Source organism: Flaviramulus aquimarinus (assembly GCF_039543205.1).
Taxonomy (GTDB): domain Bacteria; phylum Bacteroidota; class Bacteroidia; order Flavobacteriales; family Flavobacteriaceae; genus Flaviramulus_B; species Flaviramulus_B aquimarinus.
The window spans coordinates 230,686-288,356 of record NZ_BAABJH010000001.1 but is presented as its reverse complement, the minus strand read 5'-3'; the positions used below and the strand labels follow the sequence as shown (position 1 = coordinate 288,356).

At 31.2% G+C, this 57,671-nt stretch carries 61 protein-coding genes (2 of these 61 only partly in view); 34 read left to right on the top strand and 27 right to left on the bottom strand.

Annotated features, from left to right (window positions below; all coding sequences use genetic code 11):
• The 17 genes from ABD941_RS01305 to ABD941_RS01225 all read left to right on the top strand — a co-directional run.
• A protein-coding gene (locus ABD941_RS01305; protein ID WP_345272135.1) for a glycosyltransferase family protein crosses the window boundary here: on the top strand, positions 1–359 show its 3' end. It extends 1,105 nt beyond the left edge of the window; the window shows 359 of its 1,464 coding nt (coding positions 1,106–1,464); its start codon lies off the left edge, out of view; the stop codon is at positions 357–359.
• An 83-nt stretch (positions 360–442) separates the two neighbouring features.
• Complete coding sequence (locus tag ABD941_RS01300; RefSeq protein WP_345272134.1) at positions 443–1,597, top strand: cytidylyltransferase domain-containing protein; 1,155 nt, start codon at positions 443–445, stop codon at positions 1,595–1,597.
• A gap of 15 nt (positions 1,598–1,612) precedes the next feature.
• Entirely contained in the window at positions 1,613–2,488 is an 876-nt protein-coding gene (locus ABD941_RS01295; protein WP_345272133.1) for an N-acetylneuraminate synthase family protein, read from the top strand.
• A gap of 2 nt (positions 2,489–2,490) precedes the next feature.
• Positions 2,491–3,309: a polysaccharide pyruvyl transferase family protein gene (locus ABD941_RS01290; protein ID WP_345272131.1), complete on the top strand. Its 819-nt coding sequence runs from the start codon at positions 2,491–2,493 to the stop codon at positions 3,307–3,309.
• A 7-nt stretch (positions 3,310–3,316) separates the two neighbouring features.
• Positions 3,317–4,726 (top strand): UDP-glycosyltransferase, encoded by a 1,410-nt coding sequence (locus ABD941_RS01285; protein ID WP_345272130.1) that lies wholly within the window; start codon positions 3,317–3,319, stop codon positions 4,724–4,726.
• Entirely contained in the window at positions 4,723–5,868 is a 1,146-nt protein-coding gene (locus ABD941_RS01280) for a hypothetical protein (RefSeq protein ID WP_345272129.1), read from the top strand. Before ABD941_RS01285 ends, ABD941_RS01280 begins: the two co-directional genes overlap by 4 nt.
• A 7-nt stretch (positions 5,869–5,875) precedes the next feature.
• Complete coding sequence (locus ABD941_RS01275) at positions 5,876–6,832, top strand: glycosyltransferase family 2 protein (protein WP_345272127.1); 957 nt, start codon at positions 5,876–5,878, stop codon at positions 6,830–6,832.
• Positions 6,819–7,457: a class I SAM-dependent methyltransferase gene (locus ABD941_RS01270; RefSeq protein WP_345272126.1), complete on the top strand. Its 639-nt coding sequence runs from the start codon at positions 6,819–6,821 to the stop codon at positions 7,455–7,457. The genes ABD941_RS01275 and ABD941_RS01270 overlap by 14 nt, the downstream gene beginning before the upstream one ends.
• A 472-nt stretch (positions 7,458–7,929) precedes the next feature.
• Positions 7,930–9,078, top strand: coding sequence for a glycosyltransferase family 4 protein (locus tag ABD941_RS01265; RefSeq protein WP_345272125.1), 1,149 nt, complete (start codon positions 7,930–7,932; stop codon positions 9,076–9,078).
• Positions 9,075–10,610: a glycosyltransferase family 2 protein gene (locus tag ABD941_RS01260; RefSeq protein ID WP_345272123.1), complete on the top strand. Its 1,536-nt coding sequence runs from the start codon at positions 9,075–9,077 to the stop codon at positions 10,608–10,610. The genes ABD941_RS01265 and ABD941_RS01260 overlap by 4 nt, the downstream gene beginning before the upstream one ends.
• Positions 10,607–11,599 (top strand): glycosyltransferase family 2 protein, encoded by a 993-nt coding sequence (locus tag ABD941_RS01255; RefSeq protein ID WP_345272122.1) that lies wholly within the window; start codon positions 10,607–10,609, stop codon positions 11,597–11,599. Before ABD941_RS01260 ends, ABD941_RS01255 begins: the two co-directional genes overlap by 4 nt.
• Positions 11,599–12,549, top strand: coding sequence for a hypothetical protein (locus tag ABD941_RS01250; protein ID WP_345272121.1), 951 nt, complete (start codon positions 11,599–11,601; stop codon positions 12,547–12,549). The genes ABD941_RS01255 and ABD941_RS01250 overlap by 1 nt, the downstream gene beginning before the upstream one ends.
• Before the next feature lie 33 nt (positions 12,550–12,582).
• Complete coding sequence (locus tag ABD941_RS01245; RefSeq protein ID WP_345272120.1) at positions 12,583–13,701, top strand: glycosyltransferase family 4 protein; 1,119 nt, start codon at positions 12,583–12,585, stop codon at positions 13,699–13,701.
• Complete coding sequence (locus ABD941_RS01240; RefSeq protein WP_345272119.1) at positions 13,701–14,783, top strand: glycosyltransferase; 1,083 nt, start codon at positions 13,701–13,703, stop codon at positions 14,781–14,783. Before ABD941_RS01245 ends, ABD941_RS01240 begins: the two co-directional genes overlap by 1 nt.
• Before the next feature lie 29 nt (positions 14,784–14,812).
• Positions 14,813–16,159 carry an O-antigen ligase family protein gene (locus tag ABD941_RS01235; RefSeq protein ID WP_345272118.1) on the top strand — a complete coding sequence of 449 codons (1,347 nt, stop codon included), beginning with the start codon at positions 14,813–14,815 and terminating at the stop codon, positions 16,157–16,159.
• Positions 16,156–17,169, top strand: coding sequence for a glycosyltransferase family 4 protein (locus tag ABD941_RS01230; protein ID WP_345272117.1), 1,014 nt, complete (start codon positions 16,156–16,158; stop codon positions 17,167–17,169). The genes ABD941_RS01235 and ABD941_RS01230 overlap by 4 nt, the downstream gene beginning before the upstream one ends.
• 94 nt (positions 17,170–17,263) lie before the next feature.
• Positions 17,264–18,655, top strand: coding sequence for a sugar transferase (locus ABD941_RS01225; RefSeq protein ID WP_345272116.1), 1,392 nt, complete (start codon positions 17,264–17,266; stop codon positions 18,653–18,655).
• A gap of 48 nt (positions 18,656–18,703) precedes the next feature.
• Here ABD941_RS01225 and ABD941_RS01220 read toward each other — a convergent pair whose 3' ends face one another.
• Positions 18,704–19,873 carry a lipoprotein N-acyltransferase Lnb domain-containing protein gene (locus ABD941_RS01220; RefSeq protein ID WP_345272115.1) on the bottom strand — a complete coding sequence of 390 codons (1,170 nt, stop codon included), beginning with the start codon at positions 19,871–19,873 and terminating at the stop codon, positions 18,704–18,706.
• Positions 19,873–20,970: a putative type IX sorting system protein PorV2 gene (locus ABD941_RS01215; RefSeq protein ID WP_486321313.1), complete on the bottom strand. Its 1,098-nt coding sequence runs from the start codon at positions 20,968–20,970 to the stop codon at positions 19,873–19,875. The genes ABD941_RS01220 and ABD941_RS01215 overlap by 1 nt, the downstream gene beginning before the upstream one ends.
• 128 nt (positions 20,971–21,098) lie before the next feature.
• On the opposite strand from ABD941_RS01215, the gene ABD941_RS01210 reads away from it, so the two are divergent.
• Positions 21,099–21,845 (top strand): CDP-alcohol phosphatidyltransferase family protein, encoded by a 747-nt coding sequence (locus ABD941_RS01210; protein ID WP_345272113.1) that lies wholly within the window; start codon positions 21,099–21,101, stop codon positions 21,843–21,845.
• Positions 21,846–21,849: 4 nt separating this feature from the next.
• Positions 21,850–22,752 (top strand): DUF808 domain-containing protein, encoded by a 903-nt coding sequence (locus ABD941_RS01205; RefSeq protein WP_345272112.1) that lies wholly within the window; start codon positions 21,850–21,852, stop codon positions 22,750–22,752.
• 68 nt (positions 22,753–22,820) lie between these two features.
• On the opposite strand, the gene lptB is transcribed toward ABD941_RS01205, so the two are convergent.
• The 4 genes from lptB to ABD941_RS01185 form a co-directional block, all read right to left on the bottom strand.
• Positions 22,821–23,561: an LPS export ABC transporter ATP-binding protein gene (lptB, locus tag ABD941_RS01200; RefSeq protein WP_345272111.1), complete on the bottom strand. Its 741-nt coding sequence runs from the start codon at positions 23,559–23,561 to the stop codon at positions 22,821–22,823.
• Positions 23,562–23,679: 118 nt separating this feature from the next.
• Complete coding sequence (locus ABD941_RS01195) at positions 23,680–24,027, bottom strand: carboxymuconolactone decarboxylase family protein (protein WP_345272110.1); 348 nt, start codon at positions 24,025–24,027, stop codon at positions 23,680–23,682.
• Positions 24,020–24,844, bottom strand: coding sequence for a twin-arginine translocase subunit TatC (tatC, locus tag ABD941_RS01190; RefSeq protein ID WP_345272109.1), 825 nt, complete (start codon positions 24,842–24,844; stop codon positions 24,020–24,022). The genes ABD941_RS01195 and tatC overlap by 8 nt, the downstream gene beginning before the upstream one ends.
• Positions 24,844–25,761, bottom strand: a complete 918-nt coding sequence (locus tag ABD941_RS01185) for a KpsF/GutQ family sugar-phosphate isomerase (protein ID WP_425557097.1) — start codon at positions 25,759–25,761, stop codon at positions 24,844–24,846. The genes tatC and ABD941_RS01185 overlap by 1 nt, the downstream gene beginning before the upstream one ends.
• A gap of 249 nt (positions 25,762–26,010) precedes the next feature.
• Between ABD941_RS01185 and ABD941_RS01180 the strand changes: the two genes are divergently transcribed.
• Positions 26,011–28,215: a RecQ family ATP-dependent DNA helicase gene (locus ABD941_RS01180; RefSeq protein WP_345272107.1), complete on the top strand. Its 2,205-nt coding sequence runs from the start codon at positions 26,011–26,013 to the stop codon at positions 28,213–28,215.
• A 1-nt stretch (position 28,216) separates the two neighbouring features.
• Here the strand turns inward: ABD941_RS01180 and ABD941_RS01175 are convergent, their stop codons facing one another.
• A complete protein-coding gene (locus ABD941_RS01175) occupies positions 28,217–28,654 on the bottom strand; it encodes a hypothetical protein (protein ID WP_345272106.1) in 438 nt (145 codons plus the stop codon).
• A gap of 140 nt (positions 28,655–28,794) precedes the next feature.
• On the opposite strand from ABD941_RS01175, the gene ABD941_RS01170 reads away from it, so the two are divergent.
• The 5 genes from ABD941_RS01170 (at position 28,795) to ABD941_RS01150 (ending at position 32,601) form a co-directional block, all read left to right on the top strand.
• A complete protein-coding gene (locus tag ABD941_RS01170; protein WP_345272105.1) occupies positions 28,795–29,727 on the top strand; it encodes a peptidylprolyl isomerase in 933 nt (310 codons plus the stop codon).
• Positions 29,728–29,869: 142 nt separating this feature from the next.
• Positions 29,870–30,292: a hypothetical protein gene (locus ABD941_RS01165; protein WP_345272104.1), complete on the top strand. Its 423-nt coding sequence runs from the start codon at positions 29,870–29,872 to the stop codon at positions 30,290–30,292.
• Between the two features lie 21 nt (positions 30,293–30,313).
• Entirely contained in the window at positions 30,314–30,859 is a 546-nt protein-coding gene (locus ABD941_RS01160; protein ID WP_345272102.1) for a YfiT family bacillithiol transferase, read from the top strand.
• A 10-nt stretch (positions 30,860–30,869) separates the two neighbouring features.
• On the top strand, positions 30,870–32,093 hold the full coding sequence (locus ABD941_RS01155; protein ID WP_345272101.1) for a toxin-antitoxin system YwqK family antitoxin: 1,224 nt from the start codon (positions 30,870–30,872) through the stop codon (positions 32,091–32,093).
• A gap of 25 nt (positions 32,094–32,118) precedes the next feature.
• Complete coding sequence (locus tag ABD941_RS01150) at positions 32,119–32,601, top strand: GNAT family N-acetyltransferase (RefSeq protein WP_345272100.1); 483 nt, start codon at positions 32,119–32,121, stop codon at positions 32,599–32,601.
• A 4-nt stretch (positions 32,602–32,605) separates the two neighbouring features.
• On the opposite strand, the gene ABD941_RS01145 is transcribed toward ABD941_RS01150, so the two are convergent.
• A complete protein-coding gene (locus ABD941_RS01145; RefSeq protein ID WP_345272099.1) occupies positions 32,606–33,160 on the bottom strand; it encodes a thioredoxin family protein in 555 nt (184 codons plus the stop codon).
• Positions 33,161–33,207: 47 nt separating this feature from the next.
• Between ABD941_RS01145 and ABD941_RS01140 the strand changes: the two genes are divergently transcribed.
• Positions 33,208–33,543 (top strand): tRNA-binding protein, encoded by a 336-nt coding sequence (locus ABD941_RS01140; protein WP_345272098.1) that lies wholly within the window; start codon positions 33,208–33,210, stop codon positions 33,541–33,543.
• Positions 33,544–33,623: 80 nt separating this feature from the next.
• Here the strand turns inward: ABD941_RS01140 and ABD941_RS01135 are convergent, their stop codons facing one another.
• Positions 33,624–34,007 carry a PUR family DNA/RNA-binding protein gene (locus ABD941_RS01135; protein ID WP_345272096.1) on the bottom strand — a complete coding sequence of 128 codons (384 nt, stop codon included), beginning with the start codon at positions 34,005–34,007 and terminating at the stop codon, positions 33,624–33,626.
• 190 nt (positions 34,008–34,197) lie between these two features.
• The gene (locus ABD941_RS01130) at positions 34,198–35,955 is read right to left on the bottom strand and encodes an ABC transporter ATP-binding protein (RefSeq protein WP_345272095.1); all 1,758 of its coding nucleotides are present in this window, start codon (positions 35,953–35,955) and stop codon (positions 34,198–34,200) included.
• 206 nt (positions 35,956–36,161) lie between these two features.
• Between ABD941_RS01130 and nusB the strand changes: the two genes are divergently transcribed.
• From nusB to yajC, 3 genes are all read left to right on the top strand, one after another.
• Positions 36,162–37,106 carry a transcription antitermination factor NusB gene (gene nusB / locus ABD941_RS01125; protein WP_345272094.1) on the top strand — a complete coding sequence of 315 codons (945 nt, stop codon included), beginning with the start codon at positions 36,162–36,164 and terminating at the stop codon, positions 37,104–37,106.
• Positions 37,107–37,220: 114 nt separating this feature from the next.
• The gene (locus tag ABD941_RS01120; protein ID WP_345272093.1) at positions 37,221–37,721 is read left to right on the top strand and encodes a DUF1573 domain-containing protein; all 501 of its coding nucleotides are present in this window, start codon (positions 37,221–37,223) and stop codon (positions 37,719–37,721) included.
• A gap of 10 nt (positions 37,722–37,731) precedes the next feature.
• A complete protein-coding gene (gene yajC, locus ABD941_RS01115; protein WP_345272092.1) occupies positions 37,732–38,028 on the top strand; it encodes a preprotein translocase subunit YajC in 297 nt (98 codons plus the stop codon).
• A gap of 114 nt (positions 38,029–38,142) precedes the next feature.
• On the opposite strand, the gene ABD941_RS01110 is transcribed toward yajC, so the two are convergent.
• From ABD941_RS01110 to ABD941_RS01095, 4 genes are all read right to left on the bottom strand, one after another.
• A complete protein-coding gene (locus ABD941_RS01110; RefSeq protein WP_345272090.1) occupies positions 38,143–39,159 on the bottom strand; it encodes a M28 family metallopeptidase in 1,017 nt (338 codons plus the stop codon).
• Positions 39,160–39,226: 67 nt separating this feature from the next.
• Positions 39,227–40,279: a M28 family metallopeptidase gene (locus ABD941_RS01105; protein WP_345272089.1), complete on the bottom strand. Its 1,053-nt coding sequence runs from the start codon at positions 40,277–40,279 to the stop codon at positions 39,227–39,229.
• A 122-nt stretch (positions 40,280–40,401) separates the two neighbouring features.
• The gene (locus ABD941_RS01100; protein ID WP_345272088.1) at positions 40,402–40,776 is read right to left on the bottom strand and encodes an FUSC family protein; all 375 of its coding nucleotides are present in this window, start codon (positions 40,774–40,776) and stop codon (positions 40,402–40,404) included.
• 17 nt (positions 40,777–40,793) lie between these two features.
• Positions 40,794–41,549, bottom strand: coding sequence for a DUF3108 domain-containing protein (locus ABD941_RS01095; RefSeq protein WP_345272086.1), 756 nt, complete (start codon positions 41,547–41,549; stop codon positions 40,794–40,796).
• A 179-nt stretch (positions 41,550–41,728) separates the two neighbouring features.
• On the opposite strand from ABD941_RS01095, the gene ABD941_RS01090 reads away from it, so the two are divergent.
• Both ABD941_RS01090 and ABD941_RS01085 read left to right on the top strand, forming a co-directional pair.
• A complete protein-coding gene (locus ABD941_RS01090; RefSeq protein ID WP_345272085.1) occupies positions 41,729–42,565 on the top strand; it encodes a universal stress protein in 837 nt (278 codons plus the stop codon).
• 185 nt (positions 42,566–42,750) lie between these two features.
• Positions 42,751–43,089: a DUF4870 domain-containing protein gene (locus ABD941_RS01085; protein WP_345272084.1), complete on the top strand. Its 339-nt coding sequence runs from the start codon at positions 42,751–42,753 to the stop codon at positions 43,087–43,089.
• Positions 43,090–43,255: 166 nt separating this feature from the next.
• On the opposite strand, the gene ABD941_RS01080 is transcribed toward ABD941_RS01085, so the two are convergent.
• From ABD941_RS01080 to ABD941_RS01050, 7 genes are all read right to left on the bottom strand, one after another.
• On the bottom strand, positions 43,256–43,735 hold the full coding sequence (locus tag ABD941_RS01080) for a DUF2306 domain-containing protein (RefSeq protein WP_345272083.1): 480 nt from the start codon (positions 43,733–43,735) through the stop codon (positions 43,256–43,258).
• Between the two features lie 282 nt (positions 43,736–44,017).
• A complete protein-coding gene (dnaN, locus tag ABD941_RS01075) occupies positions 44,018–45,136 on the bottom strand; it encodes a DNA polymerase III subunit beta (protein ID WP_345272081.1) in 1,119 nt (372 codons plus the stop codon).
• 171 nt (positions 45,137–45,307) lie between these two features.
• Complete coding sequence (gene gldG / locus ABD941_RS01070; protein ID WP_345272080.1) at positions 45,308–46,975, bottom strand: gliding motility-associated ABC transporter substrate-binding protein GldG; 1,668 nt, start codon at positions 46,973–46,975, stop codon at positions 45,308–45,310.
• Positions 46,968–47,453, bottom strand: coding sequence for a hypothetical protein (locus ABD941_RS01065; protein ID WP_345272079.1), 486 nt, complete (start codon positions 47,451–47,453; stop codon positions 46,968–46,970). Before ABD941_RS01065 ends, gldG begins: the two co-directional genes overlap by 8 nt.
• A complete protein-coding gene (gene gldF / locus ABD941_RS01060; RefSeq protein ID WP_345272077.1) occupies positions 47,450–48,169 on the bottom strand; it encodes a gliding motility-associated ABC transporter permease subunit GldF in 720 nt (239 codons plus the stop codon). The genes ABD941_RS01065 and gldF overlap by 4 nt, the downstream gene beginning before the upstream one ends.
• Before the next feature lie 38 nt (positions 48,170–48,207).
• Entirely contained in the window at positions 48,208–48,504 is a 297-nt protein-coding gene (locus ABD941_RS01055) for a putative quinol monooxygenase (protein WP_345272076.1), read from the bottom strand.
• A 19-nt stretch (positions 48,505–48,523) separates the two neighbouring features.
• Positions 48,524–49,417 (bottom strand): SAM hydrolase/SAM-dependent halogenase family protein, encoded by an 894-nt coding sequence (locus ABD941_RS01050; RefSeq protein ID WP_345272075.1) that lies wholly within the window; start codon positions 49,415–49,417, stop codon positions 48,524–48,526.
• Between the two features lie 226 nt (positions 49,418–49,643).
• Between ABD941_RS01050 and ABD941_RS01045 the strand changes: the two genes are divergently transcribed.
• Positions 49,644–50,597, top strand: coding sequence for a PhoH family protein (locus tag ABD941_RS01045; RefSeq protein ID WP_345272074.1), 954 nt, complete (start codon positions 49,644–49,646; stop codon positions 50,595–50,597).
• Positions 50,598–50,745: 148 nt separating this feature from the next.
• On the top strand, positions 50,746–51,693 hold the full coding sequence (locus ABD941_RS01040; protein WP_345272072.1) for a phosphoribosylaminoimidazolesuccinocarboxamide synthase: 948 nt from the start codon (positions 50,746–50,748) through the stop codon (positions 51,691–51,693).
• A 98-nt stretch (positions 51,694–51,791) separates the two neighbouring features.
• Here ABD941_RS01040 and ABD941_RS01035 read toward each other — a convergent pair whose 3' ends face one another.
• The 6 genes from ABD941_RS01035 to ABD941_RS01010 form a co-directional block, all read right to left on the bottom strand.
• Entirely contained in the window at positions 51,792–52,361 is a 570-nt protein-coding gene (locus ABD941_RS01035) for a hypothetical protein (RefSeq protein WP_345272071.1), read from the bottom strand.
• Positions 52,362–52,378: 17 nt separating this feature from the next.
• Positions 52,379–53,110, bottom strand: coding sequence for an NAD(P)-dependent oxidoreductase (locus ABD941_RS01030; protein ID WP_345272070.1), 732 nt, complete (start codon positions 53,108–53,110; stop codon positions 52,379–52,381).
• 89 nt (positions 53,111–53,199) lie between these two features.
• Positions 53,200–54,225 (bottom strand): serine hydrolase domain-containing protein, encoded by a 1,026-nt coding sequence (locus ABD941_RS01025; protein WP_345272068.1) that lies wholly within the window; start codon positions 54,223–54,225, stop codon positions 53,200–53,202.
• A gap of 132 nt (positions 54,226–54,357) precedes the next feature.
• Positions 54,358–54,786 carry a GNAT family N-acetyltransferase gene (locus tag ABD941_RS01020; protein WP_345272067.1) on the bottom strand — a complete coding sequence of 143 codons (429 nt, stop codon included), beginning with the start codon at positions 54,784–54,786 and terminating at the stop codon, positions 54,358–54,360.
• A gap of 75 nt (positions 54,787–54,861) precedes the next feature.
• Positions 54,862–55,236 (bottom strand): TfoX/Sxy family protein, encoded by a 375-nt coding sequence (locus ABD941_RS01015; RefSeq protein WP_345272066.1) that lies wholly within the window; start codon positions 55,234–55,236, stop codon positions 54,862–54,864.
• A complete protein-coding gene (locus ABD941_RS01010; protein WP_345272064.1) occupies positions 55,223–56,332 on the bottom strand; it encodes a heparan-alpha-glucosaminide N-acetyltransferase domain-containing protein in 1,110 nt (369 codons plus the stop codon). Before ABD941_RS01010 ends, ABD941_RS01015 begins: the two co-directional genes overlap by 14 nt.
• Positions 56,333–56,418: 86 nt before the next feature.
• Between ABD941_RS01010 and ABD941_RS01005 the strand changes: the two genes are divergently transcribed.
• Positions 56,419–57,671: the 5' portion of an alanine/glycine:cation symporter family protein gene (locus tag ABD941_RS01005; protein ID WP_345272063.1), read on the top strand. It continues 112 nt past the right edge of the window; only the first 1,253 of its 1,365 coding nucleotides appear in the window; the start codon lies at positions 56,419–56,421; its stop codon lies beyond the right edge, outside the window.

The window sequence follows — 57,671 nt, the reverse complement described above, 5'->3', positions numbered from 1 at the left end:
CTAGAAATAATTTAAATATTGATGCGTTACATGAGTTTTTAAAACATCATGAAATCGAAAACAAAACCATTATCCAAGACGCCTTTAATACGCCATTGCCCGAAGCCTTACTTTCCAGTATTTTGCATATAACCAATTATTCAGGATGCTTGATTGAAGCCTACCAATTAGGGATTCCTACATTAATTATAAATGAGGTAGGAAAAGAAATGTTTGGCCAATATATAGGTCATAAGTTGGTACACTATTTGGGTCAAAATGATAAAAATTTTCAAGAACAAGCAGAAAAAATAATAAATAATTCAAAAGGCGAAGATTTAAAAACTAATTATTCAGAAATATTTCATCCATTAAATTAGTTTTCATTTTATGTAATTAGCACTTTTCTATTATTTCAATAGTAAAAACTGTATTTTAGCAATCGCACAATTATTCAATAATAATGAAAAAAATAGGATTCATTCCACTAAGAAAAGGTTCCAAAGGCATTCCTAATAAAAACAAACTTAAAATGGTTGGAAGACCATTGTTTACATGGGTTTTAGGAGAAGCTATTTTTTCTGACCTTGAAACTATTTATGTTTATACAGACGATAAAACTATTATTGAATTTATAAATAAAGAATATCATTGGACTAATAAAGTTAAAGCTTTATTAAGAAGCGAAAAAAGTGCCAGCGATACAGCTTCAACAGAGTTTGCTATGTTGGAGTTTTGCGAAACTATAAACTATGATTTTGATGTGTTTTGTTTACTGCAAGCTACATCTCCTTTTACTAAAAGAGGAGATATAAATACATGTTTGAAAGAGCTGAACGGTGATTATGATTCAGCATTAAGCGTTGTAAATACACACCGATTTTTATGGGATAAGAATGGAAAACCTTTAAATTATAATCCTAAGCAACGGCCTAGGCGTCAGGATTTTGAAGGCCTTTTAATTGAAAACGGTGCTATTTATACCATCACTAAAGCAGCATTACAAAAACATAAAAACCGACTTGGTAATAAGATTGCTGTAGTTAAAATGGCTGAAGATTCTTTACTAGAAATAGATACAGAATCAGATTGGATAGCCGTTGAAAATCTACTTATAGAACGTCAAAAAAGAGAAAAGAAATCAGAAAAAATAACACACTTAGTTTTAGATGTTGATGGTGTTTTTACCAATGGCACAATAACTTATACTCAAGATGGTGAGCATACCAAAAATTTTGATATGCGAGATGGTATGGGGCTTGAAATTTTAAGACAGTTTAATATTGAAGTAATGATTATGACTTCTGAAGACTCACAATTGGTTGCAAAACGAATGCAAAAATTAAAAATTGAACAGGTGTTTCTGGGTGTAAAAGATAAATACACATTGCTTAACAAGATTGTGAAGGATAAAAATATGTCTTTAAGTCATGTTGCTTATGTTGGCGATGATGTTAACGACTTAACAAATATTTGCAGTGTGGGATGGTCTTTAGCTCCAAATAACGCAACAGATGTTGTAAAACAAAATGCCGATGTGGTACTTTCTAAAAATTCAGGAGCAGGTGCTATTCGTGAAGCATGTCAATTTATAATGAATTATAATAAAAGATTTTAATCCTCCCAAAACCTAATGAATACATATAAAAAACCTTATATAATAGCCGAAATTGGCTGTAATCATAAAGGCGATTTAGAGATTGCTAAAGAACTCATTAAAGTTGCAAAAATATTTTGTAATGTAGATGCAGTAAAGTTTCAAAAAAGAAATAATAAAGAACTATTAACAGAAGAACAATACAATAAACCGCACCCTAATCCAGTAAACTCTTATGGCGATACCTATGGTGCACACCGTGAATATTTAGAGTTTGATGTCAATCAACATAAAGTATTAAAAACGTATTGTGAGGAAATTGGCATTACCTATTCAACATCAGTTTGGGATTTAACTTCAGCAAAAGAAATAACATCTTTAAACCCAGAATTTGTTAAAATTCCATCCGCATGCAATAATAATATTGAGATGTTAGAGTGGTTATGTGATAATTATCATGGCGAATTGCATATCTCAACTGGAATGACTACTAAGGCGGAAATTGATAATTTGGTAAGTCTTTTTAAAAGAAAAAAAAGGAATAAAGATTTAGTGCTTTATAATTGTACATCAGGATATCCCGTTCCTTTTGAAGATGTATGTCTATTAGATATTAATTTGTTGATAGAAAAATACAAGAACGATGTTAAACATATTGGCTTTTCTGGCCATCATTTAGGAATAGCAGTCGATGTTGCGGCGTATACGTTAGGCAGTAATATTATAGAAAGGCATTATACAATTGATCGTACATGGAAAGGGACAGACCATGCCGCATCGTTAGAACCTATGGGCTTGCGCAAATTATCAAGAGATGTAAATGCTGTTTATAAAGCTTTACAATATAAGAAACAAGACATATTACCGATAGAACAAATACAACGCGATAAGTTGAAAAACCAAAAAGTATAAAAATGTTCTCATCTAATAAAATTAGATTGTTTTGGTGGAATGAAATCAAGCTTCAAGGAAAGGTTAAAGAAAACTATGGCGATTTACTGGGTAAATATTTAGTTGAGAAAATCTCCCATAAAAAAGTAACTTGGACCAAACCAGGAAGATTTTCACTCTCTAATTTTTTCAGTCCTATTTACGTTACCGTAGGAAGTATTCTAACACATGTTAATGAAAAATGTGTGGTTTGGGGAAGTGGTATAATATCAAAAAAATATACTATTAAAAAAGCTGATTTTTTGGCTGTTAGAGGTCCGCAAACCAGAATTTTTTTAACGAATTTGGGGTATGATGTCCCTAAAGTATATGGTGATCCAGCAATGCTATTGCCAAAATATTATAACCCAGAAATACAAAAAAAATATAAGATAGGTATCGTACCACACTATAATGATTTTAAAAAAGTGAAAGGCTTTTATGAGAATGAAACTTCTATTTTACTCATAGATTTAATGACCAATAGCATTGAAGAAACTACCAATCAGTTTTTAAAATGCGAAAAAATTGTATCATCATCATTACATGGTATTATCGTATCACATGCCTATGGGATACCTGCCGTATGGCAAAAATTTTCAGATGATGTTTTTGGTGACGATATAAAATATCAGGATTATTTTGAATCGGTTGAAATACCAAATTATAAGTCAGAAAAAGCAGGTGGAAAGATGAATATGACTGAATTAGATAACCTTTTTACCCAAATAAGTCTTCCTAAACAAGGTGTCATAGATCAATTATGTATAGGTCTAATGGAAGTATGCCCATTTAAATATTAGTTTGAAAATGAAACAAAACATATTCGTTTTTTTTCCAGATGGTGTAGGCCTAAGAAACTTTGCCTTTACGGATTTTAAGAACATTGGCGAAAAAATGGGCTTTGATATTACATATTGGAACAATACTATTTTTTCATTAAAAGATAATCTAGGGTTTAATGAAGTTACTATAGAAGACCACTCTAGTCATTCATTATTGCCAATATATTCAAGAGCTAGAAAACGGGCAGAATTAAATGTGTCGAGAGATAAATTTAAAGATGATGTGTACCCAACTTATAAATTTCCATTCAATTATAAAGGTTTAAAAAACATATTTAAAAGTTTGTTTACAAGATGGTTAATAGGTTTGTATTCTTCAGAAAAAGGCATTGTAAAACTTAGGAAAAAGATTAATAAACTAGAGCGGTCTACTTCAAAATACAGCTATTGTAAAGCACAATTAGAAGCACACAAGCCAGATTTGGTATTTTGCACAACACAACGAGCCACCCAATCCATTAGTCCGCTTTTAGCAGCCAAAGATTTAGGAATTCCAACTGTAGCTTTTGTATATTCATGGGATAATGTTCCCAAAGCTATGCAAGTGGTAGAAACCGATTATTATTTTGTGTGGAGTGATTTAATGAAACAACAAGTTTTACAATATTATCCATTTGTGAATGAAAACCAAGTGTTTGTAACAGGAACACCGCAGTTTGAACCACACTATGATCAGTCTTTATTACAAACCAGAGCAGATTTTTTTAAGGATTACAATTTAGACGTTAATAAAAAATACATCTGTTTTTCAGGAGATGATGAAACCACATCGCCGTTAGATCAATACTATTTGGAAGATTTAGCAAAAGCCGTTAGAAATTTAAATAGCAAAGGCGAAAATTTAGGGATTATTTATAGAAAATGCCCAGTAGATTTTACTCCAAGATACAACAAGGTTATTGAAGCCAATAAAGATATTATTGAAGTTTTAGACCCCATATGGAGTCAAGTAGGAGAACAATGGAATCAGGTCTTGCCTACACCAGAAGATTTTAGAATGCTTTATAATGTTTGCGAGCATAGTGCGTTTGTAACCAATGTATGTTCATCTACCGTTTTTGATTTTGTAGCCCATAACAAACCGTGTATTTACTATAATTATGAGCAACCACAACTAAAAAAAGGCATTCGAGATATAGGACAAAATTATAAGTATGTACATTTTAGGAGCATGCCAAGTATGGATGCAGCCGTGTTTTGTAAAGATAAAAACGATTTAGAAAGTTTAGTTAAACAAATTTTAGATGGCAAACTATCAAATGTAGAAACATGTAAAGCCTGGTATGAAATTGTAGTTGGAAAAACACCAACACAAGCCTCAGAAACCATCTGGAAGACTATAACGAAGCTGTTAAATGTTAATTCAATGACATGAACGAAAAACAGATAAATATTAGTGTTTTAATATGCAAAGGTATAATCCTTATAAGCGCTTTGTCTTTGCTACGTTCATTAATAATACCTTTAGTTGCCGATGAGTTAACCTATGCTAATATTTCAGAAAATATATTAAGAGGGCAATATTATTTAAAAAATAATCCATCAACAATTGCGCCGGCTATACCGTTTATTTTTGCCTTGTTTAAGTGGTCTTCCTTTCCACTTTTAGGATTAATACTCAATAAATTATTTAATATAACCTTAGTAATTTTGGGTTTTCGTTATCTGTTCAATTTTTTAGTAAAACAAAACCTTAAAGAAAATATTGTTTGGGTAATTTTAGCATTAACAGCTGCAAATACAACATCCGTCGCTTGGTTTTCTACATTATATCCAGAAGCATTAGCCTTTTTCTGCTTTTGGGGATTTATCTTTTATGCCACTGAACTTCCAAAACCTAGTAACCTAATTAAGTTATTACTATTCTCCATTCTCTTAGTATTTACAAGATATGTTTATGCTGTTTTAGGAATAGTTGTTTTAGTTACGTACTACGAATATTTAAAGACCAACTTTAAAAAATATAGAATAGAAATAATAAAATATTCTATCATAGGTTTAATCCCAATATTAATTTGGGGCAAATACATTTTAAATGTTGAAAAAGAAAACCTTTCAGGAATAAGTTATTTCAAGAGATTTGAAATAGAAAACCCAATATTATACAATATAAAATGTGGTTTAGGACTAGAAAAACATTATGAAGTAGATAAAATAAATGGCATTCCAGCCTTTATTTCGCTTTTTGTTCCCATAACAGGAATAAGAAACTACGCCATAAGTGTTATACTTATACTAGCCTTTGTTTTTGGATATATATTAAAGCGTAAAAACTTGGCGCTTAAAAAACTATTTTTATCAATAATACTTATCATGCTAGGCTTTTTATTTGCAGGAACAGGCTTTAGTAGATATTGGCTTATTTTACTTCCAGGTTTTTATCTAGGGTATTATTTTTTATGGAAAAAATTAAATTTAAAAACAAAATGGTTTATTTATTTATCGATAAGTATAGCTCTAATATGTGTTATCAATGAAATTAGGCTAGATATTTTAGTGCTTAATAATTTAAAATAGTTTGAAGATGATTAAGAAATTACTGGTTTATATGCCTGCCCTAAATGAAGAAGAAACCATAAAAGGTGTTTTAAATTCAATACCAAGCATTATAGACGGCTTTACTTCGATAGAATTATTGGTTGTTAACGATGGTAGTGATGATAAAACAGAAGAAGAAGCCAAAAAAGCAGGAGCTACCGTAATTACCCATTTGCAAAATAGAGGCGTAGGTACAGCTTTCCAATCCGCAGTTGATTATGCGCTTAAAACTAAAGCCGATGTTATGGTTAGTATTGATGCAGATGGACAATTTGATATTTCACAAATAGAAACCATGATAAGCCCAATTTTAGAAAAAAAGGCTGATTTTTCAATTGGAAATAGATTTTGGGATACCAAACCTCATAAAATGCCTAAAATTAAATTTATAGGTAACAAACAAATGAGTCGCATTATAAGTTTTATCAGTAAAGTCAAAATCTTTGATGCATCATGTGGATTTAGAGCCTACTCAAGAAATTGTCTTTTAAACCTTAATCTCCAAGGTAGTTTTACATACACACATGAAACCATATTGGATTTATTGCATAAAGGATACAGAGTTTCTCAAATACCAGTAACAGTTAAATATTTTGAAGGTAGAGTTTCAAGAGTGGCCAATAACCTGTTTGTGTATGGATTTCAGACATCTAAAATTATTTTTAAATCCTTTAAAGACTATAGGCCTTTACCCTTTTTTTTAACCATAGCCTTTATTGTTTTTATGTTAGCTTTACTCATGGCAGGTTTTGTTTTTGTTAACTGGTTTAATACAGGTATGGTAACACCTTATAAAAGCTTAGGCTTTATTGCACTGGCTCTTTTTGGAATGTCTCTCCTAATTAGTGTTTTAGCTTTTTTGGCAGACATGTTAAATAGAATAAGGGAAAATCAAGAAAAAATATTATTTCTAACTAAAAAGAAATATTTTGAAGAAGATTGATTATAATAAACTAAAGGCAACACCAGAGGAAGAAAATTTTACTGGAAAGTATGAAGATGAAGGGTTTATAGCTAAATATCTGGTTGATAATTATTTTAAATCTGTAGAAAAATTACTCACAAAGGTAAAAAATGCTAATTCGGCACATGAAATAGGTATAGGAGAAGGTCTAAGTACATCAAGGCTTAAGACAATAATTCCAAATATAAGTGGGTCGGAATTTGTTCCGAATCTTGTTTATAAAGCAAAAAGCAATAATCCTGACTTAAAAATTTTCCAAGAAAGTGTTTATGAACTAGAATATAACGATAATAGTGTTGATTTGGTTTTTCTTTTAGAAGTATTAGAGCATCTGGATTATCCAGAAATAGCATTAACAGAAATAAAAAGAATTTCTAAAGAATACCTGATTTTAGGTGTGCCTAATGAACCATTGTGGCGATTTTTAAATTTATGCAGATTTAAATATGTGCGCGATTTTGGCAATACACCAGGGCATTTAAACCATTGGTCAAAAAGAACATTGGTCAAATTAATAGAAGAAAAATTTGGCAACGTAATAGCAGTAGAATCACCAATTCCATGGACAATCGTATTAGCTAAAAAACATCCAAAAGTTATTTAGTTCATTAAAAAATTATGTCGACAATGAATGTTATTAAAGAATTATTGTCTCAAATAAGTAAAAAACTAGTTTCAAAATATATTCTTATTAGCCTGTTGAGCTATATTTATGTATTTATAAGCCTATATGTATTAGTAGATATTTTTAGTTTTAACAAAAAAATATCATTTATTGTTGTCTATGCTATTGCTTACATTTTATTATATGGCGTTCAGTTAAAATTTTTGTTTTCAAAAAGGCATGATAATTATAAATTGATTAAGTATTGTTGCTCCATTCTTTTCTTTTATATCTGTGCCAATATGTTATATAACTTAGGCTTATATTTGGAAATCAACTATATCGTTTCAACAGCAATAACTATAGTCATATTGATGCCATTACGATTAATTATGTACACTTTTTTTGTTTATAAAGATTAATAACATGTTTTAGTAGCAAACAATTAATAGTTATAAAAAAATAATTTTCTATGCACATAGGTTTTATCACATCAGAATATCCCCACCCTAGAGTAAAGCATGCTGCAGGAATTGCAACGAGCATAAAAAACTTAGCCATGGCTTTGGTTAAAAAAGGCGTTGATGTTACGGTGTTTGTATATCATCAAGATAAATCAGAAGTTCTATGCGATGGCGATATAGAAATTCATTTAATCCAGTCAAAACAATTCAAATTAGCAACTTGGTATTTCTACAGAAAACATATTCAAAAGTATGTGAATAAAGTGGTAAACGATAAAAAGATTAACCTTTTAGAAGCCGCAGATTGGACGGGCGTTACAGCGTTTATGAACTTTAAAATACCTTTAATCATTAGGTTTCATGGCAGCGATGCTTATTTCTGTAAATTAGAAGATAGAAAGCAGAAATTCAAAAATTTCATATTCGAAAAATTAGCCTTAAAAAAAGCAAAGGCCTATGTAGCACCAACGACTTATGCAGGATTAGAAACCCAAAAGATTTTTCAATTAGATAAGCAAAAAATTAAAACCATACATTACGGTTTGCAATTAGAAAATTTTGAAAACAAAACGCCCAAAATCTACAATAAAAACACAATACTCTATATTGGTACAATCATCAGAAAAAAAGGGGTTTTAGAACTAGCAGAAATTTTCAATAAAGTCATAAAAGAAAACCCAAAAGCACAATTAATCCTAATAGGTAACGATTCTCCAGATATAATAACAAAAGGCCGTTCAACCTATCAATTAATGCAAAACATTTTTTCTGACGAAGCAAAAGAACATGTCCGTTATTTAGGAAAAATCCCGTATAACGAAGTGAAAAAACATATTAAAAACGCTCATGTATGTGTCTATCCGTCTTTTGCAGAAACCCTAGGTATGGTAACTATCGAGTCTATGGCCATGCAAAAATCAGTAGTAAATACGTCTATAGGTTGGGCTCAAGAATTGATTGATAATGGTGTTAATGGCTATTTGGTACATCCAACAAATATTGATGGCTATTTTGAAAAAATACTAAAGCTTTTAAATGATGAAAAACTATGTTTACAAATAGGTGAAGCAGCAAGGCAGAAAGTGGAAACGCTTTTTGATATCGATAAAAATGCTGAGATTAATATTGATTATTATAAATCAATTTTAAAAGAATGATTTTATTAGTACATCATAATGAAAAGGTTTTAGAATTAGTTGATTTAGAATTAAATCAGGTAATTAAAAACACCATACAAAATCCGTTAGAAGCGTTATACAACATAGCAAATACTAATACAAGCCGCATATTAATTTGGTGTCATAAATCACAAAAATCAAATTTAAATATAGAAGGGATTAAGCAAGCGTTTCAGCTTAAAAATATGATGATGTCTTATTGTACAAGTCAATATATCCCCGAACAGATAGGCTATGTAGAAGAATCTCCATTTTTAAAAGTAAATAAAAAAGTAAAATATCCAACATGGCTTATGAGCAGTAATGTTGGAGCCATACATGCATCACAATTATTAAAGTTTAAAGGATTAATATCAATTAGAAACACATTTGATTTTTCATTGAATTCTATTGCCAAAATTGGTATGCCAAAAGGGTTGTTTTGTTATTCCGAACCAAGGTTATTAAACAATATTAATGTGAGTCAAGAAAGAAGAGCCACAAATTTTGAACTCTTTAAGTTTGTTAAACACCATTATAAATGGGTTTGGAGTTATTTATTACTAATTAATATGATGATTAATGAACGTAAATTTCCATTTACTTCTTTTTTAAGAACCCTTTTTATTAGAAAAAAGACCCCATCATTAGAATTTGATTTAATACCGTTACAAAAGAATAAAAAAGAACAAGACCTAACAATCGATGTTATTATTCCAACATTAGGGCGAAAAAACTATCTATATAATGTACTATTAGATTTATCAAATCAAACCATACTGCCAAAACAAGTCATTATAGTTGAGCAAAATGATGATAAATCATCCAAATCGGAGTTAGATTTTATAGAAAATAAAACATGGCCTTTTAAAATTACCCATAACTTTATTCATCAAACAGGAGCATGTAATGCTCGAAACCTAGCGTTGCAAAAAGTAACGGCTAATTACGTTTACCTAGCAGATGATGATAATGAGTTTGGGTGCCATTTGCTAGAAAACATAATTAATAAAATGCAATGCTATAATTTTGATGTCATAACTATGAGTTATTTACAGAAAAAAGAAAAAGAAATGCATAAGTCACCATTACAATGGAGTACTTTTGGAGGAGGCAGTAGCGTTGTATCTTCTAAATACTTAAAAAAGATTGCGTTTAATATGGCATTGGAATTTGGTTATGGAGAAGATTCAGATTTTGGCATGCAATTAAGAAATTTAGGCGCAGATGTAATCTATACACCGGATATTAATATATTACATTTAAAAGCACCAATAGGCGGGTTTAGAACAAAATTTTTACACCCTTGGGATGCTGATACCATTCAACCAAAACCATCGCCCACAGTAATGTATTACAGAATTAAAAACACAACAAAAGAACAATTGTTAGGTTATAGAACAAATTTGTTTTTACAGTTTTATAAAAGTCAAGACATTAAAAACCCATTTAAATATTTTAGAAATTATAAAAAACAATGGAAATCGAGTGAGGTTTGGGCAAATACATTAAAAAACAATATTAAAGTATGATTTTTTCTTTAGTTATATGCACCTATATGAGGGAGGGACCACTATTGAAACTTCTACTTTCAGTAAATCAGCAAACCTTGTATCCTGATGAAATACTTATTATTGATGGTTCCAAAAACGATAAAACAAAACAACTATTAGAACAAAATACCTTTAAAAATTTAAGTTATTATAAAGTAGGTGATGCCGATAAAGGTTTAACAAAGCAGCGTAATTTTGGTATAAATTTAGTTTCAAATACATCTAAGATTATCTGTTTTTTAGATGATGATATTGTTTTAACACCAAACTATTTTAAAAACCTCATAGAAACATATACCATTTACCCTGAGGCATTGGCGGTAGGCGGTTATATTATAAACGAAGTTGTTTGGGAAAAAGCCCTGCAAGTTAAAAGCAAGGGCAAGTTTTATTTTGATGAGTGGATGCGTAATGAACCTTCACGTTTTAAATTAAGAGGCAAATTTGGTCTTCTTCCAGATACACCTCCAGGTTTTCTTCCCACTTTTGCACATGGTCGGTCTATAGGTTTTTTACCGCCTTCTGGTAAAACTTATCAAGTAGAACAAATTATGGGTGGCGTTTCAAGCTATAAAAAAGAAGTATTTGACTCTTTATCCTTTTCTACTTTTTTTGAAGGCTACGGGCTTTATGAAGATGCCGATTTTAGTTTGCGACTTGCTAAAACCGGTAAGTTATATGTGAATACATCAGCACAATTACACCACCATCATGATAATTCAGGACGCCCTAATACCTATGAATACGGAAAAATGGTGATTAGAAATGGCTGGTATGTTTGGCATGTAAAATACCCTAAACCCAAATTAAAAGCTAGACTTAAATGGCATGCTACAGCTTTTTTATTAACAATTATTCGATTTAGTAATGTCATTAACAGTACTCAAAAAAAGGACGTGTTAAATGAAAGCTTTGGGCGTGTTATTGGCTGGCTTTCTCTTATATTTAGCAAACCAAAAATTAATTAATGGAAACCATTTTTATATTAAATATACCAAATTTCTATGCCTCCTATTATTTATATGGATTTAATAAGGTGTATAATGTTAAATTTAAAATGGATAAAGCCTTTCTTAAATACAATAACAAACCCATATTAATTTTTAGAGTAAAAAATAAAATCGGTGTTATAAATAATGATGACCCTGTATATTTTGATCAAAACCTTTACGATCAAGTAGATGCTTTTTTTGTAACTAATAAGCTTTTGGATAATAAATTATATCACCAAAAAAAGGTAAAATCATTATTTCCCCATTATCCAATCAATATATTGCCTTTATACTTAATCCTGTTTAATTTTGGGTTAATCAAGTATTTAAAATTTAAAACATTACTTAGAGAAGCTTATATTTTATTAAGACGGCCATCATATAAAGCGTTTAATTTAAAAACAGAGAAAGATAATTTCGTTTTTTTCTCTTCCAGTATTTGGAAAAATGAACCCGAAACCAATAACATTCGAGCAAAATTTATTCGATACTGTAAATCGGATAACCGTTTAGATTTCGAAGGCGGTTTTGTACCGCGATCCGATGGCGATAATTTTAATTTTCAAGCCGAATTAAATCAAGTTAAATATCCACCAAAAGTCTTTTCAAGATTAAGTAAAAAGTCTAAAGTTGTTTTGAATAATGCAGCCGTTTGGGGTGCGGTTAGTTGGCGATTGGCAGAATACCTTAACCAAAGTTTATTTGTATTATCTTTTCCCTTTAAAATAGAACTTCCAGTTCCTTTAAAGCATGAAGAGGATATTTATTGTATTGAGCAAACCAGTCAGTTTCCAGAGGTATTTAATAACATTTTAAATAACCCAGAATATCATAAAAACATAGCAAAAAACGGGAAGGCTTATTTTACAAAGTACTGTACACCAAGCGCACAAGCAAAATATATTGTAAAGGTCTTGTTTGAATAGGTTTAATTTATATTGAAATATATAAAACAATAAATGAAGTTTTTAATTATTACTCATGTTAAACATAAATTAAAAGAAGGACATGTTTTTGCTTATGGCCCATATGTGCGTGAAATGAATATATGGTTAAAATATGTAGATGAAATACATATTGTAGCCCCAAAAGCAAAAGAAAACACCAATGCTATTGATTTAGTTTATGAACATGAAAGCCTAAGTCTTAAAGAAATCCCATCAATTGAGTTTACAAGTTTAAGGAAAGTGTTAGGTGCTGTTTTAAAAATCCCCTTAATTATAATTACTATTTTCAAAGCATGTAGAAAAACCGATCATATACACTTACGTTGCCCAGGAAATATTGGGTTATTAGGCTGTCTAGTACAAATATGTTTTTCAAAAAAAATAAAAACGGCTAAGTACGCTGGAAATTGGGACCCCAAAGCTAGTCAACCATTAAGTTATAGATTTCAAAAAAAGCTATTGGCCAATACCTTTTTAACTAAAAATATGACTGCTTTGATTTATGGCAATTGGCCAAACCAAACTAAAAATATAAAATCATTTTTTACAGCTACATATGCTAATGATGAGAAAGAGCCACTAAAAATTCGTGATTATTCAAAAGCTTTAAAATTTCTTTTTGTTGGAAGTTTAGTTGAAGGGAAACGTCCTTTATTTGCCATTAAAATTATTGAAGCATTATATAAAACAGGTAGAGAAGTTATCTTGGATATTTATGGTGAAGGAAGTTTAAAAAAAGATTTGCAGAAATACATAACCGATAATAATTTAGAATTGGTTATTAAATTATATGGCAATAAAGAGAAATACTTGGTAAAAGAAGCCTTTAAAGGCGCTCATTTTTTAATACTGCCATCAAAATCTGAGGGCTGGCCTAAAGCCATTGCAGAAGCTATGTTTTTTGGAACGATACCAATTTCCACATCAATTTCATGTGTGCCATACATGTTGGGTTTTGGAGAAAGAGGTATATTAATTGAACCAAATTTAAAAGCAGCTATAAGTACTATAGAACAACAATTAAACCGCCCAAAATCATTTAATTTTATGTCAAAAAATGCAGTAGCATGGTCACAAGAATATACTTTAGATACTTTTGAAAACGAGATTGTTAAACTATTAAAAACCTAATGCGCGTATTACAGTTAATAGACTCTTTAGAAACAGGTGGCGCAGAACGTGTTGCCGTAAACATAGCGAATGCATTAGTAGCTGAAATAGAAACATCTTTTCTATGCACTACCAGAAAAGAGGGCCTTTTAAAAGAAAGCCTTTCTGATGATGTTGGATATGTATTCCTTAATAAAATCAAAACAATAGATTTTGGTGCTATAAAAAGACTGAATAGGCTTATTAGAGCTGAAAAAATAAATATTATTCATGCACATTCCTCTTCATTTTTTTTAGCCACAATAATGAAACTACTCAACAACAATGTATCTGTTGTTTGGCATGATCATTATGGAAATAGCGATTATTTAAATGAACGTAAGTTTGGAGTTCTTAAGTTTTGTTCAAAATATTTCAATCATATTTTTAGTGTTAATAGATTATTGGAAGCTTGGGCAGTTCAAAAATTAAAGTTTAATAATGTGTCTTACTTACCAAATTTTGCTAGCGTAGATAAAAAACCAGAGAAAACAATACTGAACGGAATTTCAGGAAAGCGCATTGTGTGTTTAGCTAATTTAAGACCACAAAAGGATCATTTCACACTACTCGAAGCTTTTAAACAAATAGTAAAGATACATCCTGAGTGGACTTTGCATTGTATTGGGAAAGATTTTAATGATGAATATTCCAGAGCAATTGCATCTAAAATAAAAAAGTCAGGTTTAACACAATCCTGTTTTTTGTATGGTAGTAAACCAGATATTTTTAATATTTTAAACCAATGCGAAATAGGGGTGTTATCTTCAAAGTCTGAAGGCTTACCAGTTGCATTGCTAGAATATGGCTTGTCCGGTTTGGCAGTCGTAGCAACAAAAGTAGGCGAGTGTGGTGTTGTAATTACAAATAATCAAAACGGACTTTTGGTTAAACCATCTGATGCAAATAGTTTGTTTGAAGCCATATCCCTATATATTGAAAACGAAACATTGAGAAATAACCATTCAACATCCTATAAAAAAAACATTTTAGAAAATTATTCTGAAAAAACTCAATTACAAACCATTTTAAACATATATTCAAAGCACATTAACTTACAGTGAAAAACTTCAACTATATAAAAATAATAGGTTTGCACATCCTTATTGGTTTTGCCGTATATAGTTTTGAAATGCTGTCAAAAATATACTTATTAGGAATATTTGTGTTTTATGTAAATGCTATATTTAAAGCAAAGCCATCTCAGAAAGTTTTAAAAGTGTTAATGGCATGTAGCTATGTGGTAGGCGCAGAGGTTTTTTTAAGAATGACCGATGGTAATTTACTCTACGAAACCTCTAAATATTTAGTGATTATTTTTTGTTTGATAGGGATTTTTTCTACAAGACTTAAAGAACCCATTCCTTACTTAATTTATATTGTTTTACTTGTTCCTGGAATACTGGTTGCGGGATTTAATATAACAGCAGAGACTACCATAAGAACAGCCATAGCTTTTAATTTAAGTGGACCAGTATGTTTAGGTATTGTTGCAATTTTTGCATATAAACAGCGTATAGCCTATATGGATATGCACAAAGTGCTATTAACAATGGCACTACCACTAGTTACAACAGCAACATATTTGTTTCTGTTTACGCCAAGTATTAAAGACGTGTTAACAGGTACAGGTTCTAATTTTGCTGCTTCAGGTGGTTTTGGGCCCAATCAAGTATCAACCGTATTAGGTTTGGGGATGTTTGTTTTTAGCATTCGTTTTTTTATGCTATCGCCCTCAGTGTTTCTTAAAATAATAAACGGATCTCTTTTAGCCATTATTAGTTATAGAGGAATTATAACATTTAGTAGAGGAGGTATTATTACCGCTTTAATCATGGTGTTTGTTTTTGTTTATTTGTATTTTATGAAAGTAAACACTAAAGCTAAGTTCAGAATAAGTAGAACCATTTTTGTTTTTATGGGCGTAGCATTATTAATTTGGTTATTTTCTTCAATACAAACTAGTGGGCTTATTGATAAAAGGTATGCTAATCAAGATGCATTAGGGCGCGAAAAACAAGATGTTTCTACTGGAAGATCAGATTTGGTTTCTTTTGAAATAGACGAGTTTTTAAAAAATCCAGTTTTAGGCGTTGGTGTTGGAAAAATAAAAGAACTTCGGCAAAAAAGTGAAGGCATAGAAGCAGCATCCCACAACGAGATGAGCCGTATTTTATCCGAACATGGTTTGTTTGGAATGACGGCATTGATAATTTTATTAATTGCCCCTTTGTTGGTTCGATTAAGGAATAAATCGAATATTTTCTTTTACTCGTGTTACTTATTTTGGTTTTTAACCATCAATCACTCCTCAATGCGTATTGCAGCACCTGCATTTGTATATGGATTATGTTTGTTGGATATTCAATATAAAAGTACTGTTAAACGTAAAATAAAAAGCAATAAATCTAAAAGGCAATCAATCCCCATAAGTCATTGAAAAATATAGTTTACATAGGAAATAAATGGAATAAGAACAGGAATGCCAATTTTACATCTATTGATCTGTTAGAGCCTTTATTCACCGATTGTGGTTATACCGTTTTTTCAGCCTCAGATAAGAAAAATATCTTTTTAAGGATGATTAATATGTTATGGTTATGTTTCAAACAAAGAAATAAAACTGATTATGTTTTAATAGACACTTATGGGACATTAAATTTTTATTATGCCTATTTAGTAAGTCAATTTTGTAGAATCCTTAAACTAAAATATTTACCCATACTCCATGGTGGTAAGTTACCAGATAGATTAAAGAATTTCCCTGTAATGTCTAGAGCCATATTCAAAAATGCCCATTTAAATATAGCACCTTCATTATTTACCAAATCTAATTTTGAAGCATCAGGTTACACAAATATTATTTGTATTCCTAATACAGTAAAACTTGAAAACTATACTTTTAAAGAGAGAACTTTTAATGATATAAAATTGCTTTGGGTACGGTCGTTTTCTAAAATGTATAATCCTTTATTGGCAATAAAAATTATAAAGTTGCTTAACGATAAAAACATTAAAGCTGAACTTTGTATGGTAGGTCCAGACAGTGATGGAAGTTTGCTTGATGTTAAAAACTATGCTGATGAGTTGGGAGTTGTGGTTACATTTACAGGGAAATTATCAAAACAAGAATGGATAAAACGATCTAATCATTATAATATTTTTATAAATACCACAAATGTAGATAATATGCCCGTAAGTGTTATAGAATCAATGGCTTTGGGCTTACCAGTTATATCTACAAATGTTGGGGGAATACCTTTTTTAATTGAAGATGACAAAACAGGTATTTTAGTAGAACCAAATTCGGTTGAGGCATTTGTAATGGCTATAATAAGATTGATGAATTCTCCTGATGATACCAGAAAAATGGTTAAAAATGCACGCGAATATGCAGAGCAGTTTGATTGGAAAACTATTAAAAATCAATGGGTAGAAGTTCTACGATAATTCAAAACTTTATAAAAGTACGAAGTCTTACAGTAATTTTGAGGCTTAATTAAATTTACTTATTATCTTTATAACCTCTCAATCGAGTTCTAGAATGTCTAATAGCAGTATCCATTTTAATATATCGGAACGTAAAATTCTTTTACGTCTTCTAGATATCATTTCAATACTCTTGGTATTGTATTTTGTTGGAAACACATTCGATTTTCATTATTTCACGATAACAAAAGAAAATTGGCGATGGGTTTTTGTTCTAATTTTATATGTTTCAATATTTGGAACTATTTTTGAACTTTATGATTTACAAAAGTCCAGTAAGATTGAAAAAATTTCAACAAGTATTGTTTTTACTGTATCTACAACCGTGTTGTTTTACTTTTTAACACCTTTTTTTACACCTATATTGCCAGATAACCGTCTTCAAATCCTTTTCTTTTATTTTGCGATTCTAGTTGCACTCATTTTGTGGAGATTAGCGTATATCAATTTTGTGGTGTCTCCTAGATTTTATAAAAAGGTTTTGATTATTGGTGAGACATCTAATATTGAAACTATTGTTGATGCCTTTAAAAGTTCAGACCCTAATTATAAGATCGTTGGATTTGTTAACTGTGAAATAAATAAATTTGAAGCGTTAAAGTTTAATGCCATTCCAGAATATAGCCCCGATCAGATTTTAGAAGTTATTAAAAATGAAAGTATATCTGAAATTGTTATAGCAAGTTATAACTCAGAAGCGATTACTTCAGGTATTTATTATACACTTATAAAGTTACTGGAAGAAGGCTTCCCTATAAAGGAATATACTCAGGTTTATGAGGAAATGACACAGCGTATCCCAGTGCAATTTGTTGGAAAAGATTTTTATAAATATTTTCCATTTAGTCGGAGCAATCAGAATAAATTATACTTGTTTTTTCATCGTTTTTTTGATATCATTATTTCCGTTATTGGTCTTTTAATTGGAATACTGTTTTTGCCGCTTTTCTTACTAGGTAATAGTATTGCTAATCGTGGTGCTCTTTTTTATTCTCATAAAAGAATAGGGAAAAACGGAAAGGTTTTTAAAATACTTAAATTCCGAACAATGATTAAGAATGCAGAAAAAACAGGGGCAGTTTGGGCAAAAAAAGGCGATGTAAGGGTTACCCCTTTTGGCAAGTTTTTAAGACATACAAGATTAGATGAAATACCACAGTTTATAAACATTTTAAAGGGTGAAATGAGTTTAATAGGGCCAAGGCCAGAACGTCCTTATTTTGTCAAAGAGCTATCACAAATGCTACCTTTTTATGAAACTCGACATATTGTTAAACCTGGTCTTACTGGTTGGGCACAAGTAAAAACGAGATATGGGTCTTCGGTAGATGATAGCTTGCTTAAGCTACAATATGATTTATACTATATTAAGCATAGAAGCTTTTTGTTAGATATAAATATTTTAATAAAAACACTGAGTACTGTTATTTTCTTTAGAGGGCAGTAATTCAGTTTGCAGTATTTAGTCTCAGTTATTAGTATTCGGTGATTGCTATTATTGATTGTAGTGAGACACTAAATACATATATCTAATAAATAATCCCAATAACAACGGAATTAGTCCAATAGCAAAAACCTGAATACCAATTATCCAATGCAGCGTTAATAAGCATAAAAGAATAATTAAAAGCTTGATGTACTTGATAAACCAAACGCTTACTTTTTTTCTAAAAAATTGACCTATTACTAAAATATTAAGTGCAAATGCCCACAACAGATTATAGTTTTGATGTGTGCCTTTATGATCTGTTGCAAACCAAAGCAACAAAATAAGGATGCCAATAACACCAGTTATAAAAAACAAAGTTATATCTAACCACTTGCTTTGCTTGTGATTTTTATAATCTTTATAAGTTATAAAAATAATAAGCAATCCAATAATTCCAAATATAAAAATAGGACTTGTTAGAAATGAATTTGATTTGGTGATTTTTTTCTGTGTAAAAAGTACTTGCCGCTCTTTAATTAACTGGCGATTAGCATTTTTTATAGTGGCAATATCAAAAAAGTTATAAATATTTTCAGGTAAAAACATATGGTCTTCAGAGCTTGCTTTTCTATCAATAACGGACCCTAAGGCTAAATCGATACCAAAACTTCCCCAAGAATTTCTATTTAAATTATTTTGAATCAACGTTCTAAAAGAGGCCGCTTTAAAATTCTCGGGAGTACTAAAAATTACATTGTTGTTTAAAGCAAGGATAGTAACATCTTTAATTTTTGTAGCACAATTATCAAAAAAGAATTCATACAAGTACCTTCTATTTTCTGGTTTGTAATTATTAATTAAATAATCGTATAACTTCTGCTTTTCTGTTTGAGAAAGATTTAAAACTTGTTCTTTTAAAGTTCTATTAAAGTATGTGTAAATTTGATAAAACCTATTAAAACTTGTTTTGTTTATTAAATAATTTAGTTTTCCTTGAGCGAATTTTAAATAGAAATTTGGGGCATTAAAATCATATTCGCCATAGCCATATACCTCATCAATACCAAGCTTTTGATCTTTAATTCTAAACGCACTATGCCCAAAAGCATCATTCAAAGAGGTGCCCGGACCAACAGTAAGTACGCTAATTTCTGCTTCATTAGATAACCTGTTTTGCTGAGCATTTGATAGTTTTACAAATAAAAAAAAGAAGACTAAAAATAGTGTTTTTTGCATTACCTAAAGATACTAAAATCGAGTTTTAAAGAAAACACGTTAGAATATAAAGCGACACTTTGGTCTCCTATATCTGTAAACGCATAATCTATTTGAATACCGTTGTATTTAAAACCTAAACCAAAACTTGGTTGGAAGCTTAATTGTTCTGTGTCATCAATCTGTAATTCATTTTGAAAGTTACCCATACCAGCACGTAAATAAACCATGTCGATGTATCCAAATTCAAAACCTAATGCTGGGTTTATACTGGCAAATGATGTTGAAATGATATCGTTGTTTTCTTCAAAACGAACATTTAAGTTTACTGCGGTTAAAAGGGTATAATCATAATTAAAATCTACTAATTTTGAAATACCTATTTGTAATTTTGGAATAGTAATTTCTGTGCTTTCGGGCAATTCTTGGTTTTGACCTTCAACGGCATCTCGAATCGTAGCAAATTGGTCTTCATCAATGGCCCAGGCATTAAATGTGGTTGTAATATCTCTTGCCATGATACCAAATTTCCAATTATTATCCGTTTCAAATTGAACACCTAAATCTAAGCCAAAGCCCCAAGATGAAGCAAAATCACCTATAACACGTCTAATGACTTTTGCGTTAATACCATAATTTAAACCATCTAAAGGAAGTTTTCTTGCATATGAAAATGTAAGTCCATAATCTGCCGTAGAAAACAAACTAATTCTGTCGTAGTTTATATTGCCTTGAGAATCAATAAGTTGTGTTGTATTTAAAATATCATCAACTGCAAACCGTATTAAAGAGATACTAACAGCACTTCTATCATCAAGTGGGACGGCATATGCGGCATAATCATAATTTGCAATATTAGCAAAATAACTAGAGTGCATGAGTGCTAATTGATTGTCTTCAAGCTGAACAAGTCCTGCTGGATTCCAATATCCAGAATTAACATCAGCAGTGTGAGATGTTACAGCACTACTCATGGCCAAAGCAGCAGCATCCACACCAATATTCATAAACTCGTTAGAATATTTCCTAACGGTTTGACTAAATAATGATACCGATATTACACAAAAAAATGTAGTTATGTAAAGTCTCAATCGCAATTTTTTTACAAAGATGCACATAATACCAATTTAATCATAAAATATCATGTTCAAATCAATACAATATTTAAAGCTATAAACTTGAAATTATACTAGATATTGCTTTAGACGAGATTTGTTTGCTATTTTTACAAAATAAATTTCTTGATATGACAAAACATATACCTAATATATTAACGCTTTTAAACTTATTGTGCGGGAGTATTGCAGTTGTTTTAGCTGTAAATAATAACTTAATTACTGCTGCGTTATTTGTGTTTTTGGGTATATTCTTTGATTTTTTTGATGGTTTTGCTGCTAGAAAATTAAAGGTTCAAAGTGAACTGGGTTTACAGCTCGATTCTTTGGCCGATATGGTAACTAGTGGTTTGGTTCCAGGAATTGTAATGTATAAATTGTTGGAATTCACTATAGATACTCCAAGTGTTTCCGATAATAGCTGGACTTCAAATACAAATGGGTTAGATTTTAATTTACCGATACTTCCTCTTTTAGGGTTGCTAATTACTTTAGCTTCGGCATATAGATTGGCTGTATTTAATCTTGATCTAGACCAACAATCGTATTTTAAAGGTTTGCCAACACCAGCAAATACGCTATTAATAATGTCATTACCATTAATCATTGAGTTTCAAAATAATGATGCTATAAATGCTATCATTCTAAACCAATGGTTTTTAATAGGACTTACATTAATAAGCTGTTATATTTTAAATTCGAACATTAAACTTTTTGCGTTAAAGTTTAAAGATTTTAGTTTTAAAAATAATGCAACTCGATACATTTTTTTAATACTGTGTGCGGTACTTTTAATTGTGCTTCAATTTGCCGCAATCCCATTAGTTATATTACTTTATATCATCATGTCTGTTTTAGACAATTTAACTTCAAAATAAAAACATGGCATCAGGATTTTTTGCATTGTTAGACGACATAGCGGCTTTAATGGACGACGTTGTTGTAATGAGTAAAATAAGTACAAAAAAAACAGCAGGAATTTTGGGTGATGATTTAGCTGTTAATGCCGAAAAGGCCACAGGCTTTGTTTCCTCAAGAGAGTTACCTGTTTTATGGGCTATTACTAAAGGTTCTGCACGTAATAAGTTAATTATATTGCCAATTGCTTTCTTACTTAGTGCTTTTGCACCCTGGGCGGTTACTTTGGCTTTAATTTTAGGAGGTGTTTATTTGGCTTTTGAAGGCTTTGAAAAAATATATCATTTTTTGTTTCATCGCAAACATGAGGACAATGAAAAAACAAACTCTGAGGATGTTATTGTTCTGTCTGAAGAGGAGCAAGTTGTTGCTGAAAAAATGAAAATAAAATCAGCAATTTTTACTGATTTTATATTATCGGTAGAAATTGTAATTATAGCACTTGGAACAGTAATAGGTAGACCTATTTTGTTTCAAATTTTAGTAGTATCTATAGTTGCTATTATAGCTACAATTGGTGTTTATGGTATTGTTGCCCTTATAGTTAGAATGGATGATTTTGGTTTGAAACTGTTAGGTTTAAATGATAATAAAAAAAGTATATCACATATAGTAGGAAATGCTTTGATTAATGTATTGCCGTGGGTTATTAAAAGCCTGTCGGTTATTGGTACCATAGCTTTATTGCTTGTAGCTGGTGGTATTTTTGTTCATAATATAGACTTTTTGCATCATTTTTTAGAAACAATCCCCAGTTTTATTCGAGATTTAATTATAGGTTTAGCCGTTGGGTTTTTGGCATTTTTACTAGTAAGATTGTTTGTTTTTGTTAGGAAGACATTATTTAAGGGACAAGAAGGTCAATGAGGATTAAATTATAAAATAGACTTAGACATGTTTATTTTTAATTAAAATTATCAAATAAGTCTTTGGCTTTAGTCTCGAATTTTCTTTTTGCGTAGCTCAAAATTCTGTCCTAAATACACTTTACGTACCATTTCATCATTAGCAAGTTCTTCAGGTTCACCAGCTTTAAGAATACTACCTTCAAACATTAAGTAGGTTCTATCTGTAATAGCCAGAGTTTCCTGTACATTATGGTCGGTTATAAGTATACCGATATTCTTTTTGGTAAGTTGTGCTACAATACGTTGTATATCCTCAACAGCAACAGGATCTACACCGGCAAAAGGTTCGTCTAATAAGATAAAACTAGGGTCGGTTGCTAACGCCCGTGCGATTTCGGTACGTCTACGCTCTCCACCAGATAATAAATCCCCTCTGCTTTTTCTAATATGACCTAAACCAAATTCTTCAATAAGCGATTCCATCTTATGATGTTGCTCTTTCTTGCTCAGTTTGGTAAGTTGAAGTACGCTTAAAATATTATCTTCAATACTCAATTTTCTAAAAACAGAGGCTTCTTGAGCTAAATACCCAATACCATTTTGTGCACGTTTATACATAGGGTATTTGGTGATTTCTGTATTATCTAAAAAAATATGACCACCGTTTGGTTTTATTAAACCAACAATCATGTAAAACGATGTTGTTTTACCAGCACCGTTTGGTCCTAAAAGGCCAACAATTTCACCTTGATTAACTTGCAGGGAAACGTCTTTTACCACCTTTCGTCCACTGTAGGACTTCATTAAATTATCAGCTTTTAAAATCATATTTTATAATTAACGTTAAAATTAATAAAATCATATACACTATTACAATAGAATATTGAGTTTTATTTTTTTATTGTCTTTGTTCTAATATTCAAGTAGTGTTGCGGTTAGAATTTATTTATTTTTCTACTTCTAATGCATCCCAAAATTCATAAGCACGACGCAAATGAGGAATAACAATAGTACCGCCAACTAAAGTAGCAATACTTAGAGCTTCAACAACTTCTTCTTTTTTTAATCCTAGCTTATAGCTTGTTTCTAAATGGTATTTAACACAATCATCACAACGTAAAACAGCAGATGCTACTAGTCCTAAAAGTTCTTTAGTCTTAACATCTAAAGCCCCTTCAGAAAAAGCGTTTGTGTCTAAATTAAATATTCGCTTGATAACTTTATTGTTATCTGCTAAAATTTTATTGTTCATTTTAGCACGATAGTCATTAAATTCTTTAACAATTTCAGACATATTGTTTCTCTTTTTTCTTTTGATTTCTAACCACAATTTTAGAAATATAAATGCTTACTTGATATAAGACTAAAATTGGAATAGCAACAATAACTTGACTTGCAATATCTGGAGGTGTTATTATAGCCGAAAGCACCAAAACTATAACTAAAGCATATTTTCTATAGGTTTTTAAAAATTTGGGTGTTACCAATCCTATTTTGGTTAAAAAATAAACGATGATAGGAAGTTCAAAAATCAACCCTGATGCCAGTACAGATGATCTAACTAAAGCAATGTAAGAGCTAATATCTATTTGGTTGTCCACTAAATCTGCTATACTATAATTAGCCAAGAAGTTTATTGATAAAGGTGTAACAATATAATAGCCAAATAACACACCTAAAAAGAACAGAAGCGATGAAATGATTATAAAGCCTCGGGAATGCTTACGTTCATTACTATGTAAACCAGGACTAATAAATTTCCATAATTCATATATAACATATGGAAATGAGATAATAAACCCACCAAGAATAGCAGTCCAGATGTCTGCTGAAAACTGACCAGCCATGGTTCTATTCTGTAAAATCAAGGGTATTTTATCATTACAAAATGTGGTATCAAAATTAATATACGTAGCTGTTTTACATAAAAAGTCATAAGTTGGAAAACTCATGTCCAAAGGCGCAAAAATTATTTCTTTAAATATAAAACGACTAAAAATAAAAGCTAAAGTAGCAACTATGACTATGGACAAACAAATTCTAATTAAATGCCAACGTAAATCTTCAAGATGATCTAAAAAAGACATCTCATTAATATTCTTATTTGCCATTATATAATGCCTTCTTTTATTAAATCGTGTAAGTGCACAACACCTTCATATTTGCCGTTTTCTTCAACAAGTAATTGAGAGATACCATTGGTTTCCATAACTTCTAAAGCATCAATAGCCATAGCTCCTGCCTCAATACGCCTAGGGTCTTTACTCATAATATCTTTTGCTTTTAACTTAGAAAAATCATCAACTTTTGATAACATTCTACGTAAATCACCATCTGTTATGATACCAATAATTTTATCGTTTTCAACTACAGCAGTAACACCTAACATTTTTTCGGTAATTTCAACAATAACCTCACTTATATTATTATCAATATTGACTTTAGGTTTTTCATTAACTGAAGAAATATCTTGAACTCTCAAGTATAGTTTTTTTCCTAGTGAACCACCTGGATGGTATTTAGCAAAGTCATTACTCGAAAAACCACGTAATTCTAATAAACAAACGGCTAAGGCATCACCAATAACCAATTGAGCCGTGGTGCTAGTCGTTGGGGCTAAATTATTTGGACAGGCTTCTTTTTCAACAAAAGCATTTAAAATATAATCAGCATGTTGCCCCAAAAAAGAATCTTTATTTCCAGTAATCGCTATCATTTTATTTTTAGCACTTTTAATCAATGGTACTAATACTTTAATTTCTGGTGTATTACCGCTTTTAGAAATACAAATAACGACATCATCTTTAAGAATTAAACCTAAATCGCCATGAATGGCATCGGCAGCATGCATAAAAATAGAAGGTGTTCCTGTTGAATTTAAAGTGGCTACAATTTTATTGGCTATGATGGCACTTTTACCAATTCCAGTAATAATAACACGACCTTGAGAATTGTAAATAAGTTGTGTTGCTTCAGCAAAATCATCTGTTATTAAATTTGATAAGTTAAAAATGGCTTCACTTTCCATTTCAATAGTTTGCTTTGCTATTTGAATAATAGAATTTTTGTCTTTCAAAACTTATTATTTTTTAGTTGATGTTTAAAGATTTTCTTATCTTTAAATGTTTACCAAATTAAATTTTATTGTAATTTGGATTTTCGTTACAAAACTAACGAAAAAAAATATGAGGGTTCTTCAAATGCATTATTAAATTAATCAACAAAAATTTTGATGTTCGTTGGAGTTTTAATTAAGTAAAATAATTTTATACAATTCATGTTAATAGCTAAAAGTGATATTCATGCTGCACTAAAGAAATATTTTGGTTTTAGTAAATTCAAAGGACTTCAAGAAGATGTTATAGAAAGTTTATTATCGGGAAATCATACATTTGTAATTATGCCTACAGGAGGAGGTAAATCACTCTGTTATCAATTACCGGCATTAATGCAAGAAGGTACAGCTATTGTAGTTTCTCCATTAATTGCGTTAATGAAAAATCAAGTAGATGCTATAAGAGGCGTTTCTAAAGAAGATGGTGTAGCACATGTACTTAATTCTTCATTAAATAAAACCGAAGTAAAGCAAGTTAAAGAGGATATTGTAAATGGTATTACCAAGTTGCTATATGTAGCTCCTGAATCTTTAACTAAAGAAGAAAATGTTGAATTTTTAAGGTCGGTAAAAGTGTCTTTTATGGCCATAGACGAGGCACATTGTATAAGTGAATGGGGACATGATTTTAGACCAGAATATAGGAACTTACGTCATATTATTGGGCGCATAGGCGATAATATTCCAATTATAGGTTTAACAGCTACTGCCACGCCAAAAGTACAAGAAGATATTATTAAGAATTTAGGAATAGGTAACGCCACAACGTTTAAGGCTTCTTTTAATAGACCTAATTTATACTACGAGGTACGACCAAAAACGAAAAATGTAGATGCTGATATTATTCGTTTTGTAAAACAAAATGACGGGAAATCGGGTATTGTATATTGTTTAAGTAGAAAACGTGTTGAAGAATTGGCTCAGGTTCTACAAGTAAATGGTGTAAAAGCGGTGCCTTATCATGCAGGACTAGATGCTAAAACAAGATCGAGTCATCAAGATAAGTTTTTGATGGAAGACGTAGATGTTGTGGTAGCTACCATTGCATTTGGGATGGGTATTGATAAGCCCGATGTGCGCTTTGTAATCCATCATGATATTCCTAAAAGTATAGAAAGTTATTATCAAGAAACCGGTAGAGCTGGTCGTGATGGAGGAGAAGGGCATTGCTTGGCATTTTATGCCTACAAGGATATTGAAAAGTTAGAAAAATTCATGTCTGGAAAACCTGTAGCTGAACAAGAAATAGGACAGGCTTTATTACAGGAAGTTGTTGCTTTTGCGGAAACTTCAATCTCTAGAAGAAAATTTATTTTGCATTATTTTGGTGAAGAGTTTGACACTAAAACGGGTGAAGGTGGTGATATGGATGATAACATCAGGCATCCAAAAAAGCAAGTTGAGGCTAAAAACGAAGTGAAATTACTTCTTGAAATCATAGATAATACAAACCAAAAATACAAGTCTAAGGACTTAGTAAATGTCCTTATTGGAAAAGAAAATGCCTTAATAAACTCTCATAAAACCAATGAACAACCATTTTTTGGTAAGGGAAAAGATAAAGATAATAAATATTGGATGGCCTTGTTAAGACAGGTTTTAGTTGCTGGTTATCTTAGAAAAGACATTGAAACTTACGGAGTTATTAAATTATCAGATACTGGCAGAGACTTTATAAAAACTCCAGTATCTTTTATGATGACCGAAGATCATATATTTGAGGGCGAACAGGAAGATGGTAGTATTGTTACTGCTGCAAAAAGTAATGGTGCGGTAGCAGATAAGGTACTCATAAAAATGCTCAAAGATTTACAAAAATCTGTTGCAAAAAAGGCAGATGTACCACCATATGCTGTTTTTCAAGAATTTTCTTTAGAGGATATGGCTTTAAAATATCCTATTAATTTAACTGAATTAGCTAATGTTCATGGTGTAGGTGAGGGTAAAGCTAAAAAATATGGTAAAGAATTTGTTGCCTTAATAGAAAAATATGTTGAAGAAAATGATATTACACGCCCAGATGATTTAGTAGTAAAGTCTACAGGAAGCAATTCTGCTAATAAACTATATATCATACAGAATATAGATAGAAAATTACCGCTAGATGATATAGCATCTTCCAAAGGGATGTCTATGGAAGACTTCATTAAAGCCATGGAAGTTATAGTATATTCAGGAACTAAGCTTAATATAGATTATTGGATCCATGATATTTTAGATGAAGACCAGCAAGAAGAAATTCATGACTATTTTATGGAATCAGAAACTGATGATATTGATGAGGCTATTGAAGAGTTTGATGGGGATTATGATGATGATGAACTTCGATTATATCGAATAAAATTTATTAGCGAAGTCGCTAACTAGTTTATAACGTAGTAAAACTAATATCCTGTTTTTTAGTTGACAATTTTAAAGTTTTAATCCCTTTTTTATCGAATTTTGGGATATCCGCTTCTTCAATTTGAAAATCAATTCTGGTAATATATCTATTAGATACATTATAATGATTTGATTCAAATTCATTGATATCCGAATTTAAAATTAAATTAAAATTTTCGCCTTCTACATTAAGCTTTGCACCTTTCATAGTTTTAATTTTAAAAGCACCGACAATTATGGTTATTATATAGTAGTAGCCTCCTAATTCAGAAATTTTTGCAAAAAACACATTGTGTTCCGAAACAGCAAATGCTTCTTCATCAATAGAATTTATAATATCTTCAATATCATTATCTATTTGAGTGTGTTTCATGGCTCGGGTATTACCAAAAGCAGCTAAAATTTTATTAAAATTAAACTTCATAAAAAACAATTTTGGTAAAGCTAGAATTATAATTATAAAGTGCAAAACTATAATCGTAAATCATTTCATGATTTTGCTTAAGTATTAAGTTTTAGTTATGTATGTTTTATATATTTGCATCTTCAAATAAAATTAAAACAATGCAAGACGGATTATACGCAAAATTTAATACAACAAAAGGAGAAATCCTTGTAGCTTTAGAATACAAAAAAACACCAGGAACAGTTGGTCATTTTGTATCCTTAGCAGAAGGGAACTTAGAAAACAAAGTTAAGCCTCAAGGAACACCATATTATGATGGATTAAATTTCCATAGAGTGATACCAGATTTTATGATTCAAGGTGGTTGCCCACAAGGCTCTGGTTCTGGTAATCCAGGGTATCAATTTGATGATGAGTTTCATCCAGATTTAAAACATGATGGCCCAGGTGTTTTATCTATGGCAAATGCAGGGCCAGGCACTAATGGAAGCCAGTTTTTTATAACCCATATTGAAACTAGTTGGTTGGATGGAAAGCATACCGTTTTTGGAAAAGTAGAACATGGTCAAGATGTAGTCGATGCTACAGAACAAGGCGATAAAATTGAAACTTTGGAAATTATTAGAGTTGGCGCAGATGCTCAAGCGTTTAATTCTGTTGAAGCATTTAGAACATTTGAAGGTTCTAGAGAAAAAAGACAAGCAGAAGCCAAAGCTGCTATAGAAGCAAAGCTAGATGAAATTGCTGTTGGGTTTAACAAAACAGATAGTGGGTTGCGTTATCAAATTATTCAAGAGGGTAGCGGTGCAAAAGCAGAAAAAGGTAAAACTGTTTCTGTACATTATAAAGGACAGTTACCAGATGGAACTGTTTTTGATTCTTCATACAAGCGCAATGAACCTATTGCTTTTCCTTTAGGCGTTGGACAGGTTATTTCTGGTTGGGATGAAGGGATTCAATTATTAAAAATTGGAGATAAAGCACGTTTTGTAATACCAAGTCATTTAGGCTATGGTAGCAGAGGCGCAGGAGGCGTTATTCCACCAGATGCTACTTTAGTATTTGATGTAGAATTGATGGATGTAAAATAATAAAGTATACATTTCACCTTAAAATATGAGACTGTCTGAAAAGGCAGTCTTTTTTTTAGCCATAAAACACCAAATGACTAATAATTATTTAGCTTCATCGATTATATTTTTTACTAAAATTATCTAGATATACTTTTGTTATGTGATCAGTGTAAAACAAACAAATTTATATTCCGAAGTCCTTAAAGAATTGAATTATTCTTTTGGAGATATTTTTATTTTTGAAGGGTTTATTGTTTCTGAAATTAAACAAGGTATTAATTTTAGTTGGAACAATCATGCTAAGCAAATTGTTGAAGATGTGTCTTGTTTTTTAGGTACTGACGGAAGAGACCTTGTTTATATTTCAAATCGTATTAATACCTATGCTGTTGTTGCCATAGATTGGCTAAAGTTTTTTAAAAACCAATATTCCTTAAAGGGCTATTACGTGGTAAGTAATAGTAAGTTTAGTTTAATGAATTTAATGGTTGAAGAATTATTCTTTAGAAATAAAATAAAAAATTTTAAATCCATTTATTCTGCTGTAAATTGGACTAAAAAAGGAAGCGCCATAGTTGCTTAGTATTTCTTTATCTTTGTTTTTATGACAGAGCAAGAACTACAAAACTTCAAATACCCTATTGGACTATTTGATTGTCCAAACACAATTTCCAAACAACATATTGAAAGCTGGATTTCTATTTTAGAGCATTTTCCAATGCGTTTGGAAAAACTAGTTAGTACTTTAACAGACGAGCAGTTAAATACTGTTTATAGACCTGATGGGTGGACGATTAGGCAAGTTGTTCATCATGTTTCAGACAGTCATCACCATAGTTACACACGTTTTAAATGGGCATTAACCGAAGATAAACCTGTAATAAAAGCCTATTACGAAGATCGTTGGGCAGAACTTATAGACTCTAAAAATGCTCCGATTCAAATGTCTTTAAGTCATATTAGGGCTATTCATTTTAAGTTGGTATACTTATTAAAAAGATTGTCGGAAGAAGATTTTAATAAATGTTTTATTCACCCAGAAACCAATAGTGAGGTTAAATTAAATTATAATGTTGGTAATTACGCTTGGCATAGTAACCATCATTATGCACACATTGAAAATTTGATGAAACGTAAAGGTTGGATTTAAATACATCACAATGAGATTAATAATATTTATTTGTTTAGTTAGTATAAGTTTCGCACGGTCTCAATCTGTTCCATATAAAGAATATCATGATAATGGTAAAATGAAAATGGAAAGCAGTAAAAAAGATGGCAAATTATACGGAGATACAAAGTATTATTTTCCATCAGGAAAGCTTCAGAGAATAGTTTATTATTCTCAAGGGAAAATGAATGGGATAGGAAAGGAATATTATGAGAATGGGCAATTATCTGCATTAGTTAATATTAAAGATGATTTATACCATGGTTCAGCAAAGACATATTCAAAAGAAGGAAAACTATTAAGTATAGGTCATTTTAATAATAACCTGAGGGTAGGAGAGTTTAAAAGTTACCACACAAATGGAATTTTACAAACTATTGGATTTTACAATGAAAATGGCAAGCCAGATAAATTATTTAAAGATTATTATGAAAACTCTGAACTAAAACTAGAAACTAATTACATAAATGGTGTTATAGTTGGAGAAAAAAAAGAGTATTTCAACAATGGACAATTAAAAAATACAAGTATTTATATAAATGGTAAAATTGACGGTGATTATTATTCCTATTTTGAAGATGGAACTTTAAAACTAAAAACACATTTTACAGATGATAAATTCAATGGTAAATACATATCATATGATGAAGATGGAAATATTAGCTCCGAAAAAGAATTTAATCATGGAAAAAAGACGGGTTTACATATTGATTATTATAAAAATGGGCAAATAGGAACACAATCCTATTATAAAGATGATAGACTAGAGGATGATTATTTTTATTATTATAGTACTGGAGAGATATGGGTTAAAGCAGAGATGAATTATGGATACATAGTTAATAAAAAGGTTTATTTAAAAAATGGGAACGTACTATCTGAACAAATAAAAAACACAGATTCTGGCGATTATGATTATAAGAAATACCATGTTAATGGCAAATTACATTCCATAGGAATTATAGCAAATTGGCCACAAGATGCTAAAACAGGAGAATGGGTCTATTATCATACTAACGGAAAATTGTATAAAACAGAGTTATATAGTGATTATGGAGGGCTTATGGATATCATTAACTGTTTTGATGGTGCAGGAAACCCATTAAATAAAGGTACGCTTATTAATGGCAATGGAAAGCTTAACGAATATGATATTAATGGTGAATTAATTAAAACTGATATCTATAAAGATGGTTCCCTAGTTAAAGAGTAATTAATCTAAAATTAAAAACTTAAGCATGATTAGACCATATGTTGAGGATGACCTTAAACAGCTATTAGAGATTTATAATTTCTATGTAATAAATACTATTATTACATTTGACGTTGAACCTTTGTCATTGGAGGTTTTTGCTAAAAAAATAAATAAAATTAATAATCAATATCCTTTTATAGTTTTTGAAGAAAACAAAGAGGTTTTAGGTTATGCCTATGGAAGTAAATGGCGAACAAAACCAGCTTATAACAAAACTGTAGAGTCTACTGTATATGTTAAGCACGGTGAGCAAGGGAAAAGAATTGGAACTAAACTGTATACAGAATTACTTAGTTTATTGAAGCAAGAAAACTATCATATAGTTTTGGGAGGATTAACATTACCGAATGAAGCAAGTATTAGACTTCATGAGAGGTTTAATTTTAAACTGGTAGCACATTTTAAAGAAGTAGGAAAAAAATTTGATAAGTGGCTTGATGTAGGTTTTTGGCAATTAAAACTGTAACCTCCTATTTCCATTTAATATTACATCCAATACTAGGCTTTTGTAGCTGTTTGTTTTCTTTATTTTCTAATAAACAATCTAAAGCATGTCTTAAATCTTTTCCAGTAACTGGAAGCCCGTTGCCAGGTCTAGAATTATCAAGTTGACCCCTGTAAACAAGTTTTAAGTTTTCATCAAAAGTATAAAAATCTGGTGTACAAGCAGCATGATAAGCCTTAGCTATATTTTGAGTTTCATCATACAGATATGGAAATGAATAATGTTCTTGTTTAGCATGGAGCCTCATGTTTTCTGGAGAATCCTGTGGATAGTTTAGTACATCATTACTAGAAATAGCAACAAAGCCAATTCCTTTTTCAGTATAAGTATTAGCTATAGAAACAATTTCAGGGTTTACATGAATTACAAAAGGGCAGTGGTTGCAAATAAACATAATAACAGTACCTATTTCGCCTCTTAGTTGATTAAGATTTAATGTTGAATTTGAAATCGTGTCTATAAGTGAAAAACCTGGTGCTTTTGTACCCAACGGAAGCATGTTTGAAGGTGTTCTAGCCATAATTGTGAAGTTTATTCAAAGTTCGTTAAAATTTGTATTTTTAAGAAATGAATGACATAATAACTTTTGACGATTTTATTAAAATCGATTTACGAATAGGTACTATCATTGAAGTAAATGATTTTCCAGAAGCTAGAAAACCAGCCTATCAATTAACTATTGATTTTGGCGATTTAGGTATTAAAAAATCATCGGCTCAAATTACCAAACTTTACAAAAAAGAAGATTTACTTCAACGGCAAATAGTTGCCGTTATTAATTTCCCTAAAAAACAAATTGCAAAATTTAGTAGTGCATGTTTGGTTTTAGGAGCAGTAAATGGAAATGATGTTATATTGCTTAGCCCGGAAAGTAAAGTGAAAAACGGAAGTGTTGTAAGTTAAACCCAAAAACTTATATGAGTTCATAAAAAAACCGTAATTAAATAGATAACTACGGTTTAAATTATTTTGTTTGATGACTATTAAATATCATCAAAATCTATATCTGTAAAATTTTCAGTAGTTTTTAATTCATCCTCTGTAACTCTAGGGGTTTCGTCATAATCTTTTTTAAAGTCTTTTTGATGGCGTTCGCTAATTACTTCATCACCTTTTTCGCTAATGATATAATCAGTCATTTCAGCTAAAATCTCTTTAAATTCTGAAAAGTCTTCTTTGTAAATATAAATTTTATGTTTTTTGTAATGAAAAGACCCATCGTCATTAGTGAACTTTTTACTTTCAGTTATCGTTAAATAATAATCTTCAGCTTTAGTTGCCCTAACATCAAAAAAATAAGTGCGTCTTCCAGCTCTTAATACTTTCGAAAAAATTTCCTCTTTCTCCATCATACCATTATTGTTCATAATTGAATTAAAATTTATTTTTATAATTCTATCAAAAATCTAAAAAAAAACCGATACTAACCAATAATTAATAAATTTTCTTTTTTAAAAGTTGATTTTTGTTGCGTTTAATTTAAAACCATATCAATTTTAAATTAAGGTTTCATTTAAAACTAATTCTTGAAAAAACATAAAATTCACGAATTATATCTTACTTAGTTGTTGTTTCACTCAATTGCTTTATGTATAAGTGCTTATAATAGCCATCAATATTTATAAGTGTATCATGTATTCCTTCTTGAACAATTTGACCATTATCAAGTACAATTATTTTGTCAGCATTTTTAGCAGAAGAGACTCTGTGGCTAACAATAATTGTAGTTTTTCCTTTAGAGATTTTATCAAGGTTTTTTAATATTTTTTCTTCGGTTTCAGTATCAACAGCAGATAAGCAATCATCAAATAATAATATCTTTGGTGATTTTATAATTGCTCTGGCTATAGAGACACGTTGTTTTTGTCCGCCAGAAAGTGTTATGCCACGTTCTCCTAACTTGGTTTCATAGCCCTTATTGAATTTTATGATGTTTTTATGAACTTGCGCATTTTTAGCAGCCTCAATAACATCATCATCGGTAGCATCATGGTTTCCGAATTTAATATTGGTTTTAATGGTATCTGAAAATAGAAAGGCATCTTGTGGTACATAACCAATGCTATCTCTTAAATCGGTTAAATTAAGTTGGTCGATTTTTGTATCATTAATGGTAATGGTTCCTTTATCAATATCATAAAGTCTTCCTATTAAATCTAAAATAGTTGATTTTCCAGAACCGGTTTTTCCTAAAATAGCCAATGTTTCACCTGCTTTAATATGAAAACTCACATCGTTTAATGCTCGGATATTAGTGTCGTCATAAGTGAAAGAAACCTTATTAAAACTAATGTCTCCCGTAATTTTGGTATGTGAATTAATGGTGTTTTTAATTTCTGGTTCAATCTTTAAAAATTCATTTATTCGTTTTTGTGAGGCTTCAGCCTGTTGTATGATAGAGGTAACCCAACCTACGGTAGCTACCGGCCATGTTAACATATTTACATAAATAATAAACTCTGCTATCGTACCAATACTCTCTATTTCTCCATTAATATATTGCATCCCACCAATGTAAATAACCAATAAATTACTTGTGCCGATAAGTAAAATCATCATAGGAAAAAACCAAGCCTGTACTTTTACTAAGCTTATTTGCTTGGCTTTGCTTTCTGCGGCTAAAGATTTAAAATTTACGGAAGTTTGAGGTTCTATACCATAGGCTTTAATAACTGAAATACCACTAAACGATTCTTGGGTAAACGTAGAAAGCTTAGATAGATATTCTTGAACTATAGTACTACGCTTGTGTATTTCTTTGCTTAATTTATAGATGATAACCGATAAAATAGGCAAAGGTACAATAGTGTATAAAGTCAATTTTGGTGATGCGTTAACCATATAAATAATAACGATAACAAAAAGAGCAAGTGTATTGATGCTATACATAAGAGCAGGTCCTGCATACATACGAACTCTACCAACATCTTCAGTTATTCGGTTCATTAAATCGCCTGTTCTGTTTTTTTTATAAAAATTTAATGAAAGTTTTTGATATTGTTCATAGATTTCATTTTTTAAATCAAATTCTATGTAACGCGACACATTTATAATAGCCTGCCTCATAAAAAAGGTAAGGATACCTCCAATTAATGCAGCGCCTATAATGTATAGAATAGCTTCTGCAAGTTCACTTTCAAAAGCATCTTGAGTAATTAAACCTTTTGTGTGTTTTTCAATAACAACAAAAATTTCTTTTACATATCTAGGTGTGAAAAGTAAAAATATTCTAGCAGCAATGGTAATTAAGGTGCCGACTAAAAGTTGTATTTTGTATTTTAAAAAGTACTTATTTAAGTGTTGTAACTCTTTCATTTACTTAATTAGTCATTGAAGGCAAATATAGCATATTAATGATAATTAAAGCCATTGAAATGATAAGGTAATTGTTAAATATAGCTTAAAACATATTGTGATAATTAAATGAATAATAAAACGCATTTTTTTAAATATAATGTTATTTTTGCGGCACGAAAACCATGAAAAAATTTCATATTTTTTAATCTAAGTTCTTTGTAATTATGCTAAATAGAAGACATATTCGCGTAAAAGTAATGCAAACTATGTATGCCTTTAAAGGTAGCGAGAGTGATGATTTTAGTAAAGACCAAAAGTTTTTATTGTTTAGTATAGATAATATGTACAACTTATACTTGCTATTAATCTCGTTATTGATTGAAGTTCAAAAAAGAGCTGAAAGCGATTTACAAAAGAAACAAAAAAAGCACCTCGCTACTCAAGAAGATAAAGATCCAAACAGAAAGTTTGTCAATAATCAATTATTAAAACTTTTAAATGACAATCTTGAATTAAGAAAACAGCTTGAAAGTTATAAAATCACCAATTGGGGCTTAGACGGCGAGTATGTTGATGTGATATTTAAATCTATAATGTCTAGTGATTTGTATAAAGAATATATGCAAACTAGAGTGTCAGATTTTAAAGAAGATAAAGATTTTATTGTTGATGTATTTAAAGATGTTATTGCGCCAAACGACAAACTTTATGAGTATATGGAAGATAAAAACTTAACGTGGTTAGATGATCTTCCAACTGTAAATACTACTATTTTAAAGTTATTGCGAAAAGTAAAAACAGCATCTCCAGAACACTTTTTTACACCCAAGTTGTATAAAGATGTTGATGACAAACAATTTGCCATTGATTTATTTAAGAAAACACTTTTAAACAAAACGGCCATCAACAAAGAAATAGAGGTTAAAACACAAAACTGGGATACTGAACGTATTGCTAATGTTGATTATGTGTTGTTGCAAATGGCTATTTGTGAACTTAAAAACTTCCCATCAATTCCAGTTAAAGTAACGATTAACGAATATTTGGAAATATCAAAAGAATATTCTACACCAAAGAGTAGCATCTTTATTAATGGTATTTTAGATAAGTTGGTTAAAGAATATGAAGCATCGGGGGCATTAAATAAAGTAGGGCGTGGCTTGATGTGATTTATTAAAACTGTTTAATTTCTGTTAAGAAGTTAACTAAAATTTTTAATCATTTAAATAATTACTATTTTTACGCACCAAATAGTATTAAAACTAACAATAAATAAATAACCTATGAAAAAAGTAATATTAGGATTAAGTACATTATGTTTAATTGCTTTTACATCTTGTAAAGAGAATGCTACTAAACAAATTGATGAAACAAATGTAGCAGCAGCAGCTGAAAGAGATGCAAGTTCATCTAAATTTCCAGTCATTGAGTTTGATAAAACAGAACATGATTTTGGAGAAATTGAAGCTAAAACAGCCGTTTCTACAGTTTTTAAATATAAAAATGTTGGAGATGCCCCTCTAGTTATTACAGATATTAAAAGTTCTTGTGGGTGTACTGTACCACAAGATTGGAGTAGAGATCCATTATTGCCAGGAGGTGAAGGTGAATTCTCTGTTAAGTTTAATGGTAGTGGTACTAATAAAGTTTCAAAATCAATAACAGTTACTGCTAATACAGAAAAAGGTAGTGAGGTTGTTAAGATTATGGCATTTGTTAAACCAGACCCAAATAAAAAACCAGCTATTAAGCCTGTTATGCAAACAGCACCAGCAGTAAAATAAATTTAAGATAATGGGAGAAGGAGGAATCGGTAGTTTATTACCATTTGTATTAATGTTTGTTGTTGTGTATTTCTTTATGATTGCACCGCAAATGAAACGAGCAAAAAAAGAAAAGAAGTTTGCTGCCGAATTAAAGCGTGGTGATAGAGTGATTACCAAAAGTGGATTACATGGTAAGGTTTTAGAATTAAACGACAAAGATGGTAGTTGTGTTTTAGAAACCATGTCTGGTAAATTAAAGTTTGAACGTTCAGCCATTTCTATGGAAATGAGCTCAAAACTTAATACACCAGTAAAAGCTAAGTAACAAGCATGCTTATAATATTTAAAAAGCTTCCTGTTTCAGGAAGCTTTTTTTGTTTTATAGTTTTTGTTTTATTTCTGGGTCAAATTATAATTTGAGGTCAGTTTTAACAAGGATTTAATCCAATTTCAAACGCTCATCACGATTTGCTAATTCCCAAGCAGTATGAAAAATCAACCTTGTTCGTGTTTCCAAAAACTCATAATTAATTTTATCGGGTGTGTCTGATGGCTTATGGTAATCGGCATGGGTGCCATTAAAATAGAAAATTACGGGAATATTGTGTTTTGCAAAATTATAATGGTCGGAACGGTAATAAAAACGGTTTGGGTCGTTATCGTCATTATAAGTGTAATCGAAGTCCATATTAAAATAGGTCTTGTTTACTTCTTCAGAAACATTATGTAATTCTTTGCTCAATTTGTCAGAACCTATAAGGTATAGGTAGTTTTTACCGCTTTCTTCATGCTTTGGATCTACACGTCCAATCATGTCGATATTTAAGTTTACTACCGTATTTTTTAAAGGAAAAATGGGGTCAACAGTAGCATAATAACGCGAACCAAAAAGCCCTATTTCTTCACCAGTTACATGTAAAAATAAGACAGAACGTTTTGGCCCATATCCTACCTTTTCAGCAGCTTTAAAAGCTTCTGCTATTTCTATTATAGCTACAGTTCCAGAACCATCATCATCAGCTCCATTATTAATTTTTCCATTTCTTGAAACACCAATATGATCTAAATGTGCCGAAAGTATAATAATTTCTTCTGGCTTTTCAGAACCTTTTATGTAAGCCAAAACATTTTCTGAATCTTCAATACCACTTTTATTAAAATATGAAGATGGAATTTCTTGGAAATAATCACCTTCTGTAATTGGAGAAGTAATGCCAGCAGATACATAATGATTTTTTATAAACTCAACAGCTTTTTTCTGCCCAGGTTCTCCTGTTTTTCTACCTTCAAAATCGTCCGAAGCATAAGTATAGAGCATATCTTTAAGTTCTGAAGCCGTAATGGTTGTAGCATAAGTTTCTGGATTACCCGTTTTTATGGACTTATTTCTATTTTGTGATGAACTACAAGATGTTAATAATACTGTAGCGCAAAGAAGAATTGTTAGATTTTTCAAACTATAAATTTTAATGATTTAAATACGATATTACAAAAATTGAATTAAGAGACTGATTCTTTTCTGTTTAATTTAACAGTTCATTGTCTTTATCAACGGCCACACGATGCTCTTGATTTGCTATTTGCCATGCGGTAGCAAAGATAAGTTTAATACGTCTTTCCAATAATGGGTAATCTATTTTATCTGCTGTATCACTTGCTTGATGGTAATCTTCATGTTCACCATTAAAATAAAAAATAACTGGAATACCTTGAAGCGCAAAGTTATAATGGTCTGATCGTGAATAATATTTATTACTGTCGTTTTCAGCATTATATTTATAATCTATATTGATATTAAAATAGGCGTTATTTACTTTTTCAGAAAGATAATGCAGCTCTTTACTCAACCTATCTGAGCCTATTAAGTAAATATAATCCTTATTGTTTTTATGGATATCATCAACACGCCCAATCATATCAATATTTAAGTTGGCAATGGTGTTTTCTAAAGGGAAAACAGGGTGTTTTGTATAAAATTCTGAGCCTTGTTTTCCTATTTCTTCTGCGGTTAAATGAAGAAATAAAAGACTTCGTTTTGGACCAAACCCTTCTTGTTTAGCAAGCTTAAAAGCTTGAGCCATTTCCATAAGTGCTACCGTACCAGAACCATCATCATCGGCTCCATTATTAATTTTTCCATTTTCAGAGATTCCCAAGTGGTCTAAGTGTGCCGAAATAATGATAAGTTCATCGGGTTTTTCAGAACCTTCAATGTATGCCAGCACATTTTCAGAACTTTTTATGCCTTTTAAAAAGAAACTTGATGGAATGGTTTGGAAATAATTATCACCTCCAAAAGGCGATTCAATAGTTTCGTTTTGATAGTAAGATTTTAAAAATTCCGCTGCTAACTTTTGACCGGGTTCTCCAACTTTTCTACCTGCAAATTCGTCCGAAGAAAATTTATATAAATGTGTTTTTAACTCATCAGCCGTTATAGTATTAACATATTTAGTTACCAAAGTACTATCGGATAATTGAATACTGTCCTTAAGATTTTGAATTTTAGCAGTGTATTTTGGTGTAGAGCAAGTACCAACTAGTGTAAATAATGAGAGAAAAAAAAAGGTCTTCATTTAGATTAAGTAATTTTTAATTACACACACTTATAATCTAGGTTATGCTCTTTAATAAAAGGGACTTCTAGAATGCAAGTTTTTTTATTGAGTACAAATATATAGATTAAAGAGGAAATCGCTTACTCTTCGAATGGAATATCTTCTAATTCGGTTTCATCAATTTCAATTTCATCAATTTCTAAGCCTTCTAATTCTTCTAAAGCTTCTTCTTCAAGTTTCGTTTCAGTAGCCTCCAACCCCTTTGTACTAGAAACTTCTGTTTCTGTAAAAATAGCTTTATACGTAATAATTATCAACGCCATAATGGTTAAAAGAAATGTAAATTGGATAATTTTTTTTATGTGCCCAGTTTTTTTAGATAAATAAAAGGCAATTAATCCAAATATAAGTGCAGCAATTGCTGGAATAACAGCTAAGTTTGATACTGGTAAAACAGAAAGGATAATGGCTAATATTGAGGCTAGTATGGCTAAGGTTGTAAATAGTTTTTTCATCTGTTGCTATTTATTTATTAATGTCTTAATCCTGTGGCTGACTTTATTTTTAATTCACCATTGCCAACCGGTATTTTAAATTTTCCGTATACAGGGATTTTATTTTCATCAGCAGTTAGCCATAATGTGCCATTAACGGTATTTGAATTAACGGCTTCAATAGCTAGTTTGTAACATACCTTATTGCCAATAGCTGTAGATATGGTGTCTTTGCCTAAATAGGTTACTTTGCCTTTAACTTCCTCTCGATCAAATAAAATAGTGAATATTTTGCTGGTACCTTTAGTTAAATTAGTCATATCAAACGTTCTTAAACTATATAATGTTGATATAATATCTTTAGTACCAGAACCTATGGATACAGTCTTCTTTTCAACCCAATTCCTCTTCTTTTTTTGAATTGTTTTTACTGTTTTTGTTTTATGGCTAAAGGTGTATTTCATGTTCTTATAATAGCTCCCTTCATTAATATCCCTGTTGTACAAATATGGCGTTAATGTTTTAGGACTTACATAGCTTTCATATAAATCTCTAATCTTGAAAAAACTATCCCATTTACTATATGTGGTAGCTGTACATTTTAACCTTAAAAGTGAAGTTTTAGAAGTTTTTACAGCACTAGTTTCCATGGTAACTTGAGCCAAATCTGTCAAAATACCAGACATGTTATAGGATGCGGTATATGTTAATTTTTCGCCAGGACCAATAGCGTTGTTTTGCGCGTTTAACGACAATGAAAAAAAGCATACTAATAAAATAGATATACGCAGCATAAAATTATATTTTAGGTTATAACGTACCAATTAACATTTATTGTGCCGAAAATACAATGCTTTCAATTATTATACTAATTTTTTACACGAATTGCAATGGGTGTTTATGAACTGATAATTGTCATAGTTTTACTTACAGTTGACTGCTATATTTACTTAATAATCAATCTATTCTTGTCATGAAAAACATATTGTTACCTACAGATTTTTCTAAAAATTCTATGAATGCCATTAATTATGCCATGGAATTGTTTAAAGATGAAAGTTGCCTTTTTTATATTTTAAATGTACAAAAGGCATCGTCTTTTATTTCTGATGATATGATGGCAGTAGGTTCGTCAACAACGATTTATAAAACGTTGATTGATGCCGCCAAAAAGTCTATAGATAACATTATTTCAAAAATAAAAGTCAAGCATGGTAACCATGAATTCCATTCTATTGTAGATTATGATAATTTTATTGATTCTATAAACCAAGTTTCTGAAAAACATCAGATTGATTTAATAATTATGGGCACAAAAGGGGCTTCTGGATTGGAAAAAGTGCTTTTTGGAAGCAATACCGTTCGTGTAATGCAGCGTTGTAAAGTTCCCGTTTTAGCCATACCTGATAAGTGTAAGTTTAAAAGTATTGATAAACTTGCTTTTGCCACCACAAATTTAAAACAGTTTAAAATTAAAGATTTAAGAGCATTACATGAAATGATGCTTTTAAATAATTCATTTTTGCATATATTACATCTTGCTGATCAAAATCACTTGGCTTATGATGCTCATGATAATATGGATTTTTTTAAAACCAATTTTATTAAGGCTAAGCATGAGTTTATTGATACCACTAGTGCCGATATGTTTAATACGGTTCATCATTATATAACCAACAACGCTATTAAAATGCTGGCCATCATGAATAAAAAACATTCATTTTTAGAACGTTTGTTTACAACCCATACGGTAGAGAAATTTGCATTTAAAATTGATATTCCGCTTCTGGTTATGCAAATTTCGGATTGATTATAATAATCTGAGAAGAATTTCATATAGTTTTCATTCACCATCTCCATCTGTTTTGCAAATACGGGTATGGAGCCATTAATAATACTATAAGTTTTAGAAATTCAGAATACGAATCTTTTCAATAGGTGTAACATTTTTTGTTTTTGTGCGTCTTATTAGTATCAATCAAATCAATCACCATCATGAGACAAGACAATCAATTATTAGTCATTACCCACTTAAGTCAATTAATAACCTTAGTTACCGGTTTTGGTAGTTTATTATTACCACTAGTACTGTGGCTTACACAAAAGGAAAAAGTGCATCAAATGGATGCGCATGGTAAAAACATTATAAACTTCCAGTTAAGTTTAATACTGTGGTGCATCATTTGTGTACCGTTAATATTATTTTTCGGTTTAGGTCTCCTTGGTTTTGTGGTTTTAGGAATTGTATCATTTATATTTCCTATTGTTAATGCTATAAAAGCGAGTAGAGGCGAAACACCAGTATACCCATTTACATTTACTTTTATCTCTTAGTTTTATTAGTTAGTTTAGTTGAAAGAGATAGACCAAGCGCTCACTTTATGTGGGCGTTTTTTTTGTACTTCCTTGTAGGATATAGGCTAGGGCGTTATTTTGGGTGTAGTAAAGAATAGTTGAATTTTAAGTAATTACGCTTATATATTGTCGGCAGTAGTATTTATTATTTTATAAAATATGTTTTCCAGACTTTTTCTTTCCAAAAGATAAAAATTGAGCCTATTGTAAAGATTACTCCTGTAACAATTCCAACTAACATGTAAGAAGGTTTTTCGGGTATTCTTATACTCAATTCAGAAACAAATGCAGCATAAAGTCCCAATACTGAATAATACATAAACCATAAATGAAAAACCTTATATTTTTTCTGTATGTTTTTAAAGAGTAATGGAATCATTCCTATAATAAGGGTCAATAGACCTGCAACGGCTAATATATGAAAGACACCAAATTCCCCCGAAATGTTATAGATTCCTAAAGCAGCACCACAAAGCAAAATCATTGAAAAAACATAAACATATCCAACTTGTTTATGCTTTTTTGTTCCTTTTGGGTTGAATAAAATGTAGGTGCCTGTAAGTATTGCAATTAAAGAAGTTAAAAAGTGAAACCATCCCAAAGAAGTATTTACAAAATCATGCATTTTTTAATTTGTTTGATTGTCTTTTAAATTTAGTATAATCTTATATAATAAGATTATTTGGTCTTGAATTACCTTCATCTTGATAAATAATTATTGAGTTGTGATATTTGTTTGTCAAGATTTCTTTTCTCATTAATGACAACGCAAAGATAAAGTTTCGGTTCAGTTTTTGGAAAGGTTAGTTTTTTATTCTGACAAATTCAAGTAAGACAAAAAAAGCAGCAACTTTTATTGAGTTACTGCTTTTGTATTGTGAAATTCCCATCCTCATGGGGATTTAATTTAACTATTCAACATTACTGGCATAACTAACATGGTAATTTGCTCACCTTCATCAAGCCCATCAATAGGCGTTAAGATGCCCGCTCGGTTAGGCATACTCATTTCTAACTGTACATCGTTAGAGCTTAAGTTGTTTAGCATTTCAGTTAAAAAACGCGAGTTAAAGCCAATTTGCATATCATCACCTTGATAATCACAAGTTAAGCGTTCTTCGGCTTTGTTACTATAATCAATATCTTCAGCAGAAATATTTAATTCTGCGCCTGCTATTTTCAAACGTATTTGGTGTGTGGTTTTGTTAGAGAAAATACTAACACGACGCACAGAGTTTAAAAATTGATTTCTATCGATCATTAATTTATTTGGGTTCTCTTTTGGAATAACCGCTTCGTAGTTTGGATATTTACCGTCAATTAAACGGCAAATTAATTCTGAATTTTCAAACGTGAATTTAGCGTTACTTTCATTGTATTCAATAGTTACATCATCTTCACTTGCTGCTAAAATACCTTTTAAAAGATTTAATGGCTTTTTAGGCATAATAAACTCAGCGACCTGATTGGCTTTTACATCTTCACGCGTGTATTTTACCAATTTGTGAGCATCAGTCGCTACAAAGGTTAACCCTTCTGTTGAAAACTGAAAAAACACACCGCTCATTACAGGACGTAAATCGTCGTTTCCAGCAGCAAAAATAGTTTTACTGATTGCTGTGGCTAACACATCACCAGTTACGATGGTTTTACTAGGGTCTTCAAGCGCTACAGCTTTCGGAAATTCATTTCCATCGGCGTAAGCTAAAGCATATTTACCATGGTTTGAGCTAATTTCAATAGTATTATTAGCTTCTACAACAAATGTTAAGGGTTGTTCAGGAAAGGTTTTTAAAGTATCTAATAACAAACGTGCAGGTATAGCAATGCTTCCTTTACTATCACTTTCAACATCTAAAGTTGAAGCCATTGTGGTTTCTAAATCGCTTGCCGAAACTGTTAGTCGGGTGTGGTCTAATTCAAATAAAAAATTATCTAAAATCGGTAAGGTGTTAGAACTGTTAATAACGCCACCTAAAACCTGTAATTGTTTTAATAAATAAGTACTCGATACTATAAATTTCATGTGTTGAATTATATTTTTTTACGATCACATGTCACATTTATATAATAACCCTAATAACAAGACATAGGATTCAAGCATAAATGTTTCATCTAATAAACTAAGTTTAATTTAATTATACTTCTTACAAATATATTCCAAACTGCTTATATTTGGAAACAAACTTATTAACATTTAAGAAGCGTATTTTTTCTTTCGAAGGTAGTTGAACACTAAACCAAATAAGGTTAACAACACTAGTGGTAATAAGATGTTTATAAGTTGCCATTTGGTTTTTTGTGCGGCAATTTTTTGCTGATCGAGGAAAGCTATAGCTATTTCTTTTGAACGAATGTTTATAAGTCCGTTATCATCCAATAAGTAATTAACGGCATTAAGCAAAAATTCTTTGTTGCCATAAGTTTGTCCGGTCCATCTGTCAAACCCTAATTCTTGCGGGGTATTTCTAAACACATCATTTTTTATAACATCGCCATCAGCAATAACAATCATTTTTGTTGCAACGCTTTTATTTCTTTCATTTTGAAGTTTAAATGGTTTTATACGGTTGCTGTAAACCGAATTAAATTTGCCCTCTAACAAAACGGCAAGAGATTGATTTCCTGAATTGAATGTTATAGGGTTTTGTTCTTTGGTAACTACTTTTAAACTTACTTCTCTGGGGGTGCCTTCCAATTTGGTTAAAGGGGCTGTTTCTAAAAGAATGGTTTTTTTGATATTGTTTTTTAAGGTATCTATTGGATTGGCGAAATCGAATTTTACTAAATTCAAATTATTAACAATCGGGTGCTTGCTACTGGAGCCTGCTAGTGGTGAATATGGCCATTTTAAATGCTGAAACTGAGATTCGCTACCTTTACCCATAGCCAAAGTAATGGGTGCAGAGTATAACGTACTGACCATTAACGGGTTTATACGTATGCCATATTTAAAAAAGAATTCGGTTAAGTTTAAATCCCTATTTACGGCAAAATTAGTTCCATCAGCGTTATATAAACTGTCTTTTTCCATAGCCACAGCATCAATAAGCCATAGGCTTTTACCGCCATACATAGTGTATTGGTCTAATACTAATTTTTCTTCTTCAGAAAAGGCTTCTGTAGGTTTTGCAGAAATTATTAAATCGAAGGCTTTAATTCCCGTCAGTGTTTTTTGAGGATTGCTAGCTACGCTATCCAGAGTAAACGGTGCAATAAAATAATACTCACCTAGTTTTTTAACAAAGTCAGCAATGTATTTATCTTCTAACTGCTCATTACCTTTTAAAATGGCAATTTTACGACGTTTTGGCTTGATGAGTTTGCTAAACCCATCTGCAAAAGCGTATTCTAAATGCTGTACGGAATTATTAACTAATTCTTGTTGTGTAGTCCCAATTTTATTTTTTACTAAAGGAATACTAACTGTTCTTTCATTATAACTCGCCAAGGCCCAAGGAAAAATAACAGCTTGCGAAGATTTTCCGCTTTCTTGAACGCTTAATTGCATAGGTATTAGCCCACGTTGGGTTAGTTGTTCAATATTGCGTGTTCTGGTAGATTCATCTTCTAACGGATTAATAAAATTGAAAATGATATTTTTGTTTTTTGCAGAAAACTCTTCAAGCAATTGTTTGGTTTCCTTTTTAAGCTTTCTAAATTCTGATGGAAAATCATTACCTTCCAAAAACACGTCTACGACTATGGGCGATTCTAAATCTTTTATAATTGTAATAGTCGACTCGCTTAAGGTGTAGCGTTTATCTGAGGTTAGATCAAAACGTTTGTAAAGCTTGCTACTTATAAAGTTAATTACAATTAAAGCGAGTACAAGTATTGCTATGTATTTTAAGGTCTTATTCAAAAGTCTTTTTTAATTGATAAGGTGTTATAGATTCTACACTATTATTTTGAAATTTAAGCTCGATGCATTCTTGCATGTCATTAAAGGCACCTGGAACAAAGCCCATATTATAATTCCATTTTTCAGTAGAATTTCCTTTAATAGTATCATCCCAGCTAAACCATTCGCTTTTTCCTAAAAGAGTTTCTATTTCGTTTTTTGTTTTTCCGATAAGTAGACTATCGGTTAACATTTCATGGCGCATTTCATAACGTAATTCGGGTTTGTTTTTCCAAGCTTCGGTATCAAAATGTTTTTCATGATGATAACTACTAAAAATGTTCAGCATCGGATAAAACAAATAAAAATAAACTACTGGTGTTAAGATCAAGCTAATTAAAAATGTTAGCCATTTTCGTTTATCAACAGTATTTATAAATAGCCAAACAGCAATAAATATAATAACTAGAAAAACAACAAATAAGGGAGTTACAATCATTTATTTTGCTTATTAATATTGAGCTTGGTTAGTATTAAAAAGAACACGGTAACACTTAAAAAATATAAAATGTCTCTGGTATCTAAAACACCGCGACTCATACTTTTATAATGTGTGTTCATACCTAATTGTTCTATAAAATTACTGGAGGTGAAGTCGGCAAGTGCTTCAAAACCAATATAAAATAAAAAGCAAATAAAAACGGCTGTAATACATGCTACAATTTGATTATCGGATAATGTAGAGGCAAAAATACCAATAGCCGTATAAGCAGCAATTAGAAATAGCAAGCCAAAATAAGACCCTAAAGTGCTACCCATATCTAAATTCCCAATGGGATTACCCAATTGGTAAACGGTATATATATAAAGTAGCGTTGGTGTTAAGGCTATTAAAATTAATAGAAACGCACCAAAGTATTTTCCTAAAACAATATTTAAATGCGAAATAGGTTTAGTCAATAATAACTCTAAAGTACCTTGCTTTTTTTCATCAGAAAAGCTGCGCATGGTTACTGCAGGAATCAAGAAGATTAGTATCCAAGGCGCTAATAAAAAAAATGATGATGCATCGGCAAATCCATACTCAAGGATATTAAATTCACCTTTAAATATCCAAAGGAACAAACCGTTTAAAACTAAAAAAAGACCAATCACCAAATACCCTATTGGTGAAGCGAAAAATGAGTTTATTTCTTTTTTTAAAATGGCTAACATTTATTTTGGTGATTATAAATTCAATTATCAATTATTAACTATCCAAGCGTTTCCAACTTATCAACACTCCAAGCTTCGGCAGGCACGCTAAAAAGGGGTTTTGTTACAGACCAAATCCCTTTAAACAACTCAGATTTTCTATAAACATCTAATGCATCCTCAGAAATCCAATAGCTATAAGTAAAAAATATAGTTGGATCGTTTTTGTCTCTATATAATTCTAAAAAAAGACACCCTTCAAAACTTCTAATCTTCGTTTTGTTTTTATCAAAATTTGAAAGAAAAAATTCAATATTCTGTTTATGGAAACCCATTTTTACTATTCTTACAAACATAAAATATTTTTCTTTTTTATTAAAGATCCCTAGCTTTTGTTATACTTTGTGGTATCTCTTTTCCTTTAGGTATAACAGGGGATGGAATAAAATGAACACTAATAGAATCCATTAAGCCAAGTCCAAGTAGTGTTGATGCACTGCCCGTAGTCTGGCTATTACTTTTATAAACCGCAATTTCTAAAAAATCACCAGAGTTAAAAACCACTAATTTTCGGCCCTCGTCATGGCGTTTATTTTCAATAATTTCAAAATTAACAATATCACTATACTTTTCGTATATTTTTTTAAACGTATAATTACGTGCAGAAATTTCAAAATTCCGTCCTTTTTGAATAGTTTCAAAAAAGCTGCGCTTAATATTTGTTACTACATTGCCATAATTATCAATATAAATAACGCTGCCAATCATTTGGGTTTTATCATCATTTACATAAGGCACTATGTTTTTAATAGGCTTGATTTCTGGAATGTTTTTGCCAATAACCTCAAGTGTGCCACCACGAGCAATATGGCAAGCCACTTTTACAAACACATCCAAAACAGGGAAACTGGTTTGGATTTTGTCATGAATATTGATTTCTACAATTTTTTCAGGTGCAATTTCAGAACAGATCATGCTCATAATGCCATTATTGGCACAAATAAAATAATGATCATCTAGTTTAATGGCAATATGCTTGTTTTCTGGGTTTATTTCAGAATCAATACCTATAATATGAATGGTACCTTTTGGAAAGCTGCTATAGGCATTTTGGATAATGTATGCTGCTTCAGGAATATTAAATGCGGATACAGAATGTGAGATATCAACAATTTTAACATCGGGCAGTTCACTATAAATAGCACCTTTGGTCGCGCCAGCAAAGTGATCTTTTTCTCCAAAATCGGTTGTTAATGTTATGATTGCCATGGGCAAAATTGTTGATATGTTTTTGTCGTTAGGTCACTCAAATTTATGTATTTTTGAGTTTCACGAGTATGTGATACAAACCTACATAAATTTTTGTTTTCGTTTTATATTTTAAATGAAAATTGTAGAGGTTTATGAAGGTTATTTGTTAAAATATGAGATACTTAAAAACAGGAATGAACCATTTGTCTGATTATCTATAAACTTTAAAATTAAATCTACACCTTTGAACGAAATTGTTATTGAACTTGAAGAGATTTCTCCAAAAGAGTTTTTTGGAGCACAAAATGCCAATATTGAACTTCTTAAAAAATACTTTCCCAAGCTTAAAATTGTAGCGCGCGGTAATAAAATTAAAGCCTTTGGTGATGAAGAATTACTAGAGGAGTTTGACCGACGTATCACAATGCTTTTAAAACATTTTGGAAAGTATAATAAACTTGATGAAAATGTTATTGAGCGTGTACTAACCAGTCAGAGTAGCGATGATTATAACACTTCTAAACAAAGTGGTGAAACTATTGTACATGGTGTTGGAGGTAAGCTTATAAAAGCGCAAACAGCAAACCAACGTAAAATGGTAGAGCTTATGCGTAAAAACGATATGGTTTTTGCTATTGGTCCAGCAGGAACTGGTAAAACCTATACAGGTGTAGCATTGGCGGTTCAAGCACTTAAAAACAAAGAAGTTAAGCGTATCATTCTAACGCGTCCAGCAGTAGAAGCAGGAGAAAACCTTGGATTTTTGCCAGGCGACTTAAAAGAAAAATTAGACCCATATATGCAACCTTTATATGATGCCTTACGTGATATGATTGCACCAGAAAAATTGACACATTATATAGAGAATGGAACCATACAGATTGCGCCATTAGCCTTTATGCGTGGACGTACTTTAGATAATGCATTTGTAATTTTAGACGAGGGGCAAAACACAACTCACGCGCAAATGAAAATGTTCTTAACCCGTATGGGGAAAAATGCTAAGTTTTTATTAACAGGCGATCCAGGACAAATAGATTTACCTCGCCGTACCATTTCAGGTTTAAAGGAAGCCTTGTTGATTTTAAAAAACGTAGATGGCGTAGGGATTATATTTTTAGATGATAAAGATGTTATCCGCCATAAGCTTGTTAAAAAGGTTATTGCAGCATATAAAAATATAGAAAACACAGATTGATTTGTTTTGATACTATTTACCGCTTTAGCTAGTTCCTATCTTACGATAGGGCTTTGCAATAAATACCTCAATAAGGGCTAGACATATTGGCTAATTTTAGATTTAGCCACAAACGTATAAACAAATAAACTCATAAACAGTTTTAAAAATGAGTAACACTATAATAGACACCAATTTTAATTTTCCAGGACAAAAAAGTCTCTACAAAGGTAAAGTAAGAGCCGTATATAATATCAACGACAAAGAGTTGGTCATGATAGCAACAGATAGATTATCGGCCTTTGATGTTGTTATGCCAAAAGGTATCCCATATAAAGGACAAATACTAAATCAAATAGCTACTAAAATGATGGCCGCCACAGCGGATTTAGTGCCAAATTGGCTAACTGCAACACCAGACCCAAATGTAGCCGTAGGGCATTTATGCGAGCCTTTTAAAGTAGAAATGGTCATTCGTGGTTATATGTCGGGACATGCAGCACGCGAGTATAAATCTGGTAAGCGTATGCTTTGTGGCGTACCTATGCCAGAAGGCATGAAAGAAAACGATGCCTTTTCCGAGCCTATAATTACGCCAGCAACCAAAGCAGAAATGGGCGATCATGATGAAGATATTTCAAGAGAAGACATTCTAAAACGTGGTATTGTTTCAGAAGCAGATTATCAAGTTTTAGAAGATTACACTCGAAAATTATTTCAACGTGGTTCTGAAATTGCAGCGTCACGCGGTTTAATTCTAGTTGATACTAAATATGAATTCGGAAAAACCAAAGATGGCAAAATCGTTTTAATTGACGAAATACACACTCCAGATTCGTCACGTTATTTTTATGCTGATGGGTATCAAGAACGACAAGATAGAGGAGAAGCACAAAAGCAACTTTCTAAAGAGTTTGTACGTCAATGGCTAATAGCAAACAATTTTCAAGGTTTAGAAGGACAAACCGTACCTCATATGAGCGATGAATATATTAAAACTGTTTCCGAACGCTACATCGAACTTTATGAAAACATTACAGGTGAAACGTTTGTAAAGGCCGATGTTAGCAGTATTCATGAGCGTATTGAGAAGAATGTTTTGGCGTATTTGAAGTAAGTGTTTAAAAAGCCTTAAAGTATTTAATAGCTAGGGCTTTGTTTATGTTTTATAAAGTCGGAAGACTTTCTGGAACGGTACTTAATCCTCATTGCTTTTTATACTTTACGACTTTTTTTGTCTAATGATGCTAGTCCAAGTATTATTAATATAATTATAAGAGTAACAAAAAATAGGCTTGTAGAAACACTTTTTAGAATTGTAAATATATTTGTTGAACTTACTAAAATTTTTGTCAAGTCAGGGTAATTATTCAACATTATAATTATTCCAAAATTTTCTAAATAATCACAAACCCCTGCAATTATAGGAAGTATACATAAATAAGAATAGGGTGTATTTAATTTGTTTAGTTTTTTTAGAAAGTATCCTAGAAGCAAACAGTAAGAAAATCCGAAAAGTAACGGATAAATCATATCAACAGGAATTTGGTTTGTTAAATATATTTCACGTCCATTTTTTTCAAGAGTATTGAATAACTTGCTAACATAATTAAAATCATACCCCATGGGCATCATGTCCAATAATTTCATTTTATTGGAGAATTCCATTGTTTTTGGAATTGTAACAGCTAACATAAAAACATAAACTAGATTGGTAAGAATAAAAAGCACAAAAACTTTTTTTCCAGATATATTTTGTTCAATAAATGTTGTGAATCTATTCATTTTGTATAATATATGAGTTAATCTAGTGGAGATATATTATAAATAACAGGCATTTGTCCTTTCCATGTATTCCATAAATTTTTATCATTAATTAAGTTTGCCATAAAATGCCCAACATTTATACGACTGGTTTTACCTGCATTAAAAATGGCGCTTCTGGTTGGCGAAGCGTGTATTTCATAATCAGTAGTTTCTTCCTCATTAATTAAACCGTCTGGTCTAATAGCAGCCCATTCAATAAAATCATGATTTTGACCGATTTGAGTTCGCAAATAATCTGAGGCTTTTTCATTATCCAAATGTGGAGGTAATAGTAAACGCAATAGCCCAATAACGCATTTTTGACCAAAGGAAATAGGTTCGTTTAAGTCCCGATTACGGTTTCCAATTGTGTTCATTAAAACATACTTAATTGGCTTTTTTGGAGCATTAGTTTTTACAGCTTCGCATAGTCTTCGTGTGGCATCAGTTACTAATTTCCTTGGTTGTCCATAAATACCTTTCCATGTTAAATTATGTCCAAGACATGATGCAATGGCATCGCAATCAACGGTAAATTCGCTCATGTCTTTGTCACTTAAATCTAAAATACTGGCAGAAATTATTTGTATGTGGTCATTGTTTTTCCACGATTCTGGTAATTTTTCTGGAGACCTTACAATAGCCTTGACAGTGTTGCCTTGTATTAAAAGTTGTTTAACTAAATGTCTTCCTGTTGCGCCACTCGCACCTACTACTAAAATTGTCATATAATGTCCTGTTTTTTTGTAAAAAGTCTTTAGTGCTTTTTTGGTAAGACGGTCTTCAAGCCAAATTGTTTCATGGTTTTTAAACTTTTTTATGAGCTTTTGTTATTCTTCACAATTTTTACAATGCGATTTATTACAATCTCAGATAAATTCCATTGGTAGCCATTAAAATCAGTAGTGTTAATAAATTGAACAACAACAGTGTCGATGTCTTCATGATATTCAGCAAGACTCTGATAACCTGGAACCAGACCACCATGCTCGTAAACATAAATAGAAGCATAAATGTCCTTTTCATCACCTTTAAACACAGAGCCGTCGTTTAGAGCTCTCAAGAATTTACCTACATCCTCTGCTGTGGCTAGCATGCCATAATCCACAGTCTTTAAATCGGGTTCATGGCCAATATAATAACCACTCATCACATCGTCTATATTAACTTCTTCAAGTGAAAAGAAGGTCTTTTTTAGTCCAAGAGGCACCAAAATTTCTTCTTTAATATATTGGTGATGGCTGTAACCAACTGTTTTGTCGATAAGTTCAGAAAGCAGCAGATAATTGGTGTTACAGTATTCGTAATCTTCATCAGGTGCAAAATTTGCTGGTAAATCTAGTATCAGGTCAAGGCATGCTTGGGCTGATTCTGGTGGATTTTCCCAAAAACCAGGATGGTTAGTAAAACTTGGAATACCACTACGATGTTGCACCATATATTTCAAGGCTATCTTATCAGCATATTCAATACGTCCATCAAGTTCTGGGAAGTAATCCGCAAGTGTTTTATCCAAATCCAAACGTTTATCATTAACCAATTTGGTAATAGCCACTGCAACATATAATTTGCTAATACTGGCAATTTTGAATAATGATTTCGGATCGGCAGATATTTTGGTTTTCTTGTCTTTCCAACCACCAGTATAAAATGCTGGCGGTTCGCCAGCTTCATCAATATAAACAATCATGCCGTCAAAGCCATGACCAATGGCTTCATCTACCTGTTCTTGTACCGTATTTGGTAGTGGTAATATCCAAGCCCATACCAAAATCCATGGTACGAAAAACAAGGAGATTGCGGTTCCAGTAAGCAATACTATTCTGAATATTTGTTTTTTCATGTTTAATTAATTTATAGGGTATTGGAAACTATTTTAATTGAATTTAACGATGCAAAGTTCAGATTATAATATTGTTTTTATAAGTTTAAGTTTCCCAAGTGTTGTTTTTACAGGATGAACTGGTTAAATTTTTTATTTCATATGGAGTGTATAGATTCGACTGTCTTTAACCTTGAACCCCAAATCCGAATATAAGCGTATTGCAGGCAAGCGATGATCTTCCGTAAAAAGGAGTATTTGAGATAAATTCTTTTCTTTTCCCACTTCTAATAATTTTTCCATAAGTTTTCTTCCAATCCCTTTACCTCTTGAGTTTGCATTTACAACAACATCTTCTATCCAACCTTTTTTACCAGAAATCACGTTATAGGTACACATCGAGGCTATTCCAATTATTTCAGAATTATCTGAGCAATACACAAGAGTTATTTTGTTTTTTTTATCTAATACCTCATTCAAATCTACTTGGGTTTTATTTCCACCTAATTGTTTAAACAATTTAGATATTTGTTCTTGAAAGGAAGCGTTTAAATCGTCCTTTTTCAAAATACCAATTTTCATTTCTAATTGTTTTATTAATTATACTTAAGTTTTTGTTAAGCGTGTTGTTTTAAACTTATATTGATTAATAAGCTGTTATTGTTTCTTTTTGTTTCGAGGTTTACTGGCTTTAGCCATAGGATTAAAATCTAAACATAAATCCAACCAATAAGAAAGGTCTTTATCAGTATCAAAACCATCAGGTGCTACAAAAATATAACCACGCATGGGGCGACCTGTAAAGTCCATCGGTAAACATTCTGGTTTTTCAAGTTCTTTTAGGTAAACGGATTCGCCAATACGAGCCATGAGTAAGCTATCGCCATATTTTTTATCGATATGTATACCACAAAGCATTTTGTTATCGACTTTAAAACACAAACCACCCATCATTTTTAGTTCAGTAAGAGCAGTCCGTTTTTCTTTTAATTGCTGCCGTATTCTGTCGGCTAAATATTCATCGTAAGCCATGGTAGTAATTTTTTAATTTATCTGTTGTTTTTCGAATTATATTATAAACAAATGCATTGGTTTTAGCGTAATGAAAAGCAATAACACAAACCACAATCATAAAAAGAATCGCACCGAAAATAGCCACTGGTGGTTCTAACGACTGACTCAAAAATCGTTTTATTCCGTAACCCGTAAAACTTCCGTAGAGCAACACAAAATGTATCACATAAATAGACAGTGTTTTTTCACCTATCCGAGCTATAATGGATTGTTTTAAAAACCGTTCTAAAGTATAAAAAACACCAAATAGCATAAGCACATCGCCAAGTCTGGAAAACAAGTAATTATAGTTGGCACTCATTTTAAATAATTCAATATGAGTAAGACCGTAAAGTTTTAATAAAAACCAAGATGAAAAATGAATTAGGAAGATGCCCACGCTAAAAAAAGTAATAATGATAGTGAGTTTAAATCGGTCGCGATGGACATGTCTAAAAAACACAGTAGAGATAAATGCACCAAAAGCCGAGTACCCAAACCATGGCAAAATAGTAAATACCGAACCATTGGTTTTAGTCATATAATTAGCAATAAATTGCGGAATGGTTTCTAAAGATAAGTTTCTATAAAGCGGTTCGCTAACAAAACACAAGCATCCTATAATAAATAAAACCATTGAAAACATGTAACTGTGTTTTTTAAAAACAATATGCAAACCAACCAATAGGATTAAAGATAAACCAATGCATTGCAACACATCAATAACAAAAAAGTAATAATTAAAGTGTCCACTAAGCCAATTAAAAATATTAATACGTAAACTATAACCAATGGCGAGTAATAGCAATCCTCTAAAAATCCCTTTTTTAATTCTGGGTTTGTCAAGACCTTTGGCGTAAGCACGTAATAATAAATAGGCGAAAACTAAACCTGAAATAGTAAAAAACGTAGGAGCCGTTATGCCTCTAAAGTAGGACCAAAGGTTATAAATAGCATTGGATTTGTCTCTATAAACAGGGGATAATAACGAATCTATAAAATGCCCTTGAAGCATCATTAATATAGCAAATGCTCGAACAGCATCTATAAAATATAAGCGATTAGATTGGCCCATAGGTTAATTTAACATTTATAAATATACTTTTAAATAATCGAAACATAATGTTTGTAAAGTGATATATTTATAAAATCATAAAAAATATGGAGCAGTTTATTAAAACCTTTTCAGATTATGCATGGGGAATTCCTCTTGTGGTTTTATTGATTGGGGGTGGATTATATCTTTTGATTTTATCAAGGTTTTTACCATTTCGATATTTAAATCATGCTATTCAAGTATTACGAGGGAAATATGATGATCCCAATGACCCTGGTCAAATTTCACATTTTAAAGCCTTAACGACAGCTTTGTCTTCTACCATTGGTATGGGAAATATTGCAGGCGTGGCTGTGGCTATTTCGGTTGGTGGTCCTGGCGCTATGTTTTGGATGTGGGTAAGTGCAATAGTAGGCATGTCCACTAAGTTTTTTACATCTACACTGGCCATTATGTATCGAGGAAAAGATAGTGCAGGCAGATTACAAGGTGGTCCCATGTATTTTATAATGGAAGGTTTAGGCAAGTCATGGAAGCCTTTAGCCATAATGTTTAGTCTTTTTGGAATGATAGGCGCCTTACCCGTAGTTAATGTGAATCAGTTAACCCAAGCCATAAATGATATTATATTAATTCCAAACGGCGTTGAAGTAGGGTTAAAATCGAATCTTATTTTAGCAATGGTTTTGGTAGCATTAACCTCGGTAATTATTCTAGGCGGTTTAAAACGCATTAGTAATGCAGCGTCTAAGTTGGTACCATCAATGGTGCTGTTGTATTTTGTTTTGGTATTGTTTATTTTGATTTCTAATTACGAGGTTGTACCAAAGTGTTTTTATATGATTTTTACCGATGCGTTTACAGCAGATTATTATAGTGGGGATGCATTTATGGGAGGTGTTTTAGGCGCATTGATTTTATTAGGAATCCGTCGTGGTGCTTTTTCAAATGAAGCTGGTATTGGTACGGCACCTATGGCACATGGCGCGGCAAAAACAGATGAACCGGTACGCGAAGGTTTGGTCGCTATGCTAGGGCCAGCCATAGATACATTAGTGGTATGTACACTTACTGCTTTAGCTATTTTGGTAACTGGCGTTTGGGAAACAACTGCTGATAATGGTGTGAGTTTAACAGCTTCTGCATTTAACCATACCATGCCTGTTTACGGCAAATACTTACTTATGATTTGTGTGGCCATTTTTAGTATATCATCATTGTTTTCATATGCTTATTATGGAACAAAATGTTTGTCGTTCTTAATTGGAGCAGATAAAAAACATTATTATAATTACATATATATTATCAGTATTGTATTGGCGGCTACTACACCGTTTAGCGTCATGCTAAATTTAAT

Bases quoted from the DNA above. Each gene is read 5' to 3' on its own strand.
- ABD941_RS01145 (WP_345272099.1), bottom strand. From the start codon at position 33,160: ATGGCTAGAACACCTTCAAACATGCTTCCGTTGGGTACAAAAGCACCA.
- ABD941_RS01300 (WP_345272134.1), top strand. From the start codon at position 443: ATGAAAAAAATAGGATTCATTCCACTAAGAAAAGGTTCCAAAGGCATT.
- ABD941_RS01135 (WP_345272096.1), bottom strand. From the start codon at position 34,007: ATGAACAATAATGGTATGATGGAGAAAGAGGAAATTTTTTCGAAAGTA.
- ABD941_RS01130 (WP_345272095.1), bottom strand. From the start codon at position 35,955: ATGAAAGAGTTACAACACTTAAATAAGTACTTTTTAAAATACAAAATA.
- ABD941_RS01195 (WP_345272110.1), bottom strand. From the start codon at position 24,027: ATGTCTGAAATTGTTAAAGAATTTAATGACTATCGTGCTAAAATGAAC.
- ABD941_RS01210 (WP_345272113.1), top strand. From the start codon at position 21,099: ATGACAAAACATATACCTAATATATTAACGCTTTTAAACTTATTGTGC.
- ABD941_RS01020 (WP_345272067.1), bottom strand. From the start codon at position 54,786: ATGAAAATTGGTATTTTGAAAAAGGACGATTTAAACGCTTCCTTTCAA.
- ABD941_RS01095 (WP_345272086.1), bottom strand. From the start codon at position 41,549: ATGCTGCGTATATCTATTTTATTAGTATGCTTTTTTTCATTGTCGTTA.
- ABD941_RS01280 (WP_345272129.1), top strand. From the start codon at position 4,723: ATGAACGAAAAACAGATAAATATTAGTGTTTTAATATGCAAAGGTATA.
- nusB (WP_345272094.1), top strand. From the start codon at position 36,162: ATGCTAAATAGAAGACATATTCGCGTAAAAGTAATGCAAACTATGTAT.
- ABD941_RS01220 (WP_345272115.1), bottom strand. From the start codon at position 19,873: ATGCAAAAAACACTATTTTTAGTCTTCTTTTTTTTATTTGTAAAACTA.
- lptB (WP_345272111.1), bottom strand. From the start codon at position 23,561: ATGATTTTAAAAGCTGATAATTTAATGAAGTCCTACAGTGGACGAAAG.
- ABD941_RS01015 (WP_345272066.1), bottom strand. From the start codon at position 55,236: ATGGCTTACGATGAATATTTAGCCGACAGAATACGGCAGCAATTAAAA.
- ABD941_RS01245 (WP_345272120.1), top strand. From the start codon at position 12,583: ATGAAGTTTTTAATTATTACTCATGTTAAACATAAATTAAAAGAAGGA.
- ABD941_RS01120 (WP_345272093.1), top strand. From the start codon at position 37,221: ATGAAAAAAGTAATATTAGGATTAAGTACATTATGTTTAATTGCTTTT.
- ABD941_RS01080 (WP_345272083.1), bottom strand. From the start codon at position 43,735: ATGCATGATTTTGTAAATACTTCTTTGGGATGGTTTCACTTTTTAACT.
- ABD941_RS01100 (WP_345272088.1), bottom strand. From the start codon at position 40,776: ATGAAAAAACTATTTACAACCTTAGCCATACTAGCCTCAATATTAGCC.
- ABD941_RS01140 (WP_345272098.1), top strand. From the start codon at position 33,208: ATGAATGACATAATAACTTTTGACGATTTTATTAAAATCGATTTACGA.
- yajC (WP_345272092.1), top strand. From the start codon at position 37,732: ATGGGAGAAGGAGGAATCGGTAGTTTATTACCATTTGTATTAATGTTT.
- ABD941_RS01275 (WP_345272127.1), top strand. From the start codon at position 5,876: ATGATTAAGAAATTACTGGTTTATATGCCTGCCCTAAATGAAGAAGAA.
- ABD941_RS01295 (WP_345272133.1), top strand. From the start codon at position 1,613: ATGAATACATATAAAAAACCTTATATAATAGCCGAAATTGGCTGTAAT.
- ABD941_RS01290 (WP_345272131.1), top strand. From the start codon at position 2,491: ATGTTCTCATCTAATAAAATTAGATTGTTTTGGTGGAATGAAATCAAG.
- gldF (WP_345272077.1), bottom strand. From the start codon at position 48,169: ATGTTAGCCATTTTAAAAAAAGAAATAAACTCATTTTTCGCTTCACCA.
- ABD941_RS01185 (WP_425557097.1), bottom strand. From the start codon at position 25,761: ATGGAAAGTGAAGCCATTTTTAACTTATCAAATTTAATAACAGATGAT.
- ABD941_RS01285 (WP_345272130.1), top strand. From the start codon at position 3,317: ATGAAACAAAACATATTCGTTTTTTTTCCAGATGGTGTAGGCCTAAGA.
- ABD941_RS01035 (WP_345272071.1), bottom strand. From the start codon at position 52,361: ATGAATAGATTCACAACATTTATTGAACAAAATATATCTGGAAAAAAA.
- ABD941_RS01040 (WP_345272072.1), top strand. From the start codon at position 50,746: ATGAGTAACACTATAATAGACACCAATTTTAATTTTCCAGGACAAAAA.
- ABD941_RS01240 (WP_345272119.1), top strand. From the start codon at position 13,701: ATGCGCGTATTACAGTTAATAGACTCTTTAGAAACAGGTGGCGCAGAA.
- ABD941_RS01150 (WP_345272100.1), top strand. From the start codon at position 32,119: ATGATTAGACCATATGTTGAGGATGACCTTAAACAGCTATTAGAGATT.
- ABD941_RS01030 (WP_345272070.1), bottom strand. From the start codon at position 53,110: ATGACAATTTTAGTAGTAGGTGCGAGTGGCGCAACAGGAAGACATTTA.
- ABD941_RS01085 (WP_345272084.1), top strand. From the start codon at position 42,751: ATGAGACAAGACAATCAATTATTAGTCATTACCCACTTAAGTCAATTA.
- ABD941_RS01205 (WP_345272112.1), top strand. From the start codon at position 21,850: ATGGCATCAGGATTTTTTGCATTGTTAGACGACATAGCGGCTTTAATG.
- ABD941_RS01010 (WP_345272064.1), bottom strand. From the start codon at position 56,332: ATGGGCCAATCTAATCGCTTATATTTTATAGATGCTGTTCGAGCATTT.
- tatC (WP_345272109.1), bottom strand. From the start codon at position 24,844: ATGGCAAATAAGAATATTAATGAGATGTCTTTTTTAGATCATCTTGAA.
- dnaN (WP_345272081.1), bottom strand. From the start codon at position 45,136: ATGAAATTTATAGTATCGAGTACTTATTTATTAAAACAATTACAGGTT.
- ABD941_RS01155 (WP_345272101.1), top strand. From the start codon at position 30,870: ATGAGATTAATAATATTTATTTGTTTAGTTAGTATAAGTTTCGCACGG.
- ABD941_RS01225 (WP_345272116.1), top strand. From the start codon at position 17,264: ATGTCTAATAGCAGTATCCATTTTAATATATCGGAACGTAAAATTCTT.
- ABD941_RS01025 (WP_345272068.1), bottom strand. From the start codon at position 54,225: ATGAAAAAACAAATATTCAGAATAGTATTGCTTACTGGAACCGCAATC.
- ABD941_RS01260 (WP_345272123.1), top strand. From the start codon at position 9,075: ATGATTTTATTAGTACATCATAATGAAAAGGTTTTAGAATTAGTTGAT.
- ABD941_RS01065 (WP_345272079.1), bottom strand. From the start codon at position 47,453: ATGATTGTAACTCCCTTATTTGTTGTTTTTCTAGTTATTATATTTATT.
- ABD941_RS01160 (WP_345272102.1), top strand. From the start codon at position 30,314: ATGACAGAGCAAGAACTACAAAACTTCAAATACCCTATTGGACTATTT.
- ABD941_RS01215 (WP_486321313.1), bottom strand. From the start codon at position 20,970: ATGTGCATCTTTGTAAAAAAATTGCGATTGAGACTTTACATAACTACA.
- ABD941_RS01055 (WP_345272076.1), bottom strand. From the start codon at position 48,504: ATGTTTGTAAGAATAGTAAAAATGGGTTTCCATAAACAGAATATTGAA.
- ABD941_RS01265 (WP_345272125.1), top strand. From the start codon at position 7,930: ATGCACATAGGTTTTATCACATCAGAATATCCCCACCCTAGAGTAAAG.
- ABD941_RS01180 (WP_345272107.1), top strand. From the start codon at position 26,011: ATGTTAATAGCTAAAAGTGATATTCATGCTGCACTAAAGAAATATTTT.
- ABD941_RS01050 (WP_345272075.1), bottom strand. From the start codon at position 49,417: ATGGCAATCATAACATTAACAACCGATTTTGGAGAAAAAGATCACTTT.
- ABD941_RS01175 (WP_345272106.1), bottom strand. From the start codon at position 28,654: ATGAAGTTTAATTTTAATAAAATTTTAGCTGCTTTTGGTAATACCCGA.
- ABD941_RS01090 (WP_345272085.1), top strand. From the start codon at position 41,729: ATGAAAAACATATTGTTACCTACAGATTTTTCTAAAAATTCTATGAAT.
- ABD941_RS01170 (WP_345272105.1), top strand. From the start codon at position 28,795: ATGCAAGACGGATTATACGCAAAATTTAATACAACAAAAGGAGAAATC.
- ABD941_RS01255 (WP_345272122.1), top strand. From the start codon at position 10,607: ATGATTTTTTCTTTAGTTATATGCACCTATATGAGGGAGGGACCACTA.
- ABD941_RS01105 (WP_345272089.1), bottom strand. From the start codon at position 40,279: ATGAAGACCTTTTTTTTTCTCTCATTATTTACACTAGTTGGTACTTGC.
- ABD941_RS01250 (WP_345272121.1), top strand. From the start codon at position 11,599: ATGGAAACCATTTTTATATTAAATATACCAAATTTCTATGCCTCCTAT.